At 72.3% G+C, this 56,887-nt stretch carries 51 protein-coding genes (2 of these 51 running past the window's edge); 38 read left to right on the top strand and 13 right to left on the bottom strand.

All coding sequences use genetic code 11. The features are described from left to right. The 12 genes from alaS to nusB all read left to right on the top strand — a co-directional run. Positions 1 to 2,323, top strand: partial view of an alanine--tRNA ligase gene (gene alaS, locus ACIP93_RS20030; protein WP_345224939.1) — the 3' portion only. 347 nt of this gene lie to the left of the window's left edge; 2,323 of the gene's 2,670 nt are visible here — the last part of the coding sequence; the start codon falls outside the window, past its left edge; the stop codon is at positions 2,321 to 2,323. After that, entirely contained in the window at positions 2,323 to 2,787 is a 465-nt protein-coding gene (ruvX, locus tag ACIP93_RS20025) for a Holliday junction resolvase RuvX (protein WP_401760708.1), read from the top strand. The genes alaS and ruvX overlap by 1 nt, the downstream gene beginning before the upstream one ends. A gap of 123 nt (positions 2,788 to 2,910) precedes the next feature. Further along, positions 2,911 to 4,743, top strand: coding sequence for an endolytic transglycosylase MltG (gene mltG, locus ACIP93_RS20020; protein WP_401760706.1), 1,833 nt, complete (start codon positions 2,911 to 2,913; stop codon positions 4,741 to 4,743). Next, positions 4,740 to 5,570: a shikimate dehydrogenase gene (locus ACIP93_RS20015; protein WP_401760704.1), complete on the top strand. Its 831-nt coding sequence runs from the start codon at positions 4,740 to 4,742 to the stop codon at positions 5,568 to 5,570. Before mltG ends, ACIP93_RS20015 begins: the two co-directional genes overlap by 4 nt. A gap of 130 nt (positions 5,571 to 5,700) precedes the next feature. Continuing rightward, entirely contained in the window at positions 5,701 to 6,885 is a 1,185-nt protein-coding gene (aroC, locus tag ACIP93_RS20010) for a chorismate synthase (protein ID WP_345224947.1), read from the top strand. A gap of 29 nt (positions 6,886 to 6,914) precedes the next feature. Next, a complete protein-coding gene (locus tag ACIP93_RS20005) occupies positions 6,915 to 7,397 on the top strand; it encodes a shikimate kinase (protein ID WP_401761018.1) in 483 nt (160 codons plus the stop codon). Next, positions 7,394 to 8,494 (top strand): 3-dehydroquinate synthase, encoded by a 1,101-nt coding sequence (gene aroB, locus ACIP93_RS20000; RefSeq protein WP_345224949.1) that lies wholly within the window; start codon positions 7,394 to 7,396, stop codon positions 8,492 to 8,494. The genes ACIP93_RS20005 and aroB overlap by 4 nt, the downstream gene beginning before the upstream one ends. 5 nt (positions 8,495 to 8,499) lie before the next feature. Next, positions 8,500 to 8,976, top strand: a complete 477-nt coding sequence (gene aroQ, locus ACIP93_RS19995) for a type II 3-dehydroquinate dehydratase (RefSeq protein WP_345226655.1) — start codon at positions 8,500 to 8,502, stop codon at positions 8,974 to 8,976. Positions 8,977 to 9,171: 195 nt separating this feature from the next. Next, positions 9,172 to 10,095, top strand: coding sequence for a Pro-rich N-terminal domain-containing protein (locus tag ACIP93_RS19990; protein ID WP_345224950.1), 924 nt, complete (start codon positions 9,172 to 9,174; stop codon positions 10,093 to 10,095). Positions 10,096 to 10,175: 80 nt separating this feature from the next. Beyond that, on the top strand, positions 10,176 to 11,291 hold the full coding sequence (locus tag ACIP93_RS19985; protein ID WP_401760701.1) for a M24 family metallopeptidase: 1,116 nt from the start codon (positions 10,176 to 10,178) through the stop codon (positions 11,289 to 11,291). A 49-nt stretch (positions 11,292 to 11,340) separates the two neighbouring features. Next, positions 11,341 to 11,907 (top strand): elongation factor P, encoded by a 567-nt coding sequence (gene efp, locus ACIP93_RS19980; protein WP_185030603.1) that lies wholly within the window; start codon positions 11,341 to 11,343, stop codon positions 11,905 to 11,907. Positions 11,908 to 11,909: 2 nt separating this feature from the next. Further along, positions 11,910 to 12,344, top strand: coding sequence for a transcription antitermination factor NusB (gene nusB / locus ACIP93_RS19975; protein ID WP_189827350.1), 435 nt, complete (start codon positions 11,910 to 11,912; stop codon positions 12,342 to 12,344). Positions 12,345 to 12,710: 366 nt separating this feature from the next. Here nusB and bldD read toward each other — a convergent pair whose 3' ends face one another. Then, on the bottom strand, positions 12,711 to 13,211 hold the full coding sequence (gene bldD, locus ACIP93_RS19970; RefSeq protein WP_185030598.1) for a transcriptional regulator BldD: 501 nt from the start codon (positions 13,209 to 13,211) through the stop codon (positions 12,711 to 12,713). A gap of 239 nt (positions 13,212 to 13,450) precedes the next feature. Here bldD and pyrR point away from each other — a divergent pair, with 239 nt between their 5' ends. The 14 genes from pyrR to ACIP93_RS19900 all read left to right on the top strand — a co-directional run bounded on the left by pyrR (position 13,451) and on the right by ACIP93_RS19900 (position 30,214). Next, positions 13,451 to 14,053 carry a bifunctional pyr operon transcriptional regulator/uracil phosphoribosyltransferase PyrR gene (pyrR, locus tag ACIP93_RS19965; RefSeq protein ID WP_345224960.1) on the top strand — a complete coding sequence of 201 codons (603 nt, stop codon included), beginning with the start codon at positions 13,451 to 13,453 and terminating at the stop codon, positions 14,051 to 14,053. 102 nt (positions 14,054 to 14,155) lie between these two features. Continuing rightward, entirely contained in the window at positions 14,156 to 15,115 is a 960-nt protein-coding gene (locus ACIP93_RS19960; RefSeq protein ID WP_345224964.1) for an aspartate carbamoyltransferase catalytic subunit, read from the top strand. Positions 15,116 to 15,146: 31 nt separating this feature from the next. Beyond that, entirely contained in the window at positions 15,147 to 16,433 is a 1,287-nt protein-coding gene (locus tag ACIP93_RS19955; RefSeq protein ID WP_345224966.1) for a dihydroorotase, read from the top strand. Positions 16,434 to 16,447: 14 nt separating this feature from the next. Next, positions 16,448 to 17,011: a hypothetical protein gene (locus ACIP93_RS19950; RefSeq protein WP_345226657.1), complete on the top strand. Its 564-nt coding sequence runs from the start codon at positions 16,448 to 16,450 to the stop codon at positions 17,009 to 17,011. Further along, on the top strand, positions 17,008 to 18,144 hold the full coding sequence (gene carA / locus ACIP93_RS19945) for a glutamine-hydrolyzing carbamoyl-phosphate synthase small subunit (protein WP_401760698.1): 1,137 nt from the start codon (positions 17,008 to 17,010) through the stop codon (positions 18,142 to 18,144). The genes ACIP93_RS19950 and carA overlap by 4 nt, the downstream gene beginning before the upstream one ends. Further along, on the top strand, positions 18,137 to 21,448 hold the full coding sequence (carB, locus tag ACIP93_RS19940) for a carbamoyl-phosphate synthase large subunit (RefSeq protein ID WP_345224970.1): 3,312 nt from the start codon (positions 18,137 to 18,139) through the stop codon (positions 21,446 to 21,448). The genes carA and carB overlap by 8 nt, the downstream gene beginning before the upstream one ends. A gap of 81 nt (positions 21,449 to 21,529) precedes the next feature. Beyond that, positions 21,530 to 22,642 carry a quinone-dependent dihydroorotate dehydrogenase gene (locus ACIP93_RS19935; protein WP_401760696.1) on the top strand — a complete coding sequence of 371 codons (1,113 nt, stop codon included), beginning with the start codon at positions 21,530 to 21,532 and terminating at the stop codon, positions 22,640 to 22,642. Beyond that, positions 22,639 to 23,478 carry an orotidine-5'-phosphate decarboxylase gene (pyrF, locus tag ACIP93_RS19930; protein WP_401760695.1) on the top strand — a complete coding sequence of 280 codons (840 nt, stop codon included), beginning with the start codon at positions 22,639 to 22,641 and terminating at the stop codon, positions 23,476 to 23,478. The genes ACIP93_RS19935 and pyrF overlap by 4 nt, the downstream gene beginning before the upstream one ends. A 289-nt stretch (positions 23,479 to 23,767) precedes the next feature. Beyond that, positions 23,768 to 24,091 (top strand): integration host factor, encoded by a 324-nt coding sequence (locus ACIP93_RS19925; protein ID WP_003970367.1) that lies wholly within the window; start codon positions 23,768 to 23,770, stop codon positions 24,089 to 24,091. A 96-nt stretch (positions 24,092 to 24,187) separates the two neighbouring features. Next, a complete protein-coding gene (gene gmk, locus ACIP93_RS19920) occupies positions 24,188 to 24,781 on the top strand; it encodes a guanylate kinase (protein WP_345224977.1) in 594 nt (197 codons plus the stop codon). 82 nt (positions 24,782 to 24,863) lie between these two features. After that, positions 24,864 to 25,136, top strand: a complete 273-nt coding sequence (gene rpoZ / locus ACIP93_RS19915; RefSeq protein WP_003970369.1) for a DNA-directed RNA polymerase subunit omega — start codon at positions 24,864 to 24,866, stop codon at positions 25,134 to 25,136. Between the two features lie 102 nt (positions 25,137 to 25,238). Continuing rightward, complete coding sequence (gene coaBC, locus ACIP93_RS19910) at positions 25,239 to 26,465, top strand: bifunctional phosphopantothenoylcysteine decarboxylase/phosphopantothenate--cysteine ligase CoaBC (RefSeq protein WP_345224980.1); 1,227 nt, start codon at positions 25,239 to 25,241, stop codon at positions 26,463 to 26,465. A gap of 240 nt (positions 26,466 to 26,705) precedes the next feature. Then, positions 26,706 to 27,914: a methionine adenosyltransferase gene (metK, locus tag ACIP93_RS19905; RefSeq protein WP_345224982.1), complete on the top strand. Its 1,209-nt coding sequence runs from the start codon at positions 26,706 to 26,708 to the stop codon at positions 27,912 to 27,914. A 149-nt stretch (positions 27,915 to 28,063) separates the two neighbouring features. Further along, positions 28,064 to 30,214, top strand: a complete 2,151-nt coding sequence (locus ACIP93_RS19900) for a primosomal protein N' (protein WP_401760692.1) — start codon at positions 28,064 to 28,066, stop codon at positions 30,212 to 30,214. A gap of 263 nt (positions 30,215 to 30,477) precedes the next feature. Here the strand turns inward: ACIP93_RS19900 and ACIP93_RS19895 are convergent, their stop codons facing one another. Next, positions 30,478 to 31,119, bottom strand: a complete 642-nt coding sequence (locus ACIP93_RS19895) for a hypothetical protein (RefSeq protein WP_401760690.1) — start codon at positions 31,117 to 31,119, stop codon at positions 30,478 to 30,480. 330 nt (positions 31,120 to 31,449) lie between these two features. Between ACIP93_RS19895 and fmt the strand changes: the two genes are divergently transcribed. From fmt to ACIP93_RS19860, 7 genes are all read left to right on the top strand, one after another. Then, complete coding sequence (gene fmt / locus ACIP93_RS19890) at positions 31,450 to 32,391, top strand: methionyl-tRNA formyltransferase (protein ID WP_401760688.1); 942 nt, start codon at positions 31,450 to 31,452, stop codon at positions 32,389 to 32,391. A gap of 68 nt (positions 32,392 to 32,459) precedes the next feature. After that, the gene (locus ACIP93_RS19885; RefSeq protein WP_401760687.1) at positions 32,460 to 33,968 is read left to right on the top strand and encodes an RsmB/NOP family class I SAM-dependent RNA methyltransferase; all 1,509 of its coding nucleotides are present in this window, start codon (positions 32,460 to 32,462) and stop codon (positions 33,966 to 33,968) included. A gap of 153 nt (positions 33,969 to 34,121) precedes the next feature. Continuing rightward, positions 34,122 to 34,808, top strand: coding sequence for a ribulose-phosphate 3-epimerase (rpe, locus tag ACIP93_RS19880; protein ID WP_345224992.1), 687 nt, complete (start codon positions 34,122 to 34,124; stop codon positions 34,806 to 34,808). 151 nt (positions 34,809 to 34,959) lie between these two features. Beyond that, positions 34,960 to 35,973: a sugar-binding transcriptional regulator gene (locus ACIP93_RS19875; RefSeq protein WP_401761017.1), complete on the top strand. Its 1,014-nt coding sequence runs from the start codon at positions 34,960 to 34,962 to the stop codon at positions 35,971 to 35,973. Positions 35,974 to 36,340: 367 nt separating this feature from the next. After that, on the top strand, positions 36,341 to 37,726 hold the full coding sequence (locus tag ACIP93_RS19870; protein WP_401761015.1) for a GuaB1 family IMP dehydrogenase-related protein: 1,386 nt from the start codon (positions 36,341 to 36,343) through the stop codon (positions 37,724 to 37,726). A gap of 157 nt (positions 37,727 to 37,883) precedes the next feature. After that, positions 37,884 to 38,507 (top strand): response regulator, encoded by a 624-nt coding sequence (locus ACIP93_RS19865; RefSeq protein WP_401761014.1) that lies wholly within the window; start codon positions 37,884 to 37,886, stop codon positions 38,505 to 38,507. Between the two features lie 195 nt (positions 38,508 to 38,702). Continuing rightward, entirely contained in the window at positions 38,703 to 39,575 is an 873-nt protein-coding gene (locus tag ACIP93_RS19860) for an RNA polymerase sigma factor SigF (RefSeq protein ID WP_380837877.1), read from the top strand. Positions 39,576 to 39,764: 189 nt separating this feature from the next. On the opposite strand, the gene ACIP93_RS19855 is transcribed toward ACIP93_RS19860, so the two are convergent. The 8 genes from ACIP93_RS19855 to ACIP93_RS19820 all read right to left on the bottom strand — a co-directional run bounded on the left by ACIP93_RS19855 (position 39,765) and on the right by ACIP93_RS19820 (position 45,981). Further along, entirely contained in the window at positions 39,765 to 40,148 is a 384-nt protein-coding gene (locus ACIP93_RS19855; RefSeq protein ID WP_345225003.1) for an ATP-binding protein, read from the bottom strand. A gap of 67 nt (positions 40,149 to 40,215) precedes the next feature. After that, the gene (locus ACIP93_RS19850) at positions 40,216 to 40,602 is read right to left on the bottom strand and encodes an STAS domain-containing protein (protein WP_345225005.1); all 387 of its coding nucleotides are present in this window, start codon (positions 40,600 to 40,602) and stop codon (positions 40,216 to 40,218) included. Then, entirely contained in the window at positions 40,599 to 41,846 is a 1,248-nt protein-coding gene (locus tag ACIP93_RS19845; RefSeq protein WP_345225007.1) for a PP2C family protein-serine/threonine phosphatase, read from the bottom strand. Before ACIP93_RS19845 ends, ACIP93_RS19850 begins: the two co-directional genes overlap by 4 nt. Continuing rightward, complete coding sequence (locus ACIP93_RS19840; protein WP_401760684.1) at positions 41,843 to 42,964, bottom strand: ATP-binding protein; 1,122 nt, start codon at positions 42,962 to 42,964, stop codon at positions 41,843 to 41,845. The genes ACIP93_RS19845 and ACIP93_RS19840 overlap by 4 nt, the downstream gene beginning before the upstream one ends. Continuing rightward, positions 42,964 to 43,323, bottom strand: coding sequence for an anti-sigma regulatory factor (locus ACIP93_RS19835; RefSeq protein WP_345226661.1), 360 nt, complete (start codon positions 43,321 to 43,323; stop codon positions 42,964 to 42,966). Before ACIP93_RS19835 ends, ACIP93_RS19840 begins: the two co-directional genes overlap by 1 nt. A gap of 91 nt (positions 43,324 to 43,414) precedes the next feature. After that, entirely contained in the window at positions 43,415 to 43,831 is a 417-nt protein-coding gene (locus ACIP93_RS19830; RefSeq protein ID WP_345225010.1) for an STAS domain-containing protein, read from the bottom strand. Then, positions 43,828 to 44,709 (bottom strand): STAS domain-containing protein, encoded by an 882-nt coding sequence (locus tag ACIP93_RS19825; protein WP_401760682.1) that lies wholly within the window; start codon positions 44,707 to 44,709, stop codon positions 43,828 to 43,830. The genes ACIP93_RS19830 and ACIP93_RS19825 overlap by 4 nt, the downstream gene beginning before the upstream one ends. Before the next feature lie 258 nt (positions 44,710 to 44,967). After that, a complete protein-coding gene (locus ACIP93_RS19820; RefSeq protein ID WP_401760681.1) occupies positions 44,968 to 45,981 on the bottom strand; it encodes a GDSL-type esterase/lipase family protein in 1,014 nt (337 codons plus the stop codon). Between the two features lie 371 nt (positions 45,982 to 46,352). Between ACIP93_RS19820 and ACIP93_RS19815 the strand changes: the two genes are divergently transcribed. The 4 genes from ACIP93_RS19815 (at position 46,353) to ACIP93_RS19800 (ending at position 51,736) form a co-directional block, all read left to right on the top strand. Beyond that, complete coding sequence (locus ACIP93_RS19815) at positions 46,353 to 47,825, top strand: amino acid permease (RefSeq protein WP_380837883.1); 1,473 nt, start codon at positions 46,353 to 46,355, stop codon at positions 47,823 to 47,825. Positions 47,826 to 47,843: 18 nt separating this feature from the next. Then, positions 47,844 to 48,299, top strand: coding sequence for an Lrp/AsnC family transcriptional regulator (locus tag ACIP93_RS19810; protein WP_189827842.1), 456 nt, complete (start codon positions 47,844 to 47,846; stop codon positions 48,297 to 48,299). Positions 48,300 to 49,141: 842 nt separating this feature from the next. Then, positions 49,142 to 49,972, top strand: a complete 831-nt coding sequence (locus tag ACIP93_RS19805; RefSeq protein ID WP_345225020.1) for a carbon-nitrogen hydrolase family protein — start codon at positions 49,142 to 49,144, stop codon at positions 49,970 to 49,972. 69 nt (positions 49,973 to 50,041) lie between these two features. Beyond that, the gene (locus tag ACIP93_RS19800) at positions 50,042 to 51,736 is read left to right on the top strand and encodes an NAD(P)/FAD-dependent oxidoreductase (protein WP_345225022.1); all 1,695 of its coding nucleotides are present in this window, start codon (positions 50,042 to 50,044) and stop codon (positions 51,734 to 51,736) included. A gap of 57 nt (positions 51,737 to 51,793) precedes the next feature. Here the strand turns inward: ACIP93_RS19800 and ACIP93_RS19795 are convergent, their stop codons facing one another. Then, positions 51,794 to 52,435, bottom strand: a complete 642-nt coding sequence (locus tag ACIP93_RS19795; RefSeq protein WP_401761011.1) for a DUF5995 family protein — start codon at positions 52,433 to 52,435, stop codon at positions 51,794 to 51,796. 553 nt (positions 52,436 to 52,988) lie between these two features. On the opposite strand from ACIP93_RS19795, the gene ACIP93_RS19790 reads away from it, so the two are divergent. Then, a complete protein-coding gene (locus ACIP93_RS19790; protein WP_401761009.1) occupies positions 52,989 to 54,113 on the top strand; it encodes a glycoside hydrolase family 6 protein in 1,125 nt (374 codons plus the stop codon). A 197-nt stretch (positions 54,114 to 54,310) separates the two neighbouring features. Here the strand turns inward: ACIP93_RS19790 and ACIP93_RS19785 are convergent, their stop codons facing one another. Together ACIP93_RS19785 and ACIP93_RS19780 are read right to left on the bottom strand one after the other, a co-directional pair. Continuing rightward, positions 54,311 to 55,708, bottom strand: coding sequence for a solute carrier family 23 protein (locus ACIP93_RS19785; protein WP_345225025.1), 1,398 nt, complete (start codon positions 55,706 to 55,708; stop codon positions 54,311 to 54,313). Positions 55,709 to 55,829: 121 nt separating this feature from the next. Next, positions 55,830 to 56,887, bottom strand: partial view of an MFS transporter gene (locus tag ACIP93_RS19780; RefSeq protein ID WP_345225027.1) — the 3' portion only. It continues 124 nt past the right edge of the window; only the last 1,058 of its 1,182 coding nucleotides appear in the window; its start codon lies off the right edge, out of view — the gene reads right to left on this strand; the stop codon is at positions 55,830 to 55,832.

Below are 56,887 nucleotides of genomic sequence, written 5' to 3'. Positions count from 1 at the left end.
CTACGGCCTCGACCCCGAGCGCCTGTGGATCACCGTCTACCTGGACGACGACGAGGCCGAGGAGATCTGGCGGGAGAAGATCGGCGTCCCCGCCGAGCGCATCCAGCGCCTGGGCAAGAAGGACAACTACTGGTCGATGGGCGTCCCCGGACCCTGCGGCCCCTGCTCGGAGATCAACTACGACCGCGGTCCCGAGTTCGGCGTCGAGGGCGGCCCCGCCGTCAACGACGAGCGCTACGTGGAGATCTGGAACCTGGTCTTCATGCAGTACGAGCGCGGCGCCGGCACCGGCAAGGAGGACTTCGAGATCCTCGGCGAGCTGCCGTCCAAGAACATCGACACGGGTCTGGGTCTTGAGCGTCTTGCCATGATCCTCCAGGGCGTGCAGAACATGTACGAGACCGACACCCTGCGCGTCGTCATGGACAAGGCCACCGAGCTGACCGGCGTCCGCTACGGCGCCGCTCCCGCCAGCGACGTCTCGATGCGCGTGGTCGCCGACCACATGCGCACCTCCGTCATGCTCATCGGCGACGGCGTCACCCCCGGCAACGAGGGCCGCGGCTACGTGCTGCGCCGCATCATGCGCCGCGCCATCCGCAACATGCGTCTCATGGGAGCCACCGGCGCCGTCGTCCAGCAGCTCGTGGACACGGTCGTCGACACGATGGGCCAGCAGTACCCCGAGCTCATCACCGACCGCCAGCGCATCCTGGGCGTCGCCCTCGCCGAGGAGGCCGCCTTCCTCAAGGCCCTCAAGGGCGGCACCAACATCCTGGACACCGCCGTCACCGAGACCAAGGCCGCCGGCGGCCAGGTCCTCTCCGGTGACAAGGCGTTCCTGCTCCACGACACCTGGGGCTTCCCGATCGACCTCACCCTGGAGATGGCCGCCGAGCAGGGCCTCTCGGTGGACGAGGACGGCTTCCGCCGCCTGATGAAGGAGCAGCGGGACCGGGCCAAGGCCGACGCCCAGGCCAAGAAGCACGGCCACGCCGACATGTCCGGCTACCGCGAGATCGCGGACGCCTCCGGCGAGACCGACTTCATCGGCTACACCGCCACCTCCGGCGAGTCCCGCGTCGTCGGCATCCTCGTCGACGGCGTGCCCTCGCCGGTCGCCACCGAGGGCGACGACGTCGAGATCGTCCTGGACCGCACCCCCTTCTACGCCGAGGGCGGCGGCCAGATCGGCGACACCGGCCGCATCAAGGTGGACAGCGGCGCGATCATCGAGGTCCGCGACTGCCAGAAGCCGGTCCCCGGCGTGTACGTCCACAAGGGCGTTGTCCAGGTCGGCGAGGTCACCGTCGGCGCCCAGGCGCAGGCCACCATCGACGTGCACCGCCGCAACGCCATCGCCCGCGCCCACTCCGCCACCCACCTCACCCACCAGGCGCTGCGCGACGCGCTCGGCCCCACGGCCGCCCAGGCCGGCTCGGAGAACCAGCCCGGCCGCTTCCGCTTCGACTTCGGCTCGCCGGCCGCCGTGCCCGGCAACGTCCTCGTCGACGTCGAGCAGCGCATCAACGAGGTCCTCTCGCACGAGATGGACGTCCGCGCCGAGGTCATGTCGATCGACGAGGCCAAGAAGCAGGGCGCCATCGCCGAGTTCGGCGAGAAGTACGGCGAGCGGGTCCGCGTGGTGACCATCGGCGACTTCTCCAAGGAGCTGTGCGGCGGCACGCACGTCCACAACACCGCCCAGCTCGGCCTGGTGAAGCTGCTCGGCGAGTCGTCCATCGGTTCCGGCGTGCGCCGCATCGAGGCCCTGGTCGGCGTCGACGCGTACAAGTTCCTGGCCCGTGAGCACACGGTCGTCGCCCAGCTCCAGGAGCTGGTCAAGGGCCGTCCCGAGGAGCTTCCGGAGAAGGTCTCCGCCATGCTCGGCAAGCTGAAGGACGCCGAGAAGGAGATCGAGAAGTTCCGTGCGGAGAAGGTCCTCCAGGCCGCCGCCGGACTCGTCCAGGGCGCCAAGGACATCAAGGGCGTCGCCCTGGTCACCGGTCAGGTGCCCGACGGCACCTCCGCCGACGACCTGCGCAGGCTGGTCCTCGACGTGCGCGGCCGCATCCAGGGCGACCGGGCCGCCGTCGTGGCCCTGTTCACCACGGCCAACGGCCGCCCGCTGACCGTCATCGCCACCAACGAGACGGCCCGTCAGCGCGGCCTGAAGGCGGGCGACTTGGTGCGCACCGCCGCCAAGACCCTCGGCGGGGGCGGCGGCGGCAAGCCGGACGTCGCCCAGGGCGGCGGCACCAGCGTCACCGCCATCGGCGACGCCATCGACGCCGTCGAGCGCATGGTCGGGGAAACGGCCTGATGCGACGCGGACGCCGTCTCGCGATCGACGTCGGGGACGCCCGGATCGGGGTCGCCTCGTGCGACCCCGACGGGGTCCTCGCCACGCCGGTGGAGACCGTGCCGGGACGCGACGTCCCGGCCGCCCACCGGCGGCTGCGCCAACTGGTCGAGGAGTACGAACCCCTCGAAGTCGTCGTCGGACTCCCTCGCTCCCTCAACGGGGGCGAGGGCCCGGCCGCGGCGAAGGTCAGGAAGTTCGCCCAGGAACTCGCCCGGGGCATCGCCCCGACCGCTGTCCGGCTGGTCGACGAGCGGATGACCACGGTGACCGCCACCCAGGGACTGCGCGCTTCGGGAGTGAAGTCGAAGAAGGGACGGTCCGTCATCGACCAGGCCGCCGCGATTGTCATTCTTCAGAACGCGCTTGAGGCCGAACGGGTGTCTGGGGACCTGCCTGGCGAAGCCGTCGAAGTGGTTGTCTGATCGCGGTACGGTAACGTTCCGCGCCGTGGCGGCGTTCGAACAGCTGCCGCACAGGAACTGAGGCGGGACGGATGCCGTGCCCCACGCGCGCCACACCCGCCGCCTCGCGGCTCTAGGGGACCGATGACTGAGTATGGCCGGGGTCAAGGCTCCGAACCGTGGCACCCGCAGGCCCCCGGTGAGCAGCAGTACGGGGACCAGGGCGGCCAGGCTTGGGTCGGACAGCAGGCCGGAGACGGCTCGGTTCCCCACGACGGGGCGTACGACGGCCGGCAGCAGTACGCGCCGCAGGGCCCGCCCCCGCAGCCGTACTACGACAACGGCCAGTACCAGCAGACCCCGCAGCACAACGGCCAGTACGTCCAGGGGCACGACGGCGGCCAGTACCCGCAGGCGCAGCAGCACACCGAGCAGTACGGCCAGAGGCAGGACGCCGGCCATGACGGCGGCCAGTACTCCCCGGCGTACGACAGCGGGCAGTACGCGCAGGTCTCCCAGCAGAGCGGCCAGTACCCGCAGCAGCAGGGACACGGACAGCAGCAGAGCGACTGGGACACCGGCCGGGGCCAGGCGATCCCGTACGGAATGAACGCGGCCGACCCCTACAGCGGCCAGCAGCCCGGCTACGACACGGGGCAGGACCACTACGGCACCCCCGAGGCGTACCCGCCGCCGCAGCCACCCGGCCAGCGGCAGTCGCCGCCCGAACCGGTGATCGACTGGGACGAGGAGGCCCGGCAGAAGGAGGAGCACCCCTTCTTCACCGGCGCCCCCGACAGCCGGGGCGCGCGGGACGGCGAGGACGGGTACGACGACGAGCCCGCCCCCCGCCGGGGCAAGGGCGGCGGCAAGGGCAAGAAGAAGGGCCGCAACGGCATCGCGTGCCTGGTGGTCTCGGTGGTCCTGCTCGGGGGGCTCGGCGGGGTCGGGTACATCGGCTACTCGTTCTGGAAGGACCGTTTCGGCCCGGTGGAGGACTTCGAGGGCGAGGGCACGGACCCCGTCCAGATCGAGGTCAAGAGGGGCGCCGACGGAAACGAGATCGCCAACACGCTGAAGAAGGCCGGCGTCGTCAAGAGCGTCTCCGCCTTCACCGCGGAGCTGGCGAAGGACCAGAAGAAGGGCAACGCCCTGCAGACGGGCGTCTACGTCCTGAAGAAGGAGATGTCCGCCAAGGCCGCGCTGGAACTCATGCTCAGTCCGGCCAGCCGGAACAACTACATCCTCCCGCCGGGCACCCGCAACGCCCAGGTCTACGAAGCCCTCGACAAGCGCCTCGAGCTCAAGCCCGGCACCACGAAGGACATCGCGAAGGCGCAGGCCGACAAGCTTGGACTCCCCTCGTGGGTGCCGAAGAAGCCGGACATGATGGACCGTCTGGAAGGCTTCCTGTACCCGGGCACCTACCCGGTCGCCCAGGGGACGAAGCCCGAGGACGTGCTGCGCAAGATGGTCGCGCAGGCCACCGAGAACTACGCCAAGCAGGACCTCGCGGGCCAGGCCGAGAAGCTGGGCCTGGAGTCGCCGTTCGACGTGATCACCGTGGCGAGCCTGGTGCAGAAGGAAGGCAAGTACAAGCGCGACTTCGACAAGGTCGCACGCGTCGTCTACAACCGGCTGCAGCCCAACCAGACCGAGACCCACGGCCGCCTCCAGTTCGACTCCACGGTCAACTACCTCAAGTCGACGAGCACGCTGGACATCGGCAACACGGACGACCTCGCCAAGTTCAAGCACCCCTACAACACGTACTACCTGAACCAGAAGGGCCTGCCGCCCGGCCCGATCAGCAACCCGGGGGACGAGGCCCTGCACTCGGCGCTGAACCCGACGCCCGGACCGTGGTTCTACTTCATCTCGATGACCTCGGAGAACACCATCTTCACGAACACCTACGAGGAGCACCAGCGGCTCGTGAAGCAGTACAACGAGGAACGGAAGAAGTCGAAGCAGTGAGCAGTCGCCGCAGCCGGGCCGCCGTGCTCGGCAAGCCCATCGCCCACTCCCTCTCCCCGGTCCTGCACCGCGCCGCGTACGCGGAGCTCGGGCTCGACGGCTGGTCGTACGACCGCTTCGAGGTGAACGAGGAACAACTCCCCGCCTTCGTGGGGGAGTTGGGCGCGGAGTGGGCGGGCCTCTCGCTGACCATGCCGCTCAAGCGGGCGATCATCCCGCTGCTCGACGAGGTCAGCGAGACGGCGGCCTCGGTGGAGGCGGTGAACACCGTCGTCCTCACCGAGGACGGGCGCAGGCTCGGCGACAACACCGACATCCCCGGCATGGTCTCCGCCCTGCGCGAGCGCGGGGTCGACAAGGCCGAGTCGGCGGCCGTCCTCGGCGCCGGGGCCACCGCCTCCTCCGCGCTCGCCGCGCTCGGCCGGATCTGCACCGGCCCGGTCACCGCGTACGTGCGCAGCGCGGCCCGCGCCACCGAGATGCGGACCTGGGGCGAGCGACTGGGCGTCGACGTGCGCACCGCCGACTGGAGCGACGCCCGCGAGGCCTTCGCGGCGCCGCTGGTGATCGCGACCACACCCGCCGGAACGACGGACGCCCTGGTCACGGACGTGCCGGAGGCCGTCGGGACGCTTTTCGACGTGCTGTACGAGCCGTGGCCGACGCCGCTGGCGAGTGCCTGGGCGGCGCGTGGGGGAGCGGTGGTCGGCGGGCTCGACCTGCTCGTGCACCAGGCCGTGCTGCAGGTCGAGCAGATGACGGGCGTCCCCGTCGCACCGCTCGCCGCGATGCGGGCCGCGGGCGAGCGGGCGCTGTCCGAAAGGTGATCATCCGGTCCGAGTGCTGGACCGGGGGCAGGACCGTGCCGCCGGACATGGGAGGATCGGGAGCGGCGGGTCCGGGCCGCGCATCCGGGCTGCGTCATTGCAGTTCCAGGCGCGAGCATGAGGAGCACCGTTGAGCAGGTTGCGCTGGCTGACCGCGGGAGAATCCCACGGACCCGCACTCGTCGCGACGCTGGAGGGACTTCCCGCCGGCGTGCCGATCACCACGGAGATGGTGGCGGACGCTCTGGCCAGGCGGCGGCTGGGCTATGGGCGCGGCGCCCGGATGAAGTTCGAGCAGGACGAGGTCACCTTCCTCGGCGGCGTACGGCACGGCCTCACCATGGGCGGTCCCGTCGCGATCATGGTGGGCAACACCGAGTGGCCCAAGTGGGAGAAGGTCATGTCGGCCGACCCGGTGGACCCCGAGGAGCTGGCCACGATGGCGCGCAACGCGCCGCTGACCCGCCCCCGCCCCGGTCACGCCGACCTCGCGGGCATGCAGAAGTACGCCCTGGACGAGGCCCGTCCGGTCCTGGAGCGCGCGAGCGCCCGGGAGACCGCGGCGCGGGTGGCGCTGGGCACGGTGGCCCGTTCGTACTTGAAGGAGACGACCGGCATCGAGATCGTCTCGCACGTGGTGGAGCTGGCGGCGGCGAAGGCCCCGTACGGTGTGCTGCCCGTGCCCGCCGACGAGGCGAGGCTGGACGAGGACCCGGTGCGCTGCCTGGACGCGGACGCGTCGAAGGCGATGGTCGCGGAGATCGACCAGGCCCACAAGGACGGCGACACCCTGGGCGGTGTGGTCGAGGTGCTGGCGTACGGCGTGCCGGTGGGCCTCGGTTCGTTCACGCACTGGGACCGGCGGCTGGACTCCCGGCTGGCGGGTGCGCTCATGGGCATCCAGGCCATCAAGGGCGTCGAGGTCGGCGACGGCTTCGACCTGGCGCGGGTGCCGGGCTCCAAGGCGCACGACGAGATCGTGCCGACGGCCGACGGCGTGAAGCGCACGACCGGGCGCGCGGGCGGTACCGAGGGCGGCATGTCCACGGGCGAGCTGCTGCGGGTGCGGGCCGCGATGAAGCCGATCGCGACGGTGCCGCGCGCGCTGGCCACGATCGACGTGGCGACCGGCGAGGTCGCCGCCGCCCACCACCAGCGCTCCGACGTGTGCGCGGTTCCGGCGGCGGGCATCGTGGCCGAGGCCATGGTGGCGCTGGTCCTGGCGGACGCGGTCGCCGAGAAGTTCGGCGGGGACAGCGTGGGCGAGACGCGGCGCAACGTGCGGTCGTACCTCGACAACCTCCAGATCCGGTGAGCGGCCCCGAGGTCGTGCTCGTCGGGCCGATGGGGGTCGGCAAGACCACCGTCGGCGCGCTGCTCGCCGAGCGGCTGGGGCTTCCGCACCGGGACACCGACGCGGACATCGTCGCAGCTCAGGGCCGTGAGATCGCCGACATCTTCGTCGACGAGGGCGAGGAGTACTTCCGTGGGCTGGAGCGGGAGGCCGTCCGCGCGGCCGTCGCCGAGCACACGGGCGTGCTCGCGCTCGGCGGCGGGGCGGTCCTCGACGCGTCGACCCGGGAGCTGCTCTCCGCGTACCCGGTCGTCTATCTGTCGATGGACGTGGAAGAAGCGGTGCGGCGCACCGGGCTGGGCCAGGCCCGGCCGCTGCTCGCCGTGAACCCGCGCAAGCAGTGGCGTGAGCTGATGGAGGCCCGCCGCACCCTGTACACCGAAGTCGCCCGGGTGGTCGTGGCCACCGACGGGCGCACCCCCGAAGAGGTCGCCCAGGCGGTCCTGGACGCACTGGAGTTGAAGGACGCATGAGCGAGCAGGCTGGAGCACCGACGCGGATCACGGTCGGTGGCACGGACGGCACCGAGGCGTACGAGGTGCTGGTGGGGCGGCAGTTGCTGGGCGAGCTGCCCGCTCTGATCGGCAAGCAGGCCAAGCGGGTCGCCGTACTGCACCCCGAAGCCCTCGCGGAGACCGGTGAGGCGCTGCGGGCGGACCTCGCGGACCAGGGCTACGAGGTCATCGCGATCCAGTTGCCGAACGCCGAGGAGTCCAAGACCGTCGAGGTCGCGGCGTACTGCTGGAAGGCGCTCGGGCAGACCAACTTCACCCGCACCGACGTGATCGTCGGCGTCGGGGGAGGGGCCACCACGGACCTCGCGGGCTTCGTCGCGGCGACCTGGCTGCGCGGGGTGCGCTGGATCGCCGTACCGACGACCGTGCTCGGCATGGTCGACGCGGCCGTCGGCGGCAAGACCGGCATCAACACCGCCGAGGGCAAGAACCTGGTGGGGGCCTTCCACCCGCCGGCCGGAGTGCTGTGCGACCTCGCGGCGCTGGACTCGCTGCCGGTCAACGACTACGTGTCCGGGCTCGCGGAGGTCATCAAGGCCGGGTTCATCGTGGACCCGGTGATCCTGGACCTGATCGAGGAGGACCCGCAGGCGGCGCGCACCCCGGCGGGCCCGCACACCGCCGAGCTGATCGAGCGGTCCATCCGGGTCAAGGCGGAGGTGGTGTCCGGGGACCTCAAGGAGGCCGGACGCCGCGAGATCCTCAACTACGGGCACACCCTCGGGCACGCCATCGAGAAGAACGAGCGGTACAACTGGCGGCACGGCGCGGCCGTGTCGGTCGGCATGGTCTTCGCCGCCGAACTGGGCCGGATCGCGGGCCGGCTGGACGACGCGACGGCCGACCGGCACCGGTCGGTCCTGGAGGCGGTCGGGCTGCCGCTCACCTACCGGGGCGACCAGTGGCCCAAGCTGGTGGAGAACATGAAGGTCGACAAGAAGTCCCGCGGCGACCGGCTGCGCTTCATCGTCCTGGACGGACTGGGCAAGCCCGTCGTGCTGGAGGCCCCGGACCCGGCGATGCTGCTCGCGGCACACGCCGAGATCGCGGCGTGAGCGGCGTGGGCGGCGTCAGCGGCACGGGTGACGCGAGCGGCGGGAGCCGCCGGGTGTTCGTGCTCAACGGACCCAACCTCGGCCGCCTCGGCTCGCGGGAGCCCGACGTGTACGGGGCGACGTCGTACGCCGGTCTCGTGGCGGCCTGTCAGGGGCTCGGCGAGGAGCTCGGCTTCGAGGTCGAGGTGCGGGAGACCAACGACGAGGGCGAGCTGATCCGCTGGCTGCACGAGGCGGCGGACGGCTCGATTCCGGTCGTCCTCAACCCGGGGGCCTTCACCCACTACTCGTACGGGATGCGGGACGCGGCCGCCCAGCGCACCGCCCCGCTGATCGAGGTGCACATCTCGAACCCGTACGCCCGTGAGGAGTTCCGGCACACCTCGGTCGTCGCGGCCGTCGCCAGCGGCACGGTCGCGGGCTTCGGCATCGGGTCCTACCGGCTCGCTCTGCGGGCGCTCGCCGAGGAACTCGACGGCTGACTCCGCCGTCTGACAGGGCAGGGCAGCCAACGACCGCCCCCGTCGTTCACCTGGTGAACGACGGGGGCGGTACCGTTCGAGGGTTCGACCCGGTCTTTTCGGGTCAGCATCACAACGGTTTCGACGCACCGATACGGTTTCGATTCCACCGATCAGCCCGGCAACAGTCGCCTGTACGAGACGGAGTGGCACCGGATGCAGCACGTAGTGGGGGCGCCGCTGCCACCGCCGCACGGTTCTGGCCAGAGCTGGGCGGGCGCCGCCCCGCACCCGCCCGTCGGCCCGCCGGCTCCCCAGGGCCCGCCGGCTCCCCAGGGGCCGCCGTTGCCGCCGCACACCCCGCCGCAGGGGCCCCCGCCCGGGGCCACGGCGCACGGCGCGGGACACGGCGCGGGACACGGCCACGCCCCCGGCGCGCCGCAGCAGGGCCCCGGGCCCGGCCCGCAGAACGCCCCCGTGCCGTCCGGGGCGCGGGACACCACCGGGCACATCCAGTTGCCGCCGGGCGGCCCCGTGCCGCTGCCGCAGCCGCCGGGGGCGCCCGGGCACGCCGGCACGGGCCACACCACGCTCGCCGTGCTGCTGATAGGCCCCGCGGGAGCGGGCAAGACCACCGTGGCCAAGTACTGGGCGCAGAGCCGCCGGGTGCCGACGGCGCACATCAGCCTGGACGACGTACGGGAATGGGTGTGCTCCGGCTTCGCCGACCCGCAGTCGGGGTGGAACGACCATTCCGAGGCGCAGTACCGGCTGGCCCGGCGGACCTGCGGGTTCGCGGCGCGCAACTTCCTGGCCAACAACATCTCCTGCATCGTGGACGACGCCGTCTTCCCCGACTGGCCGGTGGTGGGACTCGGCGGCTGGAAGCGGCACGTGGGGCCGGGACTGCTGCCGGTGGTGCTGCTGCCCGGACTGGAGGTCGTCCTGGAGCGCAACGCCAAGCGGAGCGGCAACCGGCGGCTGAGCGACGAGGAAGTCGCGCGGATCCACGGGCGGATGGCCGGGTGGTACGGGTCGGGGCTGCCCATCATCGACAACTCGCGGTTCGACGTGCCGACGACGGCGCGGCTGCTGGACGAGACGCTGGCGCGGGCGGTCGCGAGTCCGCCGACCTGGTAGGCGGGTCACCCCCCGGAGGGCGCTCCTCGGTCGGACGCGCTCAGACGGCGGGGCGGGGCGGGCGTACCTACGTTGAGGGCATGTCCGATGCCCATGGAATTCGCCGTGGGCGGCTGCGCGACCGTGCGGCCGCCGCGGGCAGCGAGGCGGCGCTCGTCTCCCGGCCCGCCAACGTCCGCTACCTCGCCGGGAGCGCCCCGCCCGGGGCCGTGCTGCTCATCGGACCGGGGGACCCGGGGAGCGACGTGCTGCTGTGTCCCCGCACGTCGGAAGGGACCCTGGTGGAAGGGCGGCCCGACGAGGCGCTCAGGGTCAGCGTGCTGCCCGTGCCCGGCGCGGACGCCGCGGTCGCCGCGGCCGGGTTCGCGGCGGCGGCCGGGGCCGGGACGCTGGCCGTGGAGGAGCACCACCTGACGGTGGCCAGGTACCGGGCGCTCGGCTCGGTCGCCCCGCGGGTACGGCTCACGGAGCTGGGGTCCGCCGTCGAGCAGCAGCGGGTCGTGAAGGACCAGGAGGAGCTCGCCTGCCTGCGGACGGCCGCCGAGATCGCCGACCAGGCCCTGGGGGAACTGCTGGAGTCCATCCTCGTCGGGCGGACCGAACGGCATCTCGCCCTGGAGCTGGAGCGGCGGCTCGTCGATCACGGGGCCGACTCCCCGGCCTTCGCCACCTCCGTCGGGTCCGGCCCGCACGCGGGCCGCGGCGGGCACCGGCCGACCGACCGCCGGGTCGAGGAGGGCGATTTCCTGTCGGTGTGCCTGGGGGCGGACTTCCGTGGGTACCGGTGCGAGATCGGCCGCACCTTCGTGATCGGGACCGCCCCGGCGGACTGGCAGGTCGACCTGTACGACCTGGTCTTCGCCGCCCAGCGGGCGGGCCGGGAGGCCCTCGCGCCCGGTGTCGAGTACCGCGAAGTGGACCGCGCGGCCCGGCAGTCGCTGGAGGCGGCGGGGTACGGCGACGTGCTTCCGGCGGCCACCGGACACGGTGTGGGGCTCGAAATCGTGGAGGACCCGCAGTTGGCACCGTCGGCCATGGGTAAACTGGACGCTTGTGTGCCGGTCACCGTCGAACCGGGGGTTCACCTCCCTGGCCGGGGCGGAGTCCGGATCGATGACACTCTCGTCGTGCGCCCCGAGGCGGACGGCGGACCCGAGCTACTCACCATTACGACCAAGGAACTCCTCGCGCTCTAGCCGCGGGCGTTCCGACGGTCGTTCCACCAGTCCAGGAGATTCCGCAACCGTGGCTTCCACGAACGACCTCAAGAACGGCATGGTGCTCAAGCTCGACGGAGGCCAGCTCTGGTCCGTCGTCGAGTTCCAGCACGTCAAGCCCGGCAAGGGCCCGGCCTTCGTGCGCACCAAGCTCAAGAGCGTGATGTCCGGCAAGGTCGTCGACAAGACGTTCAACGCCGGCACCAAGGTCGAGACGGCCACCATCGACCGCCGCGACATGCAGTTCTCGTACATGGACGGCGACTACTTCGTCTTCATGGACATGGACACCTACGACCAGCTCATGGTCGACCGCAAGGCCGTCGGCAACACCGCCAACTTCCTCATCGAGGGCTTCACCGCCTCGGTCGCGCAGCACGAGGGCGAGGTGCTCTACGTCGAGCTCCCGGCCGCCGTCGAGCTGACCATCCAGCACACCGACCCCGGCGTGCAGGGCGACCGCTCCACCGGCGGCACCAAGCCCGCCACCCTGGAGACCGGTTACGAGATCGGCGTCCCGCTGTTCATCACGACCGGCGAGAAGATCAAGGTCGACACCCGCACGGGCGACTACCTCGGCCGGGTGAACAGCTAACCGTGGCCGCTCGCAACAACGCCCGCAAGCGCGCGTTCCAGATCCTCTTCGAGGCCGATCAGCGCGGCACGTCCGTGCAGAATGTCCTCGCGGACTGGGTCCGGCACTCGCGGAGCGACGAGCGACAGCCGCCGGTGACCGAATACACGATGGAACTCGTCGAGGGGTACGCCCAGTACGCGCCCCGCATCGACGAGCTCATCGAGACCTATGCCGAGGGCTGGGACCTCGACCGGATGCCGGTCGTGGACCGCAACATCGTCCGGCTCGGCACGTACGAGCTGGTGTGGGTGGACGGGACCCCGGACGCGGTGGTGATCGACGAGGCGGTTCAGCTCGCCAAGGAGTTCTCCACCGACGAGTCCCCGTCGTTCGTGAACGGCCTGCTCGGCCGCTTCAAGGATTTGAAGCCGAAGCTGCGCCGCGAGGAGAGCTGACGCTCGCCGCGCGGGGTTCTCCGCCGACGAAGGGCCTGCGGTACGGGTGATCCCGTACGGCAGGCCCTTCGTCGCGTCGGGACCCCCGGGCGGGGTTTCCGCCACAGGCGCGCGGGAGCCTCGCGTGGGAGCGTCGTGGGGCCCGGTCCCGTGCAGGTGCGTGGTGGCTCGTCGCGCCCGCGCGGCGGAGCCGCACATCGGCCCGGCCCCCGCCCCCCTGACGGCATGCCCGCCGGGCAGCCATTCCCGCCGCCCGGCGGCCCCGCGCGCACGAAAACCGCCGGGGGCGGTGGGGGGCCCATGGCTCCCACCGCCCCCGGCGGTACGTTTCTTCTCTTGCGGCTCCCGGCTCGACGGGGCCCGGGATCAGACCTCTTCGTGGCCGACGGCGCGCCGCGCGTCCGCGTCCAGGACGCCCCAGCTGATGAGCTGTTCGGTCAGGACCGAGGGCGACTGGTCGTAGATCACGGCCAGGGTGCGCAGGTCGTCCTGACGGATCGACAGCACCTTGCCGTTGTAGTCGCCGCGCTGCGACTGGATCGTGGCGGCGTACCGCTGGAGCGGGCCGGCCTTCTCCGCCGGAACGTGCGCGAGACGCTCCAGGTCGAGACGGAGCTTCGGCGGGGGCTCGGCCGCTCCGCCGGGCGTCGTGCCGGGCAGGAGCTCCTGGACGGGGACCCCGTAGAAGTCCGCCAGCTCGGCGAGGCGCTGCACGGTCACGGCACGGTCGCCGCGCTCGTACGAACCCACCACGACCGCCTTCCAACGGCCCTGGGACTTCTCCTCGACACCGTGGAGGGAAAGGCCCTGCTGGGTGCGGATCGCGCGGAGCTTGGCCCCGAGCTGCTTGGCGTATTCGCTGGACATAAAGCTCCCCGGACGCTGGAACATTGCGGCTCCGCCGCGTGGCTGGTAACTCACTGTGAGGTTACGCAGCGTTACTTGTCCGCGTCAAGCCGAACGGGTGGGAGCCCTGTGGGAGAAGGGGTCCGAGGGGGTCGGCCCCCGGGGAGGAGGCATTCCGGACCCCCTGGTACCGTGGACCACGCACATCTCGACGTCCTTTAAGAACCGTCCCGTGAGGCGGAGAAGGAGGTCCGTTTCCCATGGACACCAGTAACACCGGCAATTCCGGTACTTCCGGCGAAGGCGATGCGGCAAGGCCCGTTCTCGAAGGCCCCGACATCGCCCGCGTGCTGACCCGTATCGCCCACGAGATCGTCGAACGCGCCAAGGGCGCCGACGACGTGGTCCTGCTCGGCATTCCGACCCGCGGTGTCTTCCTCGCCCGCCGGCTCGCCGCCAAGCTCGAAGAGATCACCGGCCGCCCCATGCCGGTCGGCTCCCTCGACATCACGATGTACCGCGACGACCTGCGCATGCGCCCCGCGCGCGCCCTGGCCCGCACGGAGATCCCCGGCGACGGCCTCGACGGCCGCCTGGTGGTCCTCGTGGACGACGTCCTCTTCTCCGGCCGCACCATCCGCGCCGCCCTCGACGCCCTGGGCGACCTCGGCCGCCCGCGCGCGGTCCAGCTCGCCGTCCTGGTCGACCGCGGCCACCGCGAACTGCCGATCCGCGCCGACTACGTCGGCAAGAACCTCCCCACGTCCCTGCGGGAGACGGTCAAGGTCCAGCTCGCCGAGGAGGACGGTCGCGACACCGTGCTGCTCGGCCTCCAGCAGACCGCCCCGGCCGACAGCAAGTAGCCCCTGCCGCCGCCCGCGACCCGCGATCCGGGTCGCAGGGACGCTGCTGCCTGCCGTCCTGCCTGCTGCCCACCTCCTCCGTACACCTGGAGAGAACCCCCGATGATGCGTCACCTCATCTCGGCCGCCGACCTCACCCGCGACGACGCCGTCCTGATCCTCGACACCGCCGAGGAGATGGCCCGGGTCGCCGACCGGCCGATCAAGAAGCTGCCCACGCTGCGCGGGCGGACCGTCGTCAACCTCTTCTTCGAGGACTCGACGCGGACCCGGATCTCCTTCGAGGCCGCCGAGAAGCGGCTGTCGGCGGATGTCATCAACTTCACCGCCAAGGGGTCCTCGGTCTCCAAGGGGGAGTCCCTCAAGGACACCGCGCAGACCCTGGAGGCCATGGGCGTCGACGCCGTCGTCATCCGGCACGGCGCGAGCGGGGCCCCGTACCGGCTCGCCACCTCCGACTGGATCGACGCGACCGTCATCAACGCCGGTGACGGCACCCACCAGCACCCCACGCAGGCCCTGCTCGACGCCTTCACCATGCGGCGGCGGCTGGTGGGCCGCGACGCGGGCCTGGGACGGGACCTGGAGGGCAAGCGGATCACGCTGGTCGGCGATGTGCTGCACAGCCGGGTCGCCCGCTCCAACGTGGACCTGCTGCACACCCTCGGCGCCGAGGTCACCCTCGTCGCCCCGCCCACCCTGCTGCCGATCGGCGTGGAGAACTGGCCCGCCCGGGTCTCGTACGACATCGACAGCGTCCTGGCGAAGTCCGACGCGGTGATGATGCTCCGCGTCCAGCGCGAGCGCATGAACGCCGCCTTCTTCCCGACCGAGCGCGAGTACTCGCGGCGGTACGGGCTGGACGGCGAGCGGATGGCCAAGATGCCCGAGCACGCCATCGTCATGCACCCCGGGCCCATGGTCCGCGGCATGGAGATCACCGCCGAGGTCGCCGACTCCGACCGCTGCACGGTCGTCGAACAGGTCGCCAACGGCGTCTCCGTGCGGATGGCCGTCCTCTATCTGCTTCTCGGCGGCAACGAGTCCGCCGCCGCCCAGTGACACCCTTCGTACCGAGGAGAACCGAGAAATCATGAGCAAGACCCTGATCCGTGGTGCGAAGGTGCTGGGCGGCGAGGTCCAGGACGTCCTGATCGACGGCGAGACCATCGCCGAGGTCGGCACCGGTCTGTCGGCGGAGGGCGCGGAGGTCGTCGAGGCCGACGGCAGGATCCTGCTGCCGGGCCTGGTCGACCTGCACACCCATCTGCGCGAGCCCGGCCGCGAGGACTCCGAGACCGTGCTGACCGGCACCCGGGCCGCCGCCTCCGGCGGTTACACCGCCGTCTTCGCCATGGCCAACACCTTCCCGGTCGCCGACACCGCCGGCGTGGTCGAGCAGGTCTACCGGCTCGGCAAGGAGTCCGGCTACTGCGACGTGCAGCCCATCGGCGCCGTCACCGTCGGCCTGGAGGGCAGGAAGCTCGCCGAGCTGGGAGCCATGCACGACTCGGCCGCCGGGGTGAAGGTCTTCTCCGACGACGGCAAGTGCGTCGACGACGCGGTGATCATGCGCCGTGCGCTGGAGTACGTGAAGGCCTTCGGCGGCGTCGTCGCCCAGCACGCCCAGGAGCCCCGCCTCACCGAGGGCGCCCAGATGAACGAGGGCGTCGTCTCGGCGGAGCTCGGCCTCGGCGGCTGGCCCGCCGTCGCCGAGGAGTCGATCATCGCCCGGGACGTGCTGCTCGCCGAGCACGTCGGCTCCCGCGTGCACATCTGCCACCTGTCGACCGCCGGCTCGGTGGAGATCGTACGGTGGGCCAAGTCGCGCGGCATCGACGTCACCGCCGAGGTCACCCCGCACCACCTGCTCCTCACCGACGAGCTGGTCCGCTCGTACGACCCCGTCTACAAGGTGAACCCGCCGCTCCGCACGGAGAAGGACGTGATGGCGCTCCGCACGGCGCTCGCGGACGGCACGATCGACATCGTCGCCACCGACCACGCCCCGCACCCGCACGAGGACAAGGACTGCGAGTGGGCCGCCGCCGCCATGGGCATGGTCGGCCTGGAGACCGCGCTGTCGGTCGTGCAGCAGACGATGGTGGAGACCGGGCTGCTCGACTGGGCCGGCGTCGCCGAGCGCATGTCCGCCAAGCCCGCCGCCATCGGCCGCCTGGCGGGCCACGGCCGGCCCGTCGCCGCGGGGGAGCCCGCGAACCTCACCCTCGTGGACGCCGCTTACCGTGGACAGGTGGACCCCGCGGGCTTCGCCTCCCGCAGCCGCAACACCCCCTACGAGGGCCGTGAGCTGCCGGGACGCGTCACCCACACCTTCCTGCGGGGCCGGGCAACGGTCGTGGACGGGAAACTCACGTGACATCTCACCTGGTAATGGCGGCAGGCCTGGCAGCCGAGCCGAAGTCGGCGGAGGTGACGAACTGGGCCGGCCGCATCGGCTGGGTCGTCGGACTCGCCCTCTTCGTCGCCCTCGTCTACTGGCTGATGCGCCAGGGCTGGAAGTGGCGCGCCACCCTCCAGTCGGACCTGCCCGAGCTCCCCGAATCGCCGGCGGAGCCCGGTGCGGCGAAGCTGAGGATGAGCGGCCGCTACCACGGCTCCACCACCGCCGGACAGTGGCTCGACCGGATCGTCGCCCACGGTCTGGGCACGCGCAGCCGGGTCGAGCTGACCCTGACCGAGCAGGGGCTGGACGTCGTACGCCCCGGCGCGGACGACTTCTTCGTCCCGCGCGAGCGGCTCGTCGAGGCCCGCCTCGACAAGGGCATCGCGGGCAAGGTCCTCGCGGAGGGCGGCCTGCTGGTCGTCACCTGGGAGCACGGGGGAAAGCAGCTCGACTCCGGCTTCCGCTCCGACAGGGCCGCCGAGCACGCGGCCTGGGTCGAGGCCATCAACTCCATGAACAACGTACGTACTACGGAAGGCACCGCACGATGACGATCTCCACCCGGGGAGCCGGACAGGCTCCCGCCGTACTCGTCCTGGAGGACGGCCGCAGCTTCCGCGGCCGCGCCTACGGGGCCGTGGGGGAGACCTTCGGCGAGGCGGTGTTCAACACCGGCATGACCGGTTACCAGGAGACCCTCACCGACCCCTCGTACCACCGCCAGGTCGTCGTGATGACCGCCCCGCACGTGGGCAACACCGGCTACAACGACGAGGACGACGAGTCGGCGAAGATCTGGGTCGCCGGATACGTCGTGCGCGACCCCGCCCGCGTTCCGTCCAACTGGCGCTCGCGGCGCTCCCTGGACGACGAGCTGGCCGAGCAGGGCGTCGTCGGGATCTCCGGGATCGACACCCGCGCCCTCACCCGCCACCTGCGCGAGCGCGGCGCGATGCGCGTCGGCATCTTCTCCGGTTCCTCGCTCGCGGACGACGCCGCGCTGCTGGCCCGCGTCAAGGAAGCCCCCCAGATGAAGGGCGCCGACCTCTCCGCCGAGGTCGCCACCAAGGAGACGTACGTCGTCCCCGCGGTCGGTGAGAAGAAGTTCACCGTCGCCGCCATCGACCTCGGCATCAAGGGCATGACCCCGGCGCTGATGGCCGAGCGCGGCATCGAGGTCCACGTCATGCCCGCCACGGCGAGCGCCGAGGAGCTGTACGCCGTGCACCCCGACGGCGTCTTCCTCTCCAACGGCCCCGGCGACCCGGCGACCGTGGACCTGACGGTGATCAAGGAGGTCCTCGCCCGGAAGACCCCCCTGTTCGGCATCTGCTTCGGCAACCAGATCCTCGGCCGCGCGCTCGGCTTCGGCACGTACAAGCTGAAGTACGGCCACCGCGGCATCAACCAGCCGGTGCAGGACCGCACCACCGGCAAGGTCGAGGTCACCGCGCACAACCACGGCTTCGCCGTCGACGCGCCCCTCGACAAGGTCTCGGACACGCCCTTCGGCCGCGCCGAGGTCTCCCACGTCTGCCTGAACGACCAGGTGGTGGAGGGCCTCCAGCTCCTCGACCAGCCCGCGTTCAGCGTCCAGTACCACCCCGAAGCGGCGGCCGGTCCGCACGACGCCGCTTACCTGTTCGACCGCTTCATCTCGCTCATGGAGGGCCAGCGTGCCTAAGCGCACCGATATCCAGTCCGTCCTGGTCATCGGCTCCGGCCCGATCGTCATCGGCCAGGCCGCGGAGTTCGACTACTCCGGCACCCAGGCCTGCCGCATCCTCAAGGCCGAGGGCCTGCGGGTCGTCCTGGTCAACTCGAACCCCGCGACGATCATGACCGACCCGGAGATCGCCGACGCCACGTACGTCGAGCCGATCACCCCGGAGTACGTCGAGAAGATCATCGCCAAGGAGCGCCCCGACGCCCTCCTGCCCACCCTGGGCGGCCAGACCGCGCTCAACACCGCGATCTCCATGCACGAGCAGGGCGTCCTGGAGAAGTACGGCGTGGAGCTGATCGGCGCCAACGTCGAGGCCATCAACAAGGGCGAGGACCGCGACCTCTTCAAGGGAGTCGTCGAAGAGGTCCGCAAGAAGATCGGCCACGGCGAGTCCGCCCGCTCGGTCATCTGCCACTCGATGGACGACGTCCTCCAGGGCGTCGACACCCTCGGCGGCTACCCGGTGGTCGTGCGCCCCTCCTTCACCATGGGCGGCGCCGGCTCCGGCTTCGCGCACGACGAGGAGGAGCTGCGCCGCATCGCCGGCCAGGGCCTCACGCTCTCCCCGACCACCGAGGTGCTCCTGGAGGAGTCCATCCTCGGCTGGAAGGAGTACGAGCTGGAGCTGATGCGCGACAAGAACGACAACGTCGTGGTCGTCTGCTCCATCGAGAACTTCGACCCGATGGGCGTCCACACCGGCGACTCGATCACCGTCGCCCCGGCGATGACGCTCACCGACCGCGAGTACCAGCGGCTGCGTGACATCGGCATCGCGATCATCCGCGAGGTCGGCGTCGACACCGGCGGCTGCAACATCCAGTTCGCGGTCAACCCCGAGGACGGCCGCATCATCGTCATCGAGATGAACCCGCGCGTCTCGCGCTCCTCGGCCCTGGCCTCGAAGGCGACCGGCTTCCCGATCGCCAAGATCGCCGCCCGCCTCGCCGTCGGCTACACGCTGGACGAGATCCCCAACGACATCACCGAGAAGACCCCGGCCTCCTTCGAGCCGACCCTCGACTACGTCGTCGTCAAGGTCCCGCGCTTCGCCTTCGAGAAGTTCCCGGCCGCCGACGCCACCCTCACCACCACCATGAAGTCGGTCGGCGAGGCCATGGCCATCGGCCGCAACTTCACCGAGGCCCTGAACAAGGCGCTGCGCTCGCTGGAGAAGAAGGGCAGCCAGTTCACCTTCACCGGCGAGCCCGGCGACAAGGCCGAGCTGCTGGAGACCGCCAAGGTCCCCACCGACGGCCGCATCAACACCGTCATGCAGGCCATCCGGGCCGGCGCCACCCAGCAGGAGGTCTTCGACGCCACGAAGATCGACCCGTGGTTCGTCGACCAGCTCTTCCTGATCAAGGAGTACGCGGACGAGCTGGCCGCCGCCGACAAGCTCGACCCCGAGCTGCTCGCCGAGGCCAAGCGCCACGGCTTCTCCGACGTGCAGATCGCCGGGATCCGCGGCCTGCGCGAGGACGTCGTCCGCGAGGTCCGGCACGCGCTGGGGGTCCGCCCGGTCTACAAGACGGTCGACACCTGCGCCGCCGAGTTCGCCGCGAAGACCCCGTACTTCTACTCCTCGTACGACGAGGAGTCCGAGGTCGCCCCCCGCGAGAAGCCCGCCGTGATCATCCTGGGCTCGGGCCCGAACCGCATCGGTCAGGGCATCGAGTTCGACTACTCCTGCGTCCACGCCTCCTTCGCGCTCAGCGACGCGGGCTACGAGACCGTGATGGTCAACTGCAACCCGGAGACCGTCTCCACCGACTACGACACCTCCGACCGCCTGTACTTCGAGCCGCTCACGCTCGAGGACGTGCTGGAGATCGTCCACGCCGAGTCGCTGGCCGGCCCCATCGCCGGTGTGATCGTCCAGCTCGGCGGCCAGACCCCGCTCGGTCTCGCCCAGGCGCTCAAGGACAACGGCGTGCCCGTCGTCGGCACCTCCCCGGAGGCCATCCACGCCGCCGAGGACCGCGGCGCGTTCGGCCGGGTGCTCGCCGAGGCCGGCCTGCCCGCGCCCAAGCACGGCACCGCCACCACCTTCGCCGAGGCCAAGGCCATCGCCGACGAGATCGGCTATCCCGTCCTCGTCCGCCCCTCGTACGTGCTCGGCGGCCGCGGCATGGAGATCGTCTACGACGAGACGCGCCTCTCCTCGTACATCGCCGAATCCACCGAGATCAGCCCCACCCGGCCGGTCCTGGTCGACCGCTTCCTCGACGACGCGATCGAGATCGACGTGGACGCCCTCTACGACGGCACCGAGCTCTACCTCGGCGGCGTCATGGAGCACATCGAGGAAGCCGGCATCCACTCCGGCGACTCGGCGTGCGCGCTGCCCCCGATCACCCTCGGCGGCCACGACATCAAGCGCCTGCGCGCCTCCACCGAGGCCATCGCCAAGGGCGTCGGCGTGCGCGGACTGATCAACATCCAGTTCGCCATGGCCGGGGACATCCTGTACGTCCTCGAAGCCAACCCGCGCGCCTCGCGCACCGTCCCCTTCACCTCGAAGGCGACCGCGGTGCCGCTGGCCAAGGCCGCCGCCCGCATCTCGCTGGGCGCCACCGTCGCCGAACTGCGCGCCGAGGGCATGCTGCCGAAGACCGGCGACGGCGGCACGCTGCCGCAGGACGCGCCGATCTCCGTCAAGGAGGCCGTGATGCCGTGGAGCCGCTTCCGCGACATGCACGGACGCGGCGTCGACACGGTGCTCGGCCCGGAGATGCGCTCCACCGGCGAGGTCATGGGCATCGACTCGGTCTTCGGCACGGCGTACGCCAAGTCGCAGGCCGGCGCGTACGGCCCGCTGCCCACCAAGGGCCGCACCTTCATCTCGGTCGCCAACCGCGACAAGCGCTCGATGATCTTCCCGGCCCGCGAGCTGGTCGCCCACGGCTTCGAGCTGCTCGCCACCTCGGGCACGGCGGAGGTGCTCAAGCGCAACGGCATCAACGCCACCGTCGTGCGCAAGCAGTCCGAGGGCGAGGGCCCCAACGGCGAGAAGACCATCGTCCAGCTCATCCACGACGGTGAGGTCGACCTCATCATCAACACCCCGTACGGCACCGGCGGCCGGCTCGACGGCTACGAGATCCGCACCGCGGCGGTCTCCCGCTCCGTGCCCTGCCTCACCACGGTGCAGGCGCTCGCCGCCGCCGTGCAGGGCATCGACGCCCTCAACCGCGGCGACGTGGGGGTCCGCTCCCTCCAGGAACACGCGGAACAGCTGACCGCGGCCCGCGAGGACTAGCGGCCGCCGAGGGGGACACCGGAAGCATCCGGTGTCCCCCTCTTCGCGAGCCCCCTCACCCAGACCTCTGCGAAGGCACCCATGTACAAGTTCTTCTTCCGCCTCGTCTTCAAGCGGATGGACCCCGAGCAGGCCCATCACCTGGCCTTCCGCTGGATCCGCCTGGCCGCCCGCGTCCCCGTTCTGCGCACGTTCGTCGCCGCCGCCCTCGCGCCCCGGTACACCTCGCTGCGCACCGAGGCCCTGGGCCTGCGCATGCACGGCCCGTTCGGTCTCGCCGCCGGCTTCGACAAGAATGCCGTCGCCATCGACGGCATGGCGATGCTCGGCTTCGACCACATCGAGATCGGCACCGTCACCGCCCAGCCGCAGCCCGGCAACCCCAAGAAGCGCCTCTTCCGCCTGATCGCGGACCGCGCGCTGATCAACCGCATGGGCTTCAACAACGAGGGCTCCGAGGTCGTCGCCGCCCGCCTGGCGGCCCGCAACCCGGTCTTCAGGACGACCGTCGGCGTCAACATCGGCAAGACCAAGGTCGTCCCGGAGGAGGAGGCGGTCGCCGACTACGTCACGTCCACCGAGCGTCTCGCCGCCCACGCCGACTACCTCGTCGTGAACGTGTCCTCCCCGAACACCCCCGGCCTGCGCAACCTCCAGGCCACCGAGTCCCTGCGCCCGTTGCTGACCGCCGTACGGGAGGCGGCCGACCGCACGGTCACGGACCGGCGCGTTCCGCTCCTGGTCAAGATCGCCCCCGACCTCGCGGACGAGGACGTCGACGCGGTCGCCGACCTGGCCCTGGAGCTGGGGCTGGACGGCATCATCGCCACCAACACCACCATCGCCCGCGAGACCCTCGGCCTGAAGTCCTCCCCGGAGCTCCGCAACGAGACCGGCGGCCTCTCGGGCGCGCCCGTCAAGGCGCGCTCCCTGGAGGTCCTGCGCCGCCTGTACGCCCGCGTGGGCGACGACCTCACCCTCATCGGGGTGGGCGGCATCGAGAACGCCGAGGACGCCTGGCAGCGCATCCTCGCGGGCGCGACCCTCGTCCAGGGCTACAGCGCCTTCATCTACGAGGGCCCCTGCTACGCCCGCGCCATCCACAAGGGCCTGGCGGCGCGCCTGGCCAACAGCCCGTACCAGACCCTCGCCGAGGCCGTCGGCGCCGACACCCGTAAGAAGGCCGCCGCATGACCGTGACCCCCTTCGGTACGCGCCTGCGCGCCGCCATGGACACCCGCGGCCCCCTCTGCGTCGGCATCGACCCGCACGCCTCGCTCCTGAGCGCCTGGGGCCTGGGCGACGACATCAAGGGCCTGGAGACCTTCACCCGCACCGTCGTGGAGGCGCTGGCCGACCGGGTCGCCGTCCTCAAGCCGCAGTCCGCCTTCTTCGAGCGCTTCGGCTCGCGCGGCATCGCCGTCCTGGAGAAGGCCGTGGAGGAGTCCCGGGCCGCCGGGGCCCTGGTCCTGATGGACGCCAAGCGCGGCGACATCGGCTCCACCATGGGCGCGTACGCCGCCACCTACCTGGACCCGGCCTCCCCGCTGTTCTCCGACGCGGTGACCGTCTCCCCGTACCTCGGCTTCGGCTCGCTGCGCCCCGCGCTGGACCTCGCCGCCGCCCACGGAGCCGGTGTCTTCGTGCTCGCCCTCACCTCCAACCCCGAGGGCGCCGAGGTGCAGCGCGCCACCGCCGCCGACGGGCGCTCGCTGGCGCAGCTCATGCTGGACCACATGGCCGCCGAGAACGCCGGCGCGGACCCGATGGGCTCCGTCGGCGCGGTCGTCGGCGCGACCCTGGGCGACGCGGGCGCGGACCTCGCGATCAACGGACCGCTGCTCGCTCCCGGCATCGGCGCGCAGGGCGCGACCCCGGCCGACCTTCCGGGCGTCTTCGGCGCGGCCGTGGGCAACGTCGTGCCGAGCGTGAGCCGGGGCGTCCTGCGGCACGGCCCGGACCGGACCGGACTGCGCGATTCCGCGGCGCGCTTCGCGGACGAGGTGCGCGAGGCGGTCTCCGGAGCCTGAAGGGCTCCGGGGGCCCCGGAGCCCGTGAGCCCGGGAGGCGTGCGGGGGAGCCGGGGAGCGATGTTGACGCGATCCTTATCAAAAACTCGGCCGATATGGGGCAAATGTCCTGGTCGTCCGAGGCTGACCAGGACTTTTAGTCCGTTCTCACTGACGGGAGCGGCCAACCCCGCTAGTCTCCGACGAGAGCAAACGCACAGCTCCACCGTGTGTTTGGTCACCGTGTGCGGGGTTACTAGCTCTGCGCCCGGTCCGTATCCGACAGTTCGACATCCGAGGTGACGTAGGCGTGGCTCTTCCGCCCCTTACCCCTGAACAGCGCGCAGCCGCGCTCGAAAAGGCCGCCGCGGCTCGCCGGGAGCGGGCCGAGGTCAAGAATCGACTCAAGCACTCCGGCGCTTCCCTCCACGAGGTCATCAAGCAGGGCCAGGAGAACGACGTCATCGGGAAGATGAAGGTCTCCGCCCTCCTGGAGTCCCTGCCCGGCGTGGGCAAGGTCCGCGCCAAGCAGATCATGGAGCGGCTCGGCATCTCCGAGAGCCGCCGGGTGCGCGGTCTCGGCTCCAACCAGATCGCATCCCTGGAGCGCGAGTTCGGCGGCAGCCCGGCCTGATCGTCCCTCCGGGACGACCGGGCCGTGCTCCCCGTCCACGCGCGCGGCGATTGACTCGCGGTCCGGGCACGCCCGGGAAGCTGGAATAATCGCTCCATGGCTGCAACATCCCGGGGGACGTCCCCCGTACCCCCGGACGCACGTCCGCGGCTGACCGTGCTCTCCGGCCCCTCCGGGGTCGGCAAGAGCACGGTCGTGTCGCACATGCGCAAGGTCCACCCCGAGGTCTGGCTCTCCGTGTCCGCCACCACCCGCAAGCCGCGGCCCGGTGAGAAGCACGGCGTGCACTACTTCTTCGTCACCGACGAGGAGATGGACAAGCTGATCGCCAACGGCGAGCTGCTGGAGTGGGCCGAGTTCGCGGGCAACCGCTACGGCACCCCGCGCGACGCGGTCGTCGAGCGGCTGGAGGCCGGCGAGCCCGTCCTCCTGGAGATCGAGCTGGAGGGCGCCCGCCAGGTCAAGGAGTCGATGTCGGACTCCCTGCTGGTCTTCCTCGCCCCGCCGAACTGGGACGAGCTGGTCCGCCGCCTCACCGGGCGCGGCACCGAGTCGGCCGAGGTCATCGAGCGTCGGCTGGCCGCAGCCAGGGTCGAACTGGCCGCCGAGTCCGAGTTCGACACCACCCTTGTCAACACCTCCGTCGAGGACGTAGCACGTGAGCTGCTAGCCTTGATGGAAGTTGTTTGATCTTTGTCCACTTTTTTCGGGCGCCCCAGAAGACCGGTCCTCCGGGAAGCCGGGTATCCCGGAAGTTTTCGGAAGGTAGAGCGTGTCCTCTTCCATCACCACGCCCGAGGGCATCATCAACCCGCCGATCGATGAGCTGCTTGAGGCCACGGACTCCAAGTACAGCCTCGTGATCTACGCGGCCAAGCGCGCGCGCCAGATCAACGCGTACTACTCCCAGCTCGGCGAAGGCCTGCTGGAGTACGTCGGTCCGCTGGTGGACACCCACGTCCACGAGAAGCCCCTCTCGATCGCCCTGCGTGAGATCAACGCGGGTCTGCTGACCTCCGAGGCCATCGAGGGCCCGGCCCAGTAGGCACAACCAGAGCACCTTCGCCACAGGCCCGACGGGACTCCCGTCGGGCCTGTGGTGTGTGATGGTCCTGTACGCATTCGAACAGAGCGGGGAGCGGTAGTGGTGGAGAAGCCGAGGGTCGTCCTGGGGGTCAGCGGTGGCATCGCCGCCTACAAGGCGTGCGAGCTGCTGCGCCGGCTGACCGAGTCCGGGCACGACGTACGGGTCGTGCCGACGGAGGCCTCGCTGCACTTCGTGGGGGCCGCCACCTGGTCGGCCCTGTCCGGGAACCCGGTCTCCACCGAGGTCTGGGACTCCGTCCACGAGGTCCCGCACGTGCGCATCGGCCAGCACGCCGACCTCGTCGTCGTCGCCCCCGCCACCGCGGACATGCTCGCCAAGGCGGCGCACGGCCTCGCCGACGACCTCCTGACCAACACCCTGCTCACCGCCCGCTGTCCGGTGCTCTTCGCCCCGGCCATGCACACGGAGATGTGGGAGCACCCCGCCACCCAGGAGAACGTCGCCACGCTGCGCCGCCGGGGCGCGGTCGTCCTGGAGCCCGCCGTCGGCCGCCTGACCGGCGTCGACACCGGCAAGGGCCGCTTCCCCGACCCGGTGGAGATCTTCGAGACCTGCCGCCGCGTCCTGGCCAGGGGCGCCGGGGAGCCCGACCTCGCCGGCCGTCACGTCGTGATCAGCGCGGGCGGCACGCGCGAGCCGCTGGACCCGGTCCGCTACCTGGGGAACCGTTCCTCCGGCAAGCAGGGGTACGCGCTCGCGCGCACCGCCCTGGCACGCGGCGCGCGGGTCACGCTCATCGAGGCCAACACCGGCCTGCCCGACCCGGCGGGCGCCGACGTGGTGCGCGTGGGCACCGCCGTGCAGCTGCGCGAGGCGGTCCTGAAGGCCGCCGCCGACGCGGACGCGGTGGTGATGGCCGCGGCCGTGGCGGACTTCCGCCCCGAGACGTACGCCACCGGCAAGATCAAGAAGCAGGACGGCCAGGAGCCCGCGCCGCTCGCCCTCGTCCGCAACCCGGACATCCTCGCCGAGGTCGCGGGCGGCACCACCGGGGCCCGGCCGCGGCCCGGCCAGGTGGTGGTCGGCTTCGCCGCCGAGACCGACGACGTACTCGCCAACGGGCGCAAGAAGCTGCTGCGCAAGGGCTGCGACCTGCTCGTCGTCAACGAGGTGGGGGAGCACAAGACCTTCGGCTCCGAGGAGAACGAGGCCGTGGTGCTCGCGGCGGACGGGGCGCAGACCCCGGTCCCGTACGGTCCGAAGGAAGCCCTGGCGGATGTCGTGTGGGATTTGGTCGTTCCCCGGCTGGAAACCGGACGCGCCTGACGCCTCGCGCATCTCTTCGGGAGTGGACAAAGCGTTCGAATCGCCTTTTTCCCTCCTCCATCCCGTCCTTCTTCCGTGCCGCGCGACGCAGTGCCTCGAATCACACAACCGTGATTCGGTGAGACACGTGGTCCGCTGGGCGGGAGCGACCGATAAAGTGGTCGCGGACCGACGCCGGGCGCAGCTCCCGGCAGGTCCGCCAATGATCAGCCAGCAGCCGCTGCAACCCCAGGGAGCGTTGTGTCCCGTCGTCTCTTCACCTCGGAGTCCGTGACCGAGGGCCACCCCGACAAGATCGCTGACCAGATCAGCGACACGATTCTCGACGCGCTCCTGCGGGAGGACCCGACCTCCCGGGTCGCCGTGGAGACCCTGATCACGACGGGCCTCGTGCACGTCGCGGGCGAGGTCACCACGAAGGCGTACGCGCCGATCGCCCAGCTCGTGCGCGAGAAGATCCTCGACATCGGCTACGACTCGTCCAAGAAGGGCTTCGACGGCGCCTCCTGCGGCGTCTCGGTGTCCATCGGCGCGCAGTCCCCGGACATCGCGCAGGGCGTCGACACGGCGTACGAGAAGCGCGTCGAGGGCGATGAGGACGAGCTCGACAAGCAGGGCGCGGGCGACCAGGGCCTGATGTTCGGCTACGCGTGCGACGAGACCCCGGAGCTGATGCCGCTCCCGATCCACCTCGCGCACCGTCTGTCGCGCCGCCTGTCCGAGGTCCGCAAGAACGGGACGATCCCCTACCTGCGCCCCGACGGCAAGACCCAGGTCACCATCGAGTACGACGGCGACAAGGCCGTCCGTCTCGACACGGTCGTCGTCTCCTCGCAGCACGCGTCCGACATCGACCTGGACTCCCTGCTCGCGCCCGACATCCGCGAGTTCGTCGTCGAGCACGTCCTCAAGCAGCTCGTCGAGGACGGCATCAAGCTGGACACCGAGGGCTACCGCCTGCTGGTGAACCCGACCGGCCGCTTCGAGATCGGCGGCCCGATGGGCGACGCGGGCCTTACCGGCCGCAAGATCATCATCGACACGTACGGCGGCATGGCCCGCCACGGCGGCGGCGCCTTCTCCGGCAAGGACCCGTCCAAGGTCGACCGCTCGGCCGCGTACGCGATGCGCTGGGTCGCCAAGAACGTCGTGGCCGCCGGTCTCGCCTCGCGCTGCGAGGTCCAGGTCGCGTACGCGATCGGCAAGGCCGAGCCGGTCGGTCTCTTCGTCGAGACCTTCGGCACCGCCACCATCGACACCGACAAGATCGAGCACGCCATCGCCGAGGTCTTCGACCTCCGCCCGGCCGCGATCATCCGCGACCTCGACCTGCTGCGCCCGATCTACGCGCAGACGGCCGCGTACGGCCACTTCGGCCGCGAGCTGCCCGACTTCACGTGGGAGCGCACCGACCGCGTGGAGGCCCTGAAGCAGGCCGCCGGCCTGTAGGACCTCACGACGCGCACGGGCATCGCCCGCGCGACGGCCCCACACCGCCCGGACGCGGTGTGGGGCCGTCGCGTTGTCGGGTGCCTGCGGCGCGGGGCGTGAGCGGCACAGCGGCCGGGCTGTCAGTCCCTTCTGGTAGGTATGGGGCTGTGAGCAGCAACGACGAGCAGGGGCAGGACGCGGTGGAGGGGCCGCCCGAGCAGCTGGCGCTGATGCGGGAGTTCCTCCGGCACGAGAAGCAGGTGCCGAAGGCGAAGCCGCGGACGTGGCGGGGGGCGCCGCTGGCCGAGGAGCTGCCCGTCGCACGGGTCATGGTGAACAAGGGCGTGCTGCACCTCGACCGGTACTTCGACTACGCCGTGACCGAGGAGCTGGACGCCGACGCCCAGCCGGGGGTGCGGGTGCGGGTGCGGTTCGGAGCCGGCGCGCACCGGGTGCGGGACGGGCGCCGGGAGGGCGGCGGGCTGATCGACGGGTTCGTCGTCGAACGGGTCGCCGAGTCCGACTACCAGGGGCCGCTGGCGGCGCTGGCCCAGGTGGTGTCGCCGGAACCGGTGCTCAGCGCGGAGCTGCTGGGGCTGGCGCGGGCGGTCGCCGACCGGTACGCGGGAAGCCTGGCGGACGTGTTGCAGCTGGCCATTCCGCCCAGGAACGCGCGGGCGGAGAAGAAGGACTTCCCGCCGCCGCTGCCCGCGCCCGGGGCTCCCGACGCGGGGAGCTGGACGCGGTACGAGCAGGGGCCGGCCTTTCTGGAGGCGCTGGCCGGGGGCGGTGCGCCGCGGGCCGTGTGGACGGCGTTGCCGGGGCCGCTCTGGGCCGAGGAGATCGCCCGGGCGGTCGCTGCGACGCTCGCCTCGGGGCGGGGCGCCGTGGTGGTCGTGCCCGACGGGCGGAGCGTGGAGCGGGTGGACGCCGCGCTCGCCGACGTGCTGGGGGCGGGGCGGCACGCGGTGCTCACCGCGGACGCCGGGCCCGAGAAGCGGTACCGGGAGTGGCTCGCCGTGCGGCGGGGGGCCGTGCGGGCGGTGGTCGGGACCAGGTCGGCGATGTTCGCACCGGTCAGGGACCTGGGGCTGGTCGTGGTGTGGGACGACGGGGACTCCAGCCTGAGTGAACCGCACGCCCCGTTGCCGCACGCCCGGGAAGTGCTGGAGCTGCGGGCGACCCTCGACAAGTGCGCCTTCCTGCTGGGCGGCACGAGTTGCACGGTGGAGGCCGCGCAGTTGGTGGCGAGCGGGTGGGCGCGGCCGCTGGCCGCCGCACGGGAGCAGGTGCGCAGGTCCGCCCCGCTCGTACGGACCGTGGGCGACCAGGAGCTGGCGCGGGACGAGGCGGCGCGGGCGGCACGGCTGCCGAGCCTCGCCTGGCAGACCGTGCGGGAGGGGCTGAAGACCGGTCCCGTCCTGGTGCAGGTGCCCCGGCGCGGGTACGTCCCGAAGCTGGCGTGCGAGCGCTGCCGGACGCCCGCCCGGTGCGGGAACTGCGCGGGCCCGCTGGAGGCCCCCGACGCGCAGGACCTGCGGTGCGGGTGGTGCGGGCGGACCGAGAGCGGGTGGCGGTGCGCGGAGTGCGGGTTCCACCGGCTGCGGGCGCAGATCGTGGGGGCGCGCAGGACCGCGGAGGAGCTGGGGCGGGCGTTTCCGGCGGTGCCGGTGCGGACGTCGGGGCGCGACCACGTGTTGGACGTGGTGCCGGGGGCTCCGGCGCTGGTCGTGAGCACGCCGGGGGCCGAGCCGGTCGCCGAGGGCGGGTACGCGGCGGCGCTGCTGCTCGACGGCTGGGCCATGCTCGGCCGGCCCGACCTGCGCGCCGGGGAGGACGCGCTGCGGCGGTGGATCGCGGCGGCCTCGCTGGTACGGGGCCAGGAGGCGGGCGGGGTCGTGGTCGTCGTCGCCGAACCGACGCTGCGGCCGGTGCAGGCACTGGTGCGCTGGGACCCCGTGGGGAACGCGCAGCGGGAACTGGCCGAGCGGGCCGAGCTGGGCTTCCCGCCGGTGTCGCGGATGGCGGCGGTCAGCGGGCGGGCGGAGGACGTGGAGGAGTTCCTGCGGGTCGCGGAACTGCCCGCCGAGGCAGAGGTGTTGGGGCCGATCCCGCTGCCGGTGACGGAGGCGGGAAGGCCGCGCCGGGCGCAGGACCCGCCGGTGGGGGAGCGGTGGGAGAGGGCGCTGGTGCGGGTGCCGCAGGGGAGGGGGGCGGCGCTGGCGTCGGCGTTGAAGGTGGCGCAGGCGGCGCGGCTGGCGCGGGGAGGCGGGGGCGAGGGGGTGCGGATCCGGGTGGACCCGCCGGACATCGGCTGAGGGGGCGTACGTACAGGAACCGGCCGCCCGTGACGGGACTGACCGGAAGCCTTCCGGGCGCGCGGGCAGCGGCGGAGCCGGGGCGGCCCCCGGTCAGCCCCCGCCCCCCGCCCCGGGGACGGCTGCCCGCAGGGCACGCCGTCAGGGGCACGGGAACGGCGCCACCAGCCACCACACGGGCCCGCGGAACCCGGCGAGCGCCCCGAGGCGGCGTGGCCGAGGCCCCCGCCGGAAGACGGCGAGGGCCTTGCGGGGGAGGGGGGTCAGCCGTTGCGGGGGCTGAGGAAGGGCGGCGGCAGGGGACGGGAATCCTCGCGGAGCGCCTGGCTGGAGGCCGACGGCTGCGGCGGCATCGACCGCGCCGCGGGCACCGCCGGGAGCATGCCCGGCATCGTCCGCGTCACCGTCGGAGCCGGCGCGGTCGTGACCGCCCCGTTCGACGCCGCGGCGGCGGGGGCGGGGGAGACCGGGCCCCCGGAGGACGCGGCATCCGCGCTGTTCGGATCCTGGGCGGCGGCTGCGGCCCCGGCCCCGGCCCCGGCGGCGGACTGTGCGGCCGCCCGGCGTACGCCGTACCGGCGGTGCACCGCCTGCTTGGTGACCCCGAGCGCCGAACCCACCGCGTCCCACGAGAACCCGAGCGAGCGGTCGAAGTCCACGGCGGCGGTCACCAGGGTCTCGACGCTGTCCCGCAGTTCCTGCGCGAGGCGGACGGTCGGGGCAGGGGCCCGCCCGTACACGACGAAGCCCGTGGAGGGGCCCGATCGGCGCGGGCGGTAGACGTTGCCCAACTGGGCGGTGAGGGTACGCAGTGCGTCCACCTGCCGGCGGACCCGCTCGATGTCCCGTACCAACAGGTGCAGGCTGGCCCGCGCTTGGGCGTCATGGGTTGCGTGGTCGGCCATGAAAAAGCCTCTCGAACCGGCGTTGAATGAAGAAGGACGAAGAAGGACGGGGCCGTCAGGTTGGCGACCCGTTTCGGTCAATCTCTTTTGACCAACGCGCCACCCGGTGTTGTGGTCACGCTCCAGGGGCGCGTCCGCATATGCGCGGGGCGCACGGATATGTGTACGCCCCCGGCCTCCGGAGCGTTCGAGGGCGCCGGGGGCCCGCCCGCCCCGCCGCCGCGGTCGCCCCCCGGAGCGGTCCGGGGGCCGCGCCCCTAGACTGGTGCGCTGCCCGCGTCCACAGGTCCGTCGGGCCGTTCCTTCGCCCGAACGAGAGGCTCGCCACCCATGAAGCTCGTCTTCGCCGGCACCCCCGAGGTCGCCGTCCCCGCCCTGGACGCCCTGATCGACTCGCGGCACGAGGTCGTCGCCGTGGTCACCCGGCCCGACGCCCCGGCCGGCCGCGGCCGGCGTCTCGTCGCGAGCCCGGTCGCGGAGCGCGCGCAGGAGGCGGGCATCGAGGTGCTCAAGCCGGTGAAGCCGCGCGACGAGGAGTTCCAGGCGCGGCTGCGCGAGATCGGCCCGGACTGCTGCCCGGTCGTCGCGTACGGCGCGCTGCTGCCCAAGTCCGCCCTGGAGATCCCCGCCCACGGCTGGGTCAACCTGCACTTCTCCCTCCTGCCCGCCTGGCGCGGCGCGGCCCCCGTGCAGCACGCGGTGATGGCGGGCGACGAGGTGACCGGCGCGTCCACCTTCCAGATCGAGCAGGGCCTCGACTCGGGGCCGGTGTACGGGGTGGTCACCGAGGACGTACGGCCGAGCGACACCAGTGGCGACCTGCTGACCCGGCTGGCCTTCGCCGGGGCGGGGCTGCTCGTGGCGACCATGGACGGCATCGAGGACGGTTCGCTGAAGCCCGTCGCGCAGCCCGCCGACGGCATCACGCTCGCTCCGAAGATCACCGTTGAGGACGCGCAGGTCGACTGGGCGGCCCCGGCGCTGCGCGTCGACCGGATCGTGCGCGGCTGCACGCCCGCGCCCGGCGCGTGGACCGTCTTCCGCGGCGAGCGCCTGAAGCTGGTGCAGACGGCCCTGGTCGCCGACCGCACCGACCTCGCCCCCGGCGAGCTGTCCGCGGGCAAGAACAACGTGTACGTCGGCACCGGTTCGCACGCCGTCGAGCTGCTCTGGGTGCAGCCGCAGGGCAAGAAGCCGATGCGGGCCGCCGACTGGGCGCGCGGTGTGCGCATCACCGGCGGCGAGCTGCTGACCAGGGCCGCGTCCGCCTGAGCGGGCCGCCCGCCGAGAGACCGACGTAACCTGAGGGGGAACCACCCTTCACTCAAGCGGAGCACCTTTTGAGCGACCAGAAGTCCCAGCAGAACCGTCCCCGCAAGCAGGGCGGGCCGGGCACCAAGCCGCCGGGCGGCAAGCCGCAGGGCAAGCAGCCGTACAGGCCCCACCGCAAGCCGGAGAAGGACCCGGTCCGCTTCCTCGCCTTCGAGGCGCTGCGCGCGGTCGACGAGCGGGACGCGTACGCGAACCTGGTGCTGCCGCCGCTGCTGAAGAAGGCCCGCGAGAAGAACGAGGGCTTCGACGGCCGCGACGCCGCGCTCGCCACCGAGCTGGTCTACGGCACGCTGCGCCGCCAGGGGACGTACGACGCGATCGTCGCGGCCTGCATCGACCGGCCGCTGCGCGAGGTGGACCCGCCGGTCCTGGACGTGCTCGCGCTCGGCGCGCACCAGCTCCTCGGCACCCGCATCCCGACCCACGCGGCCGTCTCGGCGAGCGTGGACCTGGCCCGGCTGGTGCTCGGCGAGGGGCGCGCGAAGTTCGTCAACGCGGTGCTCCGCAAGATCTCCCGGCAGGACCTGGACACCTGGGTGGAGCAGGTCGCCCCGCCGTACGAGGAGGACGCCGAGCAGCACCTCGCCGTCGTGCACTCGCACCCGCGCTGGATCGTCTCCGCCCTGTGGGACGCGCTGGGTGGCGGCCGGGCGGGCATCGAGGACCTCCTCGAAGCGGACAACGAACGCCCCGAGGTGACGCTGGTCGCCCGCCCCGGCCGGTCCACGACCGAGGAGCTCCTGGACGTCCTGGGCGAGGAGTCCGGGCTGCCGGGGCGCTGGTCGCCGTACGCGGTGCGGATGGCCGAGGGCGGCGAACCGGGTGCGCTGGACGCCGTACGGGACGGCCGGGCCGGCGTCCAGGACGAGGGCAGCCAGCTCGTCGCCGCCGCCCTGGCGAACGCTCCCGTCGAGGGCCGGGACGAAAGGTGGCTGGACGGCTGCGCGGGCCCCGGCGGCAAGGCGGCGCTGCTCGCGGCGCTGGCCACCGGACGCGGGGCGGTGCTGCTGGCCTCCGAGAAGCAGCCGCACCGGGCGCGGCTGGTGGAGCAGGCGCTGGCGGGCAATCCCGGGCCCTACCAGGTCATCGCCGCGGACGGAACGCGTCCGCCGTGGCTGCCGGGGACCTTCGACCGCGTCCTGGTGGACGTGCCGTGCTCGGGGCTCGGTGCGCTGCGCCGGCGGCCCGAGGCGCGGTGGCGGCGGCGGCCGGAGGACCTGGAGGGGTTCGCGCCGTTGCAGCGGGGACTGCTGCGGGAAGCGCTGAAGGCCGTGCGCGTCGGCGGTGTGGTGGGGTACGCGACGTGCTCGCCGCATCTCGCGGAGACGCGGACCGTCGTGGACGACGTGATCCGGGGACGCGGTGCGGGCAACGAGCCGTTCGAGGTGGAGTGGGTGGACGCGCGGCCGCTGATGCCGGGGGTCTCCGCACTGGGGGACGGCCCCGACGTACAGCTGTGGCCGCACGTGCACGGCACGGACGCGATGTACCTGGCGGTGCTGCGGCGCGTGGCGTAGGGGACGCCGCCCCTCGGCGGCGGGGCGGCGGGCGCGCCTCGCGGGCGGCCGGGGGGACGCGGCGCCGACGGTCCCGCGGGGGCCGTCGTGCGGGCGGGCGCCGGGGGACCGGCCCCGTCCGTGAAGTCCCGCACGGCATGGCAGTCTTGGGGCATGGCAGCGCAGATCAATCCCAGCATCCTGTCCGCGGACTTCGCCCGGCTCGCCGAGGAGGCCCGGGCCGTCGAGGGCGCCGACTGGCTCCACGTCGACGTCATGGACAACCACTTCGTCCCCAATCTCACCCTCGGCGTCCCGATCGTGGAATCGCTCAGCAGGGCCACGGACATTCCGCTGGACTGCCACCTCATGATCGAGGACCCGGACCGGTGGGCCCCGCAGTACGTGGAGGCGGGCGCGGGGTCGGTCACCTTCCACGCGGAGGCGGCCGCCGCCCCCGTCCGCACCGCCCGCGAGATCCGCGCCAAGGGCGCCCGCGCCTCCATGGCGCTCAAGCCCGCGACGCCCGTCGAGCCGTACGAGGACCTGCTCCCCGAGCTCGACATGCTGCTGATCATGACGGTTGAGCCGGGCTTCGGCGGGCAGTCGTTCCTGGACATCATGCTGCCCAAGATCCGCCGCACCCGGCAGCTCATCGCCAAGCACGGCCTCCAGCTCTGGCTCCAGGTGGACGGCGGGGTCTCCGCCTCCACCATCGAGCGCTGCGCCGAGGCGGGCGCGGACGTCTTCGTGGCGGGTTCGGCCGTCTACACCACGGACGACCCGGCGGCCGCCGTGCGCATGCTGCGCCACCAGGCCGAGGAGGCCACCGCGAAGGCTCCCTGGGCCTGCGCCCATTGAACGTCGTCGCAGCATCGGGGCGGCCACGGTAACAAGACGGCAAAATGAACGTGGGCCCGCAGGGCTGATCAAGGTCCGTCGCATCTGACAGGATGAACGACGAACCATTGTGTGAAAGTGAACCAAGGTTAAGGAGATCGCGGTGTCTGCGATGTCAGCGGGCCGGTCGGCCATGCGGATGGGACCCGCTGAACTGGTGCAGGCGGCGGCCATGGCCCGCCGCTTCTACCTGGAGGGCAAGTCCAAGATCCAGATCGCCGAGGAGTTCGGCGTCAGCCGTTTCAAGGTGGCCCGGGTGCTGGAGACCGCCCTGGAACGCGATCTCGTACGGATCGAGATCCGTGTCCCGGCCGAACTGGACGCGGAGCGTTCCGACGCCCTGCGCGCCCGGTACGGCCTGCGGCACGCGGTCGTCGTCGAGTCCCCGGCGGACGCGGCCGACGACGCCCCCGATCCGGAGAACCTGGGCGAGGTCGCCGCCGACCTGCTGGGCGAGCTGGTGAACGAGGGCGACGTGCTCGGGCTCGCCTGGGGGCGCTCCACCATCCACATGGCCGCCGCCCTCCACCACCTGCCGCCGTGCACGGTCGTCCAGCTCACTGGCGTGTACGACGCCGGGACCGCCGAGCGCGGCTCGGTCGAGGCGGTCCGGCGGGCCGCCCAGGTCTCCGGCGGCGAGGCCCACCCCATCTACGCGCCGATGCTGCTCCCCGACCCGGCGACGGCCGCCGCCCTGCGCAACCAGACGGGCATCGCCCGCGCCTTCGACTACTTCGACAAGGTGACGGTGGCGTGCGTGTCCATCGGGTCGTGGGAGCGGGGCATCTCCACCGTGCACGACATGCTCACCGACGAGGAGCGCGCGCACTACGCCTCCCTGGGCGTCGCCGCCGAGACCTCCGCGCACCTCTTCGACGCCCAGGGCCGCCGGGTCGGCCGGGACCTCGGCGAGCGCTGCATCACCGTCGAGGCGGACCGGCTCCGCCGCATACCCGAGGTCGTCGCCATCGCGGGCGGGCTGCGCAAGGCCGCGGCCATCGACGCGGTGCTGCGCTCCGGGCTCGTGACGAGCCTGGTCACCGACACCGCGGCGGCCGACTACCTGCTGAGCGCGGGCGGCCCGCCGCCGCGCCCGGCGCTGGACCGCGCGGACCCGGACGACTGAGCGGCACCGGGCGCGGCCGCACGCGGTTTCCGCCGTACGAGGAAGGGGGCGAGCTGCCGGCCGCCCCCTTCCTCGTATCCCTGGGGGCACCGGGGGCCGGGCAGCGCCCGCGGAAGCGGCGGCCGGTCTGCCTGCCGGCCGGGCCCGGCGGAGACCTCACCCCTTGGAGCATCGGCCAGAGCAGGGGCGCGTCACCTGGAGGATCACCCCGGGGCGCGGAACCGGGCACTCGTGGGACAATCAAGTACGTGCGTTTTCCCCCGGGCTGAAATGCCCCGGGGCCAACACCGAACGACTGGATGTTCCGCGCGTGCGTTTCCTCAACGATCTCAAGCCGCCGTACGACCTCACGTACGACGACGTCTTCATGGTGCCGAGCCGCTCCGCGGTCGGTTCCCGCCAGGGAGTGGACCTCTCCGCCCCCGACGGCACCGGCACCACGATCCCGCTGGTCGTCGCCAACATGACCGCCATCGCCGGCCGGCGCATGGCGGAGACGCTGGCCCGCCGCGGCGGCCTCGTCGTCATCCCGCAGGACATCCCGATCGAGGTCGTCACCGAGGTCGTGGCCTGGGTCAAGACCCGCCACCTCGTCCTCGACACGCCGATCGTGCTGGCCCCGACCCAGACCGTCGCCGACGCGCTGTCCCTGCTGCCCAAGCGGGCGCACAACGCCGGTGTCGTCGTGGACGACGAGCAGCGGCCGGTCGGTGTCGTCACCGACCAGGACCTCGCCGGGGTCGACCGCTTCACGCAGCTCTCCGAGGTCATGTCCAAGGACCTGGTGCTCCTGGACGCCGACATCGACCCGCGCGAGGCCTTCAACAAGCTGGACGGCGCCAACCGCCGCTACGCCCCGGCCGTGCACCGGGACGGCCGCCTCGCGGGCATCCTGACGCGCAAGGGCGCGCTCCGCGCCACCCTCTACACCCCGGCCGTCGACGCCGACGGCAAGCTGCGCATCGCCGCCGCCGTCGGCATCAACGGCGACGTCGCGGGCAAGGCCAAGCAGCTCCTGGAAGCCGGCGTCGACACCCTGGTCGTCGACACCGCGCACGGCCACCAGGAGTCGATGATCGCCGCGGTCAGGGCCGTGCGCGCCCTCGACCCGCAGGTGCCGATCGTGGCGGGCAACATCGTCGCCGCGGAGGGCGTGAAGGACCTGATCGAGGCAGGCGCCGACATCATCAAGGTCGGCGTGGGCCCCGGCGCCATGTGCACCACCCGCATGATGACCGGCGTCGGCCGGCCGCAGTTCTCCGCCGTCATGGAGTGCGCCGCCGAGGCCAGGAAGCACGGCAAGCACGTCTGGGCCGACGGCGGCGTGCGGCACCCGCGCGACGTGGCGATGGCGCTCGCCGCCGGTGCGTCCAACGTCATGATCGGCTCCTGGTTCGCGGGGACCTACGAGAGCCCCGGCGACCTCCAGCAGAGCGCCGACGGACGCTGGTACAAGGAGTCCTTCGGCATGGCCTCCGCCCGCGCGGTCAAGAACCGCACGAGCGAGGAGTCGGCGTACGACCGGGCCCGCAAGGCGATCTTCGAGGAGGGCATCTCGACGTCGCGGATGTTCCTGGACCCGGCCCGCCCGGGTGTCGAGGACCTGATCGACTCGATCGTGGCCGGGGTGCGGTCCTCCTGCACCTACGCCGGGGCCGCCTCCCTGGAGGAGTTCGCCGAGAAGGCCATCGTCGGTGTGCAGAGCGCCGCCGGTTACGCCGAGGGCAAGCCGCTGCACGCAAGCTGGAGCTAGTGCGCGTCGTCCGTGTACGGGCCCGCCTTCCCGTGTCCGGGGAGGCGGGTCCGTGGCGTCCGGCGGGCCGGGACAGCGTCCCGGTGCGACGCGGACACGGACGACGACAGGAGGGGGAGCCGCATTGATCCGGGTGCTGCTGGCCGACGACGAGGCGATGATCCGGGCCGGGGTGCGGGCCATCCTTTCGTCGGCGGACGACATGGAGATCGTCGCCGAGGCGGGTGACGGGCACGAGGCCGTCGAGCTCGGCCTCAAGCACCGGCCCGACGTGTGCCTCCTCGACGTCCGGATGCCCCGGGTCGACGGGCTCAGGGCGGCCGAGGAACTGCGGCGGGTCCTGCCGGAGGCGGCCGTCGTCATGCTGACGACGTTCTCCGAGGACGAGTACATCGCGAGCGCGCTGGGCTCGGGAGCCGCCGGATTCGTCCTCAAGTCCGGGGACCCGCGCGAACTGGTCGCCGGGGTGCGGGCCGCCGCCGAGGGCGGCGCGTACCTCTCGCCCACGGTCGCCCGCCGGGTCCTCACCCACTTCGGTTCCGGGCAGCTCGGCAGGCGGAGCGCGGCCCGGGCCCGCGTCGGCGAACTCACCGCGCGGGAGCGGGAAGTGCTCGCCCTCGTCGGCGCCGGGCTCTCCAACGCGGAGATCGCCCGCCGGCTGCACGTCGTCGAGGGCACGGTGAAGGCGTACGTCAGCCGGATCCTCGCCCGGCTCGGCCTCCGGAACCGGGTCCAGGCGGCGATCCTCGCGTACGAGGCGGGCCTCGTCCGGGAGGAGTGACCCGGGCCGCCGCCCGTGGCAAGCTGGAGGAAGGACCGCTGTGGGCGGTTTGGGGAGGCTTGATACGGGGAGGGGGTGGTAAATCCGCGATGCGAGGGTGGTGTTGAATAAATTAGCGGTGCGTGACCACGCATGGCCCGCGGCTGTCCGGGTACACGCGCCCTGCGCTGATATACCGATGAAGGGGAGGACACCGTGTCCATGGCGACCGCAGTCCCGACGGGAACCACGCGAGGAGTGACCGAGACCGCGCCCGCGGAAAGGGAACTTCCGTACGTGGCGAACCCGTCGGAGGTAGCCCCGAAGGACGCCCGTGAGCTGTCCAGGCTTTTCTTCGCCCGGCTCGCAGTCCTCGAAGAGGGCACGCACGAGTACCAGTACGCGCGCAACACCCTGATCGAGCTCAACCTGGCCCTGGTCAAGTACGCGGCGACCCGCTTCCGCAACCGCGCCGACCAGATGGAGGACATCGTCCAGGTCGGCACGATCGGCCTGATCAAGGCGATCGACCGGTTCGAGCTGACCCGTGAGGTCGAGTTCGCCACCTTCGCCATGCCGTGCATCGTCGGCGAGATCAAGCGGTTCTTCCGCGACACCAGCTGGTCCGTGCACGTGCCGCGTCGCCTCCAGGAGCTGCGGATAGACCTCGCGAAGGCGTCCGACGTGCTGTTCCAGCAGCTCGACCGGGCCCCGACGACCAGCGAACTCGCCGCCTACCTCGACATGGAGGAAGACGAGATCGTCGAGGGTCTCGTCGCCTCCAACGGTTACACGGCGGGCTCCATCGACATCCCGCTCGACGACGGCGCGGACTCCGGTGCGCAGACCCTCGCCGACCGCCTCGGCGACACCGACGCCGACATGGAGATCGTCGAGAACGTCCAGGCGCTCAAGCCCCTCATCGACGAGCTGGACGAGCGCGACAGGCGCATCCTGAGCATGCGGTACGGCGCGGAGATGACCCAGTCGCAGATCGGAGCCGAGCTGGGCGTGTCCCAGATGCAGGTGTCCCGGCTGCTGACGCGCATCACCAAGCGGCTGCGCGAAGGACTGCTCGTCCAGGAGTGAGTGCGGAGAAGCATCGAAAGGGCCCGGATCCGCTCGCTTGCGGGATCCGGGCCCTTTTTCACGCCCGCTCTCCGTCCGCTTCCGCTGTCATGGCCGCCGTCGCCGTCGCCGTCCGCGCCGGTTCCGGACCGGCTCGGTGCATGCGCACCGGGTGTGTGCGTACGGTTCCGGGGCCGCCCGTCCCGCGCCTCAGCAGACCGCGTCCGCCGGGCGGAGCCAGGTGGCCCGCACCTGCTTGCCGTCCGGCAGGGGACGCACCTCCACCTGACCGGCCAGGCGCTGCACCATGTGCCAGCCGAAGCCGCCCCCGCCCGCGAAGTCCGGCTCCCGGGGGACCGGCGGCTCCCGGCTGGAGTCCTCCATGTCGATCACGAGCTGTTCCTTGCCGACGCGCAGCCGCAGCCGCCACCAGCCGGACGTGTGCCGTACGGCGTTGGTGACCAGTTCGCTCACCACCAGCAGGACCGCGTCGAGATCGGCCCAGGGGCAGTGCTGGGCGAGATACACGGCGGCGGCGTCTCGGGCGGTGGCACTGTCTCCCTGCGCTCCTTGCGGTGAATCCAGGACAACCACGGGCGGCTCCTCAGTCATCAACCGCTCGCATACCCCGACATCACCCACTCATCGCCCCCGTGCCCGTTCAGTTGTGCACGCTCTCGGCGAAGGCCGCCTCGGGGTCGGCGTAGGTGCGGAAGACCTCGTCCAGACCGGTGATGCGGAATATCTTCGCCACCATCGGCGTGATCCCCGTGACGACGATCTCCGCGCTCGCGGCCTGCGCCACCTTCCGCGCGATGACCAGCATCGTCACCCCGCTGGAGTCGAAGAAGGTCACCTCGGAGAGGTCCATCACCAGCAGGTCGCCGGGGGCCGGCGAGAGCCCGTTCAGCGCCGTGCGCAGTCGGGGGGAGTTGTCGAAGTCCAGGTCGCCCGCGACGGCCAGCACCACGCCGGCGTCGCGGCCCCGGACCGTGACGGTCCGCACGTCGACGGTCAGTTCGCGGGCGGGGGGAAGGTCAGGGTTCATGCGCTGTCCTCGCGGGTTCTGCGGACGGTCAGGGCCACGGTGTCGTCCGGGTGCAGGATCACCGTGTGCATGTCGGCGGCGATCGCGCCGGGGATCTTCTCTATGGGCAGGTGGCGGTGGGCGCGGGCGGCCTCCAGGAGCCGCTGCTCGCCCTCGCGGGGGTCGCGGCGGCTCTCGGTCAGGCCGTCGGTGTAGAGGACCAGGAGGTCGCCGGGGGCCAGCTCCTCGTACAGGAGCTGCTCACTGCCGGGCAGGGGGTAGCCGATGCCCCGGCCGCGTACCTCCAGGTACTCGGCGCGGCCGTCCGCGCGCACCACCAGGGCGGGCGGGTGACTGCCGTTGGCGAGGGAGAAGGCGCCGCCCCGCGGGTCGATCCTGGCCAGCAGGACGGTCGCCATCAGGTCGCGGTCGAAGGGCAGCAGGATCTCGTCCGTGCGGGCCACGATCGACTCCAGCGGGTGGCCCTCCAGTGCCAGGGTGCGCACCGCGTGGGTGACGTTGAGGGCGCTGCGGGTGCTGGTGACACCGTGGCCGAGGGCGTCGACGAGGGTGATGTGGACGCGGCCGTCGGGGAGCAGGAACCAGTCGTAGAGGTCGCCGCCGGTCGGCGCGTCGGTGCCCGCCGGTTCGTAGTGCACCGCCATCTCCAGGCCGGGCACCCGTACCGGCGAGGGCCGCAGGGCGTCCTCCAGCTCGCGCAGCATCTGGCCGTGCGCGCGCCGCAACTGCTCGTCCCGTTCCTCCAGTTGCACGTAGAGGGCCAGTACGCCGCTGTTGGTCTCGGCCAGTTCGTGCTTGAGGCGCTTGTGGTCCTCGGCGAGCGCGTCGGCCCGGGCGACCGCGGCCCGCAGCTCCTCCTCCAGCAGTTCCGTCGTCCCCGGCGTCCCGCCGCCCTGCGCCGGAATCGTGGCCCGGGGGTGCGGCAGCCGCCACACGGCTGCCGCGTCCGCCATCCGCTCGGCGGGCAGCGGCAGGTCCCGCAGCTCCTTCGGCGACGGCGGGCGCGGCGCCAGCGGCGTGCGCAGCCGTACGGTCAGCACCGCCTCGTCGTCCTGCGGGCCGGCCTCCCGGGTGGCGTGCAGCGTGACCGAGCGGCCCGCGCCCAGCTCCTCCGCGGCCACCTGTGTCACCGCCAGCGCCAGCCGGGCGCGCTGCTCGACCGGCAGGTCCAATTGGTGGGCGAGGCGGCGCAGGGTGGTGCGCAGCCCGGGCAGGGAGTGGTGGGTGGTGCTGTGGGGGATCATGCGTCTCTCTTCGGAGCGGGCGCGGGCCCGCCCGGCGGGATCGGGGCGCCGGCCGGGGCCTGCGCGCCGGTCGCGAGCACGGTGGCGTCGTCGCGGCCGCGCCGGAAGCCGTGGGCGAGCGAGGCCACCAGCAGGGGCGGCGGCAGGCGCAGCAGGAACGGGGAGGGGTCGTGCGTCCAGCGGGGGTCGATGCCGTCGCTGTGCAGGACCAGCGTCGAGCCCGGCGGCACCGGGATCCGCCGCACCCGGGGCCGCGGCATGTTCCAGCCGACCACGCCCGGCTGCCCGGTCGTCCGTGAGCGCACGCCGTCGAAGCCGACCGTCTGGGCCCGCACATTGCCCACCGAGCAGTGGTCGGCGTCCCCGTCGGGCCGCAGCCGCAGCAGCCCCACGGCCGCGCCCCGGGTGTGCCGCAGCGCCCGGTGCAGGGCGGACAGCAGCTCGGGCAGCGGCGGTTCGGGGGCGCGGCGGAACGCGCGCAGGGCGGTGTCGGCGGCCTCCTCGGCGGCCTCGCCGTGCCCGAGGCCGTCCACGACCACGAGGGTGCGCCGCCCCGCCCCGGCGTCGGCGACCGCCCAGCCGTCGCCGCAGCTGTGCTCGCCCTCCAGCGGCAGGCACAGGGCCGCCAGGTCGGGGCCGGGGGGAGGCGGGGCTCCGGGGGCGAAGACGCGGGCGCAGATCAGGGTGCCCCCGCCCGGCCTCGTGCGCAGGGAGAATTCGGAGGCGATGCGGCGGACCGCGCCGAGGCCCGAGCCCAGCGTGTTCGTGGTGGTCCAGCCGTCCGTGAGGGCGGCCTCCAGGTCGGGGATGCCGGGGCCGCGGTCGGTGGCGAGTATCTCCACGCCAGGACACAGCGGCAGGGGCTGCACGAACACCGAGCCGTCCTGGGCGTGCTTGGCGATGTTGCTGGCCAGTTCGCTGGCGAGGACCGCGGCCCGCTCGGGCAGTGACCCCGGCAGCCCGCTGTCCTCGGCGGCGCGGCGGGCCGTGGCGGCGGCCAGGTGGACGGCGCTGTAGTGGTCGATCCGGACGCGGGTGGCGACGGCCGCGCCGAACCTGCCGCCGGACCCGGTCCCCCGGGGAGCCGGGCCGGCGGGTGTCGCCGCCTCGCCCTGCATCAGCGTCCGTTCCAGCGGGTGGCGACGACGGTGGTGCCCTCGCCCGCGTGGCTGTGCACGGCGAACTCGTGCATCAGGCGCCGGGCCCCGCCCAGGCCGTGGCCCAGGCCGGCGCCGGTGGTGTAGCCGTCGGTCAGCGCCGCCTCCAGGTCCGGGATGCCCGGGCCGTCGTCGCGCATGACCAGCCGCAGGCCGGTGCGGCCGCCCTCGCGCACCTGCTCCACGGTGAGACTGCCGCCGCCGCCGTGGATGTAGGCGTTGCGGGCCAGTTCGCTGGCGGCGGTGACGATGCGGGTCTGGTCGACCAGGCCGAAGCCCACCTCGACGGTGGCCGCCCGTACCGCATGACGGACCGTCAGGAGGTCTTCCTCGGTGACGACCTGGTACGTCTGCGCGCTGCCGTCGCTGCCCCCGCCGTCCCGCTCGGGGTGCGCGGCTCTGGTGAGCTGTTCATCGTAGAGAGTCACGAGGGGCCTCCCCAGGCGGCTGGGGCATGCGCTGCCAGCCCAGCGCGACGAGACCCGCTTCCGCGTTGAGGGCCGTCTCCACGCCGGTCAGTTGCAGTCCGAGTTCGACCAGGGTGATCGCCACGGCGGGCCGCATGCCCGCCACGATCACCCGTGCGCCCAGCAGCCGTGACATGGTGGTGAGTTCCATCAGCATGCGGGCCACGAAGGAGTCGACGAGCTCCAGCCGGGAGATGTCGATCAGCACGCCGCGCGCCGCGTCGCTGACGATCCGCTCGGTCAGCTCGTCGGTGAACGCCATCGCCGACTTGTCGTCCAGCTCGTTCAGCAGACCGGTCACCAGCACGTCGCCGAGCCGCAGGATCGGCACCCCGCCGTCCCGGGGGTGGGGGGTGCTCACGGCCCCGCCGGTGCGTGCGGCGTCGGGACCGACGGCTGGTCGGTGAGGCGTACCGCGGCGGTCAGGGCGTCGGCGAGCGTCGAGTGGGTCAGGATGGTGGAGAGGTCGATGCCGAGCTGGGCGATGGTCTGCGCGATCGGCGGCCGGATGCCGGAGATGACGCAGTCCGCGCCCATCAGCCGCACCGCGTTCACCGTGTGCATCAGGTGCTGGGCGACGGCGGTGTCCACGGCCGGGACGCCGGTGATGTCGATGATGGCGACCCGCGCCTCGTTGTCCTGGATGGCCTGCAGGAGGTTCTCCATCACGACCTGGGTGCGGGCCGTGTCCAGGGTGCCGATCAACGGCACCGCGAGGACGTGGTGCCACAGCCGCACGACCGGGGTGGACAGCTCCATCAACTGGTTCGACTGGCGCTGGATGATCTCCTCGCGGCCCTCGACGTACGTCTCGAAGGAGAGCGCGCCCGCCGCGTCCAGCAACCGGTTCACCAGGACCGCCGCGTCGAACAGCTCGCGGGAGTCCGCGGTGGTGTGCTGCACCGCCTCCAGCAGGGCCTCCTTCAGGGACAGCACCGCGAGCGACGTCGCCGTGGGCGTCGCGCCCGCGCGGGCCCGGCGCAGCGACAGCTCTATGACCGTTCTGCGCAGTTCGTGCTGGGAGGCCACGAGCTGTCGCACCGGTACGTCGCTGGCGAGGCCCGCGCCGAGGGCGGTGATCAGCAGATCCGCCTCCTCGCGCAGTTCGTACTCGCCCAGGTCGACGCCCAGGGTCGACTGCTCCAGCTGGAGCCGGACCCAGCGATCCGCGATCTCCTGCTCCCGTTCGCGCAGGGCGTCCAGAAGACGGTCCCGCACGGTGGTCTCGCTGGTACTCAACCCTCACCTCTCGCCGTTGGCATCGCTTGCCGGGCGGCAGCCTGCCGGAGCTGCCGGTCGTCCGGGCTTTCAGCCGAACGATGGTAGTCGCATCGGCCGAACGGTCCGCACCACGCAGCCCACGGGGCCCCGGTTACCCCGCCCGCCGCGGAACATGCGCATCGCCGCCGCCCCGAATCGACGGGCTTCCGGCGGACTTCGGCTGGCGAAGGAGATCCGGCTCACGTCGGCACCCGACGGCGGCGAACGAGATCCGGCTCACGCCGGCGTCCGCCCGGCGTCTCCCAGCAGTTCCGCCAGGGCTTCCGCCACCGCCGTCGCGATCAGCGCGTGCCCCGCGTCATCGGGGTGCAGGCCGTCGGCCAGGTGCTCCGGTCCCAGCAGTCCGCGTCCGGGCAGCAGGGCCAGCCGGTCGTCCCCGGCCGCCGCCTCCTCCCGTACGGCCTCCTCCAGCGCCGCGCGCAGCGCGCCCAGGGTGGCGCCTGCCGCGTTCGGGGCGTCCTCGGCGGCGGGGCGCAGCACGGGGGAGACCACCAGGAGCGGGGTGTCCGGATGGCCCCGGCGCACGAGGGCCAGGAAGGAGCGCGTCGTCTCGCGCAGCAGCGGTACGTCGAAGGGGGCGCGCCCCCAGCAGTTGGTGCCGAACGCCAGCGTCAGGACGTCCGCCGGGAGCCCGGCGAGCTGCTGCGCCACCGCGAGCTCGGCCCGTCCCGCGCCCGCGTGCCCGAGGTTGACCGGCTCCAGGCCGAGCAGGCGGCCCGCGGCGGCCGGCCAGGCATGGGCGGGGCGGGTGGACCACCAGCCCTCGGTGATGGAGTCGCCGTGCACCACCCAGCGGGGGCGGGCGGGGGCCGGGGCGATCCGGCCGCCCAGGGCGCGTACCGCGAGCAGGCGGGGCGACCGGGTCTCGGGCGGGTAGAGGGTGAACGGCCCGGCGGGGAGGGGCGCGGGGCGGCCGGCGGCGGGCGGGAGGCCGATGCGTACGACCGACTCCTCCTCGGCCGGGTCGGCCAGCACCTCGGTGAGCTGTACGCCGCCCGCCCAGAGCCCGAAGGCGTGCGGGACCTCTCCCGGCTCGGCGCGGAAACGCACCTCCACGCTCGTCGTCCCGTACGCGAGGAAGTCCAGCGTGACGCCGACCGGCACCCGGGCCCGCTCCAGCACGTCCCACGGCAGCCGGTCCAGGTCGGCCGGGTGGGCCCGCAGCGGCAGGCCGTCCTCGTCACGCCAGGCCACCCCGCGCAGAAAGGGTCCGGCATCCAGCCAGGTCATCGGGGCCTCCCTCGGTCCGTCCCCGACACCCTGCCCCACCCGGGGGCTCGAACACGAGTGCGTCGTCCCGTACCGGCCGCGCCCCGTCCCGCACCGGCCCCGCGCCTTCCGCGTACCGGACATAAGGGAAATCGAAAAAGGGGGCGCAACGAACCGCCGCGGCGCGTCGATGCGCGCAATGATCGACCGCGTATGCGCAAGGTTGCTGCATTACGACCGGGAACTGACACCTCATAGGCTTCACCGCTGTACGTGGAGTGGCGGGGACCGCCTGCTCGGCGGTTCCCGGGCTCTCGGCTGTTCCGCCGTGCCTGTGCGGGGGCCGCCGCGGTCGCCCGCCGCCCGATGAGGCAGCAGAAGGAGCCACCCCCGTGTTGGACCAAGGCGCAGCGCCATCCGCCGTCCCCCCGGCGTCCCCCGGCAACCCGTTGTGGCGGCGCAAGCCGGTCGAGCGGCTGGTCAGCGAGGGTGGTCAGGGCGAGGGCGGCACGCTCCGGCGCACGCTCTCGATGTGGCAGCTGACGATGATCAGCATCGGTGCCACGCTCGGCACCGGCATCTTCGTGGTGCTCGGAACGGCCGTCCCCAAGGCCGGTCCCGCCGTCACGATCTCCTTCGTGATCGCCGGACTCACGGCGCTCTTCTCGGCCCTGTCCTACGCCGAGCTCGCGGGCAGCATCCCGGTCTCCGGATCCTCCTACTCGTATGCGTACGCAACGATGGGTGAATTCATCGCCTGGATCTGCGGCTGGTGCCTGGTCCTGGAGTACGGCGTCTCGGTGGCGGCGGTGGCCGTCGGCTGGGGCGAGTACGTCAACGAGTTCCTCGACGGGACGTTCGGCTTCACCATCCCCGACGCCCTGTCCGCCCCGCCCGGCGACGGCGGCATCTTCAACCTCCCCGCGCTGGTCGTCGTGCTCCTCGCGATGGCCTTCCTGCTCGGCGGGGCCAAGGAGTCGGCCCGCGCCAACACGATCATGGTCGCGGTCAAGATCGGCGCGCTGCTGCTCTTCTGCGTGATCGGCTTCCTCGGTTTCAAGTCCGGCAACTACGCCGACTTCATGCCGCTGGGCATGGCCGGCGTCAGCGCCGCCGGAGCCTCGCTCTTCTTCTCCTACATCGGCTTCGACGCCGCCTCCACCGCCGGTGAGGAGGCGAAGAACCCGCAGCGCGACCTGCCGCGCGCGATCATGCTCTCGCTGCTCATCGTCACCGTGCTGTACGTCCTGGTGGCGGCCGTCGCCGTCGGCGCCCGCAACTGGAAGGGCTTCGAGGGCTCGGAGGCCGCGCTCGCCGGGATCATGAAGGACGTCACGGGGCAGGCCTTCTGGGGCACCCTGCTCGCCGCCGGCGCGGTCATCGCCATCGCGAGCGTCGTCCTGACGGTCCTGTACGGCCAGACCCGCGTGCTCTTCGCGATGTCCCGCGACGGCCTGGTGCCCAAGGTCTTCGCCCGGGTCAGCCCGAAGACCGGCACGCCGCGCGTCAACACGATCATCGTGTCCCTCTTCTGCGGGATTCTGGCGGCGGCGATTCCGCTCGGCAATCTCGTGGACGCCACCAGCATCGGCACGCTCTTCGCGTTCGGCCTGGTCAACATCGCCGTGGTCATCCTGCGCAGGACCCGCCCGGACATGAACCGGACCTTCAAGGTGCCGCTCGGCCCGGTCTTCCCGATCCTGGGCTTCGCCTTCTGCGTCTACAACATGTTCGGGCTCGGTACGGCCACCTGGGTGTACTTCGGAATCTGGATGGCCGTCGGTCTCGTGTTCTACTTCGGGTACGGCATTCGTCACTCGCAGCTGGCGAAGGGCGCGCCGGAGAAGGTTTCCGCAGACGCGTAGAAAAGTGAACGACCCGCAGTGCGACTCAACGATCTCGACGAGCGAATCGTCCACGCCCTGGCGGCGGACGCCCGCCGTTCGTACGCCGACATCGGCTCCCTGGTCGGGCTCTCCGCTCCCGCAGTGAAGCGGAGGGTCGACCGGCTGCGCGCCGAAGGGGCCATCACGGGCTTCACGGTCCGGGTGGACCCGGCGGCGCTGGGGTGGGAGACCGAGGGGTTCATCGAGATCTACTGCCGTCGCAACACCTCGCCCGAGGCGATCAACCGCGGGTTGGAGCGGTATCCGGAGATCGCGTCCGCGTCCACCGTCACGGGGGAGGCGGACGCGATCGTTCAGGTCTTCGCTTCGGACATGCGGCACTTCGAGAGGGTGCTGGAGAGGATCGCGGGGGAGCCGTTCGTGGAGCGGACGAAGTCGGTGCTGGTGCTGTCGCCGTTGCTGAGGCGTTACTCCTCGGGGTCCCCGGCGTAGCTCCCCCCTCCGACACCGGGCCTCCCTCCCGCGGCCTGCTGCGGCCCCCCGACAACCCCACCCTTCCTCTCAGGCCCGCCTTCTCCGGTTCCCGCCCCGGCCTTCTTCGGGCGTCGCCCCCGCGGTTTCGGACGTCGTTCAACCTTCTTCGGGCTTCGCCCCAGCCCCGTTCGGTGACGATCCCACCCTCCCCGTCGCCTCCGTCCCCTCCGCGTCGCAGCCGCCCCGCCCGTCCCGCCCCTTGGGCGACGGGGCCGCCCCAAGGGGGCGAGGGGGGCACCCCCTGCTCGAGCGAAGCCGAGAGCTTGGGGGAGGGCGGGCAAGGGGGCGGCCCACCGCTCCCGGCCTGCCCGGGTGCCGCCCCGTTGCGTGAGGCCTGTGCCGGGCAAGGTCCTCCGCGAGGGCCGGGAGTTCAGCCCCGGCACCGGATGCGTCAGCCCCTGCCGCTCAAGCAGGGGGCCCCGGACCCGCCCCTTTCCCTAAAGCGCTCGCCGCGCGGCTGCCTCCGGTTCACTGCGGGTGCGTCGTGGTTGCTCGCGCAGTTCCCCGCGCCCCTGAAGGGGCGCACCCCCGGCGGGAACAGTGCAGGAGCGTCGTGGCTGGTCGCGCAGTTCCCCGCCCCCCCGGAGGGTGCGGCCCCGGTGGGAGCCGTGCGGGTGCGGTTGGTTTCTCCCGCGTCCCGGGAGGGCCCTTCGGGGGTGGCGCAATGAATCGGTGTCCGGAGGGGTGTGTGCGCAACGGATCGACGGTTGGTGCGCAACGGTCGAGCCTTGTCGGGGTGATCGGCGGACCGTACCGTCAATACGTCTTCCCACCCCCCTCCCACCCGCCCGAGGTTCGCCATGCCGTCGCCCCTGCCCGCGCAGCCCCCGCGCATCGCCCTGCTCCAGAGCTCCGGGCGCCCCGGCTCCGTGGCCGCGAACCTCCAGGTCCTCGACGAGGCCGCCGGGCGGGCCGCCGAGGCCGGCGCCGGGCTGCTGGTCTGTCCGGAGATGTTCCTGACCGGGTACGCCATCGGCAAGGACGCCGTGCACCGGCTCGCCGAGGCCGCCGACGGGGAGGGCGCCGACGCCGTCGCCGAGATCGCCGCCCGGCACGCGCTGGCGATCCACTACGGCTACCCCGAGCGCGACGGCGACCGCGTCTTCAACTCCGCCCAGCTCATCGACGCCACCGGCGCCCGCCGTGCCAACTACCGCAAGACCCACCTCTTCGGCGGCTTCGAGCAGGAGGTCTTCACGGCCGGTGACGACACCGTCGTCCAGGCCGAGTGGGACGGCCTCACGCTCGGGCTGATGATCTGCTACGACGTGGAGTTCCCGGAGAACGTCCGCGCGCACGCCCTCGCCGGCACCGACCTGCTCCTCGTGCCGACCGCCCAGATGCACCCCTTCGAGTTCGTCGCCGAGTCCCTCGTCCCGGTCCGCGCCTTCGAGAGCCAGATGTACGTCGCGTACGTCAACCGGACCGGCCCGGAGGGGGAGGGCGACGAAGCCTTCGAGTTCGTCGGCCTGAGCTGCCTGGCGAGCCCCGACGGGGCCACCCGGGTCCGCGCCGGACGCGGCGAGGAGCTCGTCCTCGGCGAGGTCGACGCCGCCCTGCTGCGCGCCTCGCGCGAGACCAACCCGTACCTCCGCGACCGCCGCCCGGGCCTCTACGGCTCCCTGGGCTGAGCGGCGCCGCTCCGGAAAACCCAGCCTGCCCCACTTCCCCGTTCCGCCCCCGCAAGGAGTCCGTACCCCATGACGTCCACGGTGCCCACCGCCGTCCAGCACACCGACGCGCAGCCGCCGATCACCATGTTCGGTCCGGACTTCCCGTACGCGTACGACGACTTCCTCGCCCACCCGGCGGGCCTGGGCCAGATACCCGCCGCCGAGCACGGCACCGAGGTCGCGGTCGTCGGCGGCGGGCTCTCCGGCGTCGTCGCCGCGTACGAACTGATGAAGATGGGCCTCAAGCCCGTCGTGTACGAGGCCGACCAGATCGGCGGCCGGCTGCGCACCGTCGGCTTCGACGGACCGAGCACCGAGGGCCTGACCGCCGAGATGGGCGCGATGCGCTTCCCGCCGTCCTCGACCGCCCTCCAGCACTACATCGACCTGGTGGGGCTCACCACCAAGCCGTTCCCGAACCCGCTCGCCCCCGAGACCCCCTCCACGGTCGTCGACCTCAAGGGCGAGTCGCACTACGCCGAGACCGTCGCCGACCTGCCGCAGGTCTACCGCGACGTCGCCGCCGCCTGGGCCGCCTGCCTGGAGGAGGGCGCCGACTTCTCCGACATGAACCAGGCCATGCGCGAGCGCGACGTCCCGCGCATCCGCGAGATCTGGGCCGCGCTCGTCGAGAAGCTCGACAACCAGACCTTCTACGGCTTCCTCTGCGAGTCCGACGCCTTCAAGTCCTTCCGGCACCGCGAGATCTTCGGCCAGGTCGGCTTCGGCACCGGGGGCTGGGACACCGACTTCCCGAACTCCATCCTGGAGATCCTGCGCGTCGTCTACACCGAGGCCGACGACCACCACCGCGGCATCGTCGGCGGCAGCCAGCAGCTCCCGCTGCGGCTGTGGGAGCGCGAGCCGCAGAAGCTCGTGCACTGGCCGCTGGGCACCTCGCTGAAGTCGCTGCACGAGGGTGCTCCCAAGCCCGCCGTGACCCGGCTGAACCGCACGGCCGGCAACCGGATCACCGTCACCGACTCCTCCGGCGACATCCGCACGTACCGGGCGGCGATCTTCACCGCCCAGTCCTGGCTGCTCCTGTCGAAGATCGACTGCGACGACTCGCTGTTCCCCATCGACCACTGGACGGCGATGGAGCGCACCCACTACATGGAGTCCTCGAAGCTCTTCGTGCCGGTCGACCGGCCGTTCTGGCTGGACAAGGACGAGGAGACCGGGCGCGACGTGATGTCGATGACCCTGACGGACCGGATGACCCGTGGCACGTACCTTCTGGACGACGGCCCGGACCGGCCCGCCACCATCTGCCTCTCCTACACCTGGTGCGACGACAGCCTCAAGTGGCTGCCGCTGACCGCGCGGGAGCGGATGGAGGTCATGCTCAAGTCGCTCGGCGAGATCTATCCGAAGGTCGACATCCGCAAGCACATCATCGGCAACCCGGTGACCGTGTCCTGGGAGAACGAGCCCTGGTTCATGGGCGCGTTCAAGGCCAACCTGCCGGGCCACTACCGCTACCAGCGCCGCCTGTTCACCCACTTCATGCAGGACCGCCTCCCCGAGGACAAGCGCGGCATCTTCCTCGCGGGCGACGACATCTCCTGGACGGCCGGCTGGGCCGAGGGCGCGGTGCAGACCGCGCTGAACGCGGTCTGGGGCGTCATGCACCACTTCGGCGGCACCACGGACACGACCAACCCGGGTCCGGGCGACGTGTACGACGAGATCGCCCCGGTGGAGCTGCCGGAGGACTAGGTCCGCGTACGGAAAGGGCCGGGCGTACGTCCGTACGGACGCGCCCGCCCCCGGGGGTCAGCGCAGCGGGGTGAGCAGGCACCGCCCCACCAGCCCGGCCCCCGCGTCCATCCGCTGCGCGAACTCCCGGGCCAGATCCGGGAGTTCGCGCAGCCCCCAGAGCACCCGGGCCGCCGCCCACGCCGCGTCCCTGGCCCGCTCCAGGCTCCAGGCGCCGATCAGATGGGTGAGCGGGTCCGCGATCTCCAGCAGGTCCGGGCCCGGCATCAGCTCCTCCCGGATCCGCTCCTCCAGCGCCGCCAGGGTCTCCCCGACCCGGTCGAAGTCCGCCTCCACCTCGGCGGGCCCGCACCCCAGCGTCCGGCACGTGTCGACGACCGCCAGCGCCAGGTCGTGCCCGATGTGCGCATTGATCCCCGCGAGCGCGAACTGCAGGGGCCGCACCCCCGGATGTCTGCGGTACTGGAACAGCGGCCGCCAGCACGCGGGAGGCCGCCCGCCCGCGGCCGTCGCGTCGACCGCCGCCAGATAGCGCTCCGCGAACAGGACGTCCAGCGTCGCCGCGGCGCGCGGATCGGGGAAGCGTCCGCGGTCGATCTGCCGGGCGATCTCCTCCGTCACTGTGAGATACACCCGGTTGAACACCGCGACCCCGTCGTGCTGGGGCCACTCTTCACGGACCGTCCGCATCCGCGCCATCACGGAGTGCACGGACCCCGTGATTCCCGGGGTTTTCGAGGCGGACCGTGCGGTGCACGGGTGCGTGGGCCGTGTACGGTCCCTCTCAAAAGTGAAGTGCGTGAAGTGCTCGATCTGCGCCATGGGGGCAGCGTCCCAGTCGCGGAGCGTGCACGAGGCAGCCGGGCCGGGGCTTCCCCAGAACGAGGGAACGGAACGCCCCCGGCACCGGAGAAGAAGGGGGAGGGTCACGGTGTCAGGCATACCGGGCCGGCGCCGCAGGGGCCGCGCCGAAGGTCGGCACGGAGCCCACGGCGGAAAGAGCGGCAGCGGTACCGGCAGCGGTACGAGCAGCCCGACGGGCGAGCCGCCCGCGGGGAACGCCGTCGGGACGGACGTGCCAGGTGGTACGGGCGGGCCCGGCGGTGCCCACATGGACCTGCCCGGCGGCACGGACCCGTTGGTCGCCGTCGACCGGACGGGCGGCCGGGCCGAGGCGCGCCGAGCCGCTCGCAAGGGCGGCCGCAGCGCCCGCGACGACAGGCGCGGCAGCACCTCCGCGCTGCGCGGCGCGATGGCGGTCGTCGCCTCCGTGGTGGTCGCCGTCGGCGGCGTCACCGGAGTGGTCTCCGCGACCTCGGGCGAGGACGAGCGCTCGACCGCGAAACCCGAGGTGACGCGGGCCCCGGTGGTGCCGCCGCTGCCCGCGGTGCCCAGCCCCTCGGCCACGACGCCCACGCCGTCGCCCAGCGCGACGGCGACGAAGAAGGCGGAGAAGAAGGAGGAGAAGAAGCCGCCGAAGAAGGCCGCACCGCCGCGCAAGCAGGACGCACCGGTCTCCGGCAACCTCTACCTCCACCCGCAGTCCCAGGTGCTGGACTGGGTGCGGGCCAACCGCGGCGACCCGCGGCACCAGCTCATCCAGTCGAGGATCGCCGCACAGCCGGCCGCCGTCTGGTTCGCCGAGTACAACCCGGCCACCATCACCAGCAGGGTCCGCGCGGTGACGGCCGGGGCGGCCGCCGCGGGACGCGTCCCCGTGGTCGTGCCGTACGCCATCCCCGAACGGGACTGCGGCGGGGCCTCGCAGGGCGGTGCGCCGAGCTTCGGGGCGTACGACTCCTGGATCGCGAAGTTCGCGGCCGGGCTCGGCAAGGGCGATGTCATCGTCATCCTCGAACCCGACTCCATCGCCCAGACGGACTGCCTGAACGACGGTCAGCGCGCCACCCGTTTCGCGGCGCTGTCCCGGGCGGGCAAGGCCATCCGCGCGGCCAACCCGAACGCGCGCGTCTACTTCGACGCGGGGCACTCCGGCTGGCACGCGGCCACCAAGATGGCGGGCTTCCTGCGCCAGGCCGACGCGGCGACCAGCAGCGACGGCATCTTCACCAACGTCTCCAACTTCCACCGCACCGCGGACGAGGTGGCCTACGCGAAGCGGGTGCTGTCCGCGCTCGGCGGCCCTTCCTCCCTCGGCGCGGTGATCGACACCAGCCGCAACGGGAACGGCGCGCCGGCGGCGGGCCAGTGGTGCGACCCCTCGGGCCGCGCCCTGGGCCGCCCCCCGACGACGAAGACGGGGGAGTCCCGCATCGACGCCTACCTCTGGGTCAAGCTCCCCGGTGAGTCCGACGGCTGCAAGGGCGCGGCGGGCAGCTTCACGCCGGACTACGCGGTCGAACTGGCCCGCGGCTGACCCCCCCCACACACACGGGAAAGGGCCCGCCCCCCGGCGCTCTGGCCGCCGGGGGGCGGGCCCTTTCCCGTGCCCGGCACCTGCCTCAAGCGCCTGGCCGCGCAGTTGCCGCAAGGGGTGCGGGCAACCACGGCGCACCCGCACGGAGACCGTCCACGGCACCGGGCGCCGACCGGACCCCGCCCGCCCGCGCGGCCTCAGCGCCCCTCGTCGTACGACGACGTCCCCGCGTCCAGCAGCGGCTCCCGCTCCCCGGGGCCTCCCGCCGTCTCCTTCATGTGCGCCGGCGCCAGCGCCCGCAGCACGTGGTACCCGGTGATCACCACGATCGTGCCGAGCGCGATCCCGCTCAGCTCGAAGCTGTCCGTGAACTTCAGGCTCACCCCGCCGACCCCGATGATGATCCCCGCCGCCGCCGGCACCAGGTTCAGCGGATTGCGCAGGTCCACCTTCGCGTTGATCCAGATCTGCGCGCCGAGCAGCCCGATCATGCCGTAGAGGATCACCGTGATCCCCCCGAGCACACCCCCGGGGATCGCCGCCACGACCGCCCCGAACTTCGGGCACAGCCCGAACAGCAGGGCGAAGAAGGCGGCGGCCCAGTAGGCCGCCGTCGAGTAGACCCGGGTGGCCGCCATCACGCCGATGTTCTCGGAGTACGTCGTGTTGGGCGGCCCGCCGACCGCAGTCGACAGCATCGAGGCCGCACCGTCCGCCGCGATCGCGGTGCCCAGCTTGCCGTCCAGGTTGTCGCCGGTCATCTCGCCGACGGCCTTCACATGGCCCGCGTTCTCCGCGATCAGCGCGATCACCACCGGCAGCGCGACCAGGATCGCCGACCACTCGAAGCTCGGGCCGTGGAAGGACGGCAGACCGATCCAGTCGGCCTTGGCCACGCCCGACAGGTCCAGCCGCCAGTGATCGACGGCCGCACCGCCGCCCACCGGCGAGTTGATCTTCCCGAAGACCTGGTCGAAGACCCAGGAGATGCCGTAGCCGAAGATCAGCCCGAGGAAGATCGCGATGCGGGAGAGGAAGCCGCGCAGCGCCACTACCGCCAATCCGGTGAAGAGCATCACCAGCAGCGCCGTCCACTGGTCCTGCGGCCAGTACGTCGAGGCGGTCACCGGCGCCAGGTTGAAGCCGATCAGCATCACGACCGCGCCCGTCACCACCGGGGGCATCGCCGCGTGGATGATCCGCGCCCCGAACCGCTGGACGGCCAGACCCGCCAGGAAGAGCGCCGCACCCACCACGAACACCGCGCCGGTGACGGTCGCGCTGTCGCCGCCGGTGGCCCGGATCGCCGCCGCCACCCCCACGAAGGACAGCGAACAGCCCAGGTAGGAGGGGACCCTGCCGTTGGTCGCCAGGAGGAAGATCGCCGTTGCGACACCCGACATCATGATGGCGAGGTTCGGGTCGAGACCCATCAGGACGGGAGCCACGAACGACGCGCCGAACATGGCCACCACGTGCTGCGCGCCCAGCCCCGCCGTGCGCGGCCACGACAGCCGTTCGTCGGGTCGGACGACGGCTCCGGGCGCGGGCGTGCGCCCGTCGCCGTGCAAGGTCCAGCGGACGCCGAGGCCCATGGGTGCTCCCGTTCAGCTCTGTTCTGATCCAGCTATGCAACTGATCCTGCTCGGTCAAGATCGATCGAGCAGGATCAAATGCTATGGCTGAAAACGGGCGCTCACTCCCCGGCCCGGGTCCTCACTTCGCGGCGGGCTCCAGCGGAGCGGACTCCCGGCCCGCCCCGCGCAGCACCTGCGCACCCACCACCAGGCCGAACGCCAGCACGGTCACCAGCCCGAACGACACCACCAGCGACGTCGCGTCCGCGACCGCGCCGATCGCCGAGGGGGCGATCAGACCCGAGGTGTACGTGATCGTGGCGACACCCGCGATGGCCTGACTGGGGTTCGGGCCGCTGCGCCCGGCCGCCGCGAACGCCAGCGGGACCACCACCGCCACCCCCAGCCCGATGAGCGCGAACCCGGTCAGCGCGAGCGGGACGTTCGGCGCGAAGACCACCAGCAGGCCGCCGGCCGTCGCCGCCACGCCCCCGACCCGTACGGTCGGCACCGGGCCGAACCGGTCCACCACCTTGTCGCCCGCGATCCGCGCGATCGCCATCGTCAGGGCGAACGCCGTCGTCGACGCCGCCGCGAGCCCGGGGTCGGTCGACAGCACGTCGCGGAGGTAGACCGCCGACCAGTCCAGGCTCGCGCCCTCCGCGAACACCGCGCAGAAGCCCACCGCGCCGATGACCAGCGCCGACTTCGGCGGCAGGGTGAAGTGCGGCGGCGCCTCGGCGTCCGGAGCGCTGCGCAGGTCCAGTACGCCCTGGCAGGCGGCCAGGCCGAGGGCGGTCAGGACCAGGGCCGCCAGCAGGTGGTGCAGCCGGGCGTCGCTGCCCAGGTGCGCGGCGAGCGTGCCGCCCGCCGAACCGATCAGCGCGCCCAGGCTCCACATGCCGTGCAGCCCCGACATGATCGACTTCCCGAGCCGGTTCTCCACCTCCACGCCCAGCGCGTTCATCGCCACGTCCGACATGCCGGCCGTCGCCCCGTACACGAACAGCGCCGCGCACAGCGTCCAGATGTTGGGGGCGAGCGAGGGCAGGACCAGTGCCAGCGTCCACAGCGCGAGCAGTCCGCGCAGCGCGTTGCGCGCCCCGAGCCGGTGGGTGACCGCCCCCGCCAGCGGCATCGCGACGGCGGCTCCGAACGCCGGGAACGCCAGCGCCAGACCGAGCTGGCCCGCGCTGA

The organism is Streptomyces sp. NPDC088745 (genome assembly GCF_044751045.1).
Classification (GTDB): domain Bacteria; phylum Actinomycetota; class Actinomycetes; order Streptomycetales; family Streptomycetaceae; genus Streptomyces; species Streptomyces cremeus.
This window is presented reverse-complemented; position numbering and strand designations above follow the sequence as displayed.

What these genes read in the sequence shown, in the direction of transcription:
- ACIP93_RS19935 (WP_401760696.1), top strand. Translation starts at nt 21,530, where the DNA reads ATGTACAAGTTCTTCTTCCGCCTCGTCTTCAAGCGGATGGACCCCGAG.
- ACIP93_RS19795 (WP_401761011.1), bottom strand. Translation starts at nt 52,435, where the DNA reads ATGGCGCGGATGCGGACGGTCCGTGAAGAGTGGCCCCAGCACGACGGG.
- carA (WP_401760698.1), top strand. Translation starts at nt 17,008, where the DNA reads ATGACGATCTCCACCCGGGGAGCCGGACAGGCTCCCGCCGTACTCGTC.
- rpe (WP_345224992.1), top strand. Translation starts at nt 34,122, where the DNA reads ATGGCAGCGCAGATCAATCCCAGCATCCTGTCCGCGGACTTCGCCCGG.
- ACIP93_RS19840 (WP_401760684.1), bottom strand. Translation starts at nt 42,964, where the DNA reads ATGCAGGGCGAGGCGGCGACACCCGCCGGCCCGGCTCCCCGGGGGACC.
- gmk (WP_345224977.1), top strand. Translation starts at nt 24,188, where the DNA reads ATGGCTGCAACATCCCGGGGGACGTCCCCCGTACCCCCGGACGCACGT.
- ACIP93_RS20005 (WP_401761018.1), top strand. Translation starts at nt 6,915, where the DNA reads ATGGGGGTCGGCAAGACCACCGTCGGCGCGCTGCTCGCCGAGCGGCTG.
- ACIP93_RS19865 (WP_401761014.1), top strand. Translation starts at nt 37,884, where the DNA reads ATGATCCGGGCCGGGGTGCGGGCCATCCTTTCGTCGGCGGACGACATG.
- ACIP93_RS19895 (WP_401760690.1), bottom strand. Translation starts at nt 31,119, where the DNA reads ATGGCCGACCACGCAACCCATGACGCCCAAGCGCGGGCCAGCCTGCAC.
- ACIP93_RS19820 (WP_401760681.1), bottom strand. Translation starts at nt 45,981, where the DNA reads ATGACCTGGCTGGATGCCGGACCCTTTCTGCGCGGGGTGGCCTGGCGT.
- mltG (WP_401760706.1), top strand. Translation starts at nt 2,911, where the DNA reads ATGACTGAGTATGGCCGGGGTCAAGGCTCCGAACCGTGGCACCCGCAG.
- ACIP93_RS19955 (WP_345224966.1), top strand. Translation starts at nt 15,147, where the DNA reads ATGAGCAAGACCCTGATCCGTGGTGCGAAGGTGCTGGGCGGCGAGGTC.
- ACIP93_RS19805 (WP_345225020.1), top strand. Translation starts at nt 49,142, where the DNA reads ATGCCGTCGCCCCTGCCCGCGCAGCCCCCGCGCATCGCCCTGCTCCAG.
- ACIP93_RS19785 (WP_345225025.1), bottom strand. Translation starts at nt 55,708, where the DNA reads ATGGGCCTCGGCGTCCGCTGGACCTTGCACGGCGACGGGCGCACGCCC.
- ACIP93_RS19850 (WP_345225005.1), bottom strand. Translation starts at nt 40,602, where the DNA reads ATGAACCCTGACCTTCCCCCCGCCCGCGAACTGACCGTCGACGTGCGG.
- ACIP93_RS19960 (WP_345224964.1), top strand. Translation starts at nt 14,156, where the DNA reads ATGATGCGTCACCTCATCTCGGCCGCCGACCTCACCCGCGACGACGCC.
- ACIP93_RS19800 (WP_345225022.1), top strand. Translation starts at nt 50,042, where the DNA reads ATGACGTCCACGGTGCCCACCGCCGTCCAGCACACCGACGCGCAGCCG.
- bldD (WP_185030598.1), bottom strand. Translation starts at nt 13,211, where the DNA reads ATGTCCAGCGAATACGCCAAGCAGCTCGGGGCCAAGCTCCGCGCGATC.
- ACIP93_RS19875 (WP_401761017.1), top strand. Translation starts at nt 34,960, where the DNA reads ATGTCAGCGGGCCGGTCGGCCATGCGGATGGGACCCGCTGAACTGGTG.
- ACIP93_RS19790 (WP_401761009.1), top strand. Translation starts at nt 52,989, where the DNA reads ATGGCGGTCGTCGCCTCCGTGGTGGTCGCCGTCGGCGGCGTCACCGGA.
- pyrR (WP_345224960.1), top strand. Translation starts at nt 13,451, where the DNA reads ATGGACACCAGTAACACCGGCAATTCCGGTACTTCCGGCGAAGGCGAT.
- ACIP93_RS19990 (WP_345224950.1), top strand. Translation starts at nt 9,172, where the DNA reads ATGCAGCACGTAGTGGGGGCGCCGCTGCCACCGCCGCACGGTTCTGGC.
- ruvX (WP_401760708.1), top strand. Translation starts at nt 2,323, where the DNA reads ATGCGACGCGGACGCCGTCTCGCGATCGACGTCGGGGACGCCCGGATC.
- ACIP93_RS19845 (WP_345225007.1), bottom strand. Translation starts at nt 41,846, where the DNA reads ATGATCCCCCACAGCACCACCCACCACTCCCTGCCCGGGCTGCGCACC.
- fmt (WP_401760688.1), top strand. Translation starts at nt 31,450, where the DNA reads ATGAAGCTCGTCTTCGCCGGCACCCCCGAGGTCGCCGTCCCCGCCCTG.
- pyrF (WP_401760695.1), top strand. Translation starts at nt 22,639, where the DNA reads ATGACCGTGACCCCCTTCGGTACGCGCCTGCGCGCCGCCATGGACACC.
- ACIP93_RS19870 (WP_401761015.1), top strand. Translation starts at nt 36,341, where the DNA reads ATGGTGCCGAGCCGCTCCGCGGTCGGTTCCCGCCAGGGAGTGGACCTC.
- ACIP93_RS19985 (WP_401760701.1), top strand. Translation starts at nt 10,176, where the DNA reads ATGTCCGATGCCCATGGAATTCGCCGTGGGCGGCTGCGCGACCGTGCG.
- aroB (WP_345224949.1), top strand. Translation starts at nt 7,394, where the DNA reads ATGAGCGAGCAGGCTGGAGCACCGACGCGGATCACGGTCGGTGGCACG.
- ACIP93_RS19950 (WP_345226657.1), top strand. Translation starts at nt 16,448, where the DNA reads ATGGCGGCAGGCCTGGCAGCCGAGCCGAAGTCGGCGGAGGTGACGAAC.